A 55,098-nucleotide genomic window follows, 5' to 3' on the forward strand; every position below is an offset into this window, starting at 1 on the left:
GGCCGGCCGAACACCCCGGATTCCAGCAACCCGAGTCGATCACGCAGCACGCGCCTCCCGGGCCGGGGATCAGGCGGTGGTGGCGGTCTCGATCCAGCGGTCCAGAGTGGCCGCCGCAGCGCCCGAGTCGATGGAGTCGGCGGCGCGGTCCAGGCCGGCGCGCAGCGCCTCGGTCAGGTCGCCGTCCAGCGGACCCTGGGTCGCGAGCGCCGCCGCCGCGTTGACCAGCACCGCGTCGCGGACCGGGCCCGTCTCACCGGCCAGCAGGCGACGGGCCACGCCGGCGTTGTACGCGGCGTCACCGCCACGCAGGTCGCCGAGGGTGGACCGGGGGACACCCAGGTCGGTCGCGTCCAGCACAGCCTCGCGTACGGTGCCGCCCTGCGCCGCCCACACCCGGGTCGGCGCGGCGGTGGTGAACTCGTCCAGCCCGTCCTCGCCGCGCATCACCAGCACCGAGTCGCCACGGGCGGCGAACACGCCGGCCATCACCGACGCCATCCGTGCGTCGAAGCAGCCGACGGCGCCGGCGCGGGGGCGGGCCGGGTTGGTCAGCGGGCCGAGGAAATTGAACACGGTGGGCACGCCCAGCTCCCGGCGGACCGGCCCGGTGTGCCGCATCCCCGGGTGGAACCGGGCGGCGAAGCAGAACCCGATGCCGGCCTCGGTGACGCAGCGCACGATGGCGTCCGGGTCGAGGTCGAGCGGGACACCGAGGAACTCCAGCAGGTCGGCGGTGCCGCAGGAGGACGACGCGGCCCGGTTGCCGTGCTTGACCACCCGGACGCCGGCACCCGCCACGACCAGCGCGGCCATGGTGGAGATGTTGACCGTGTGGGCGAGGTCACCGCCGGTGCCCACCACGTCCAGCGCCGTCGAGCGCAGGTCGTCGGGAAGGTCGACCGGGACGGCCCGGCTCAGCATGGTCTCCACCAGGCCGGCCAACTCGGCCGAGGTCTCGCCCTTGGCCCGTAGCGCCACGGCGAAGCCGGCGACCTGCGCGGCGCCCGCCGAGCCGGCCATGATCTCGCCCATGGCCCAGGCGGTGTCGGCGGTGGACAGCTCCTCGCCGCGCAGCAGCGAGTTGAGCAGGTGCGGCCAGGTCCGATCGCCCATGGCGGGCCTCCCGAGCGTACGAAGTGCGGGTGGGCTGGAATCGGCGCCGGCTGGTCCGGCGCCGTGTCGGTGCCGGAGAGCGGGGGACGTCAGGCGGGTGCGTGCGTCCGCAGCAGCTCGGCCACCGTGCTGCCGGTGGTCACCGGGTCGAGCGGGTGCACAAGCGTCGCGTCGACCTCGGCGTACGCGGCGAGCCATCGGTCCGCGGCGCGGGCGATCACCAGGCAGGTGGGCGGGGCGGCGTCGTCCCGATCGTCCTTGATCTGGCGGGCGATGCCGATGCCGCCGCCGGGGCTCGCCTCACCGTCGAGCACCAGCAGGTCGATCTCGTAGTCGTCGACCAGCCGGATGGTCTCGGCGTACGTCGACGCGTCGACGAACTCGATCTGCAGCCCGGGGGCGGGCCGGGTGCCGACAGCGAGCCGCATCCGGTCACGGACCTGCGGGTCGTCGCTGTAGAGCAGGACGGTGCACAGACGATCGCTCATGGCTGACAGGCTCCCACCTCGTAGCTGCCCGCCGATCGTACCGGTCGACGTGACGTAGCCGACATCCCGCCCGACGCTCGGCCGCTGGCGTACCGTCTGCGCAGCTCAGGTCGTCGCGGCGTCGGCGGCGCGCTCGCGGGCCTCCTGGCGGTCCAGCTCGCGGTCCACCCGGCGGGCCTCCCGCTCGGACTGCTTCACCCACTGCACGACCAGCACCGCGAGCATGGTCACACTGACGAACTCACCGCCGGCCCAGAGGATGCCGCCGGCGACCACCTGGTCGGCCTTGGGGTCGGACCAGCTCAGGTTGAGCGACGGGTACCAGTCGCCGCCGAACAGGGTGGTGCTCTGCATGATGGTGAGCCCGAGCACGGTGTGGAACGGCACGGAGAGCAGCATCAGCAGGGCCCGCGCCGGGTACGGCCAGCGGCCCGGGAGCGGGTCGAGGCCGAGCAGCGGCCAGAAGAACACGCAGCCGGTCATGATGAAGTGCGCGTGCACCAGCTCGTGTGCCCAGGCGTGTTCCAGGGTGAAGCGGTACAGGTCGCTGAAGTACAGCGCGAACGGGTTGACCACGAAGATGGCGAACGCCACCAGCGGGAAGCTGTAGACCCGGGCGACGCGGCTGTGCACGATCGCCAGGAGGCGCTTGCGCGGCCCGACGGGCAGGGTCCGCAGGGCCAGCGTCATCGGTGCGCCCAGCGCCAGGAAGATCGGCGACACCATGGAGAGCACCATGTGCTGGACCATGTGCACCGACAGCAGCGCGGTGTCGTAGGCGTGCAGCCCGCTGACCGTGACCAGCGCGATACCGCCGAGGCCGGGGCCGAGGAAGAACACCGTACGGGCGATCGGCCAGCGGTCCCCGCGGACGCGCAGCCGGTGCACCCCGTAGAGGTAGAGGCCGGCGGCGAGTACCAGGCCGAGGGCCAGCCAGCTGTCCAACCGGGTCTCGGTCAGCACCGCGCCGACGGTGAACGGTGGCGGGGTCGCCTCGGCCCCGGCGGCGAGCACCGACGGGCCAGCCGGAGTGGCCGCGAGCACATCGGCCGGGACGGCCGAGGTGGCGGCGAGGATCGGATCGACGTGCAGCACGCTTTTCAGGCTAGGCCAGGCGAACCGGACCCTGACGCCCGGGCCACGGAAGGCGCAGGTTTGCCACCCCGCTGATCGCCGGCCCCGGTCAGGGGCAATAATGACGGCGTGACTGCGGCCCCAGCCATTGACAAGAGCCGGATCCACTCTTTGACGCGACCCAACATGGTCAGCGTCGGGACGATCGTGTGGCTCTCCAGCGAACTCATGTTCTTCGCGGCGCTCTTCGCGATGTACTTCTCGATCCGCGCGGCTGCGCCGGAGCAGTGGGAGAAGCACACCGAGTCGCTGAACATCCCGTACGCGACCACCTTCACGGTGATCCTCGTGCTGTCCTCGGTGACCTGCCAGCTCGGCGTCTTCGCGGCGGAGAAGGGTGACGTGCACGCGCTGCGCCGCTGGTTCACCGTCACCTTCGTGATGGGCCTGATCTTCGTGCTCGGCCAGGTGAACGAGTACCGCCACCTGGTGGCGGACGGCGTCAAGATCAACGTTGACGGCTACGGCTCGATGTTCTACCTGACGACCGGCTTCCACGGCCTGCACGTGACCGGCGGTCTGATCGCCTTCATCATCTTCATGGTCCGCACGACCATGGGCCGGTTCACCCCGGCGCAGGCGACCTCGGCGATCGTCGTGTCGTACTACTGGCACTTCGTCGACGTCGTGTGGATCGGCCTGTACGCCATGATCTACTGGCTTCAGTGATCTTGGCGCGTCACGAACCGCGCCGCTGCTCCGTCCCCTGAGACAAGGTCCAACCGGTTAAGGACACAGCTCATGACTTCTGACAACGACCGCCGACGCGGCCTGCTCGCGCGGTTGCGCGGGCGGCCCGCCGCGCGCAGCAGGGGCCGCCGCCGGCTGGGCGCCGCGGTCCGGCTGTTCGCCGCGCTGATGCTCGCCGGCGGCGCCTACACCGTCTTCGCCCCCGGTGCCCAGGCGCAGGACAATCCGCCGCTGACCGGCGCCGCGGCCGAGGGCAAGGCGCTGTTCGACGTTAGCTGTGTGACCTGCCACGGACGCAACGCCCAGGGCGTCGAGGGCCGCGGGCCGAGCCTGATCGGCGTCGGCGCGGCCTCGGTCGAGTTCCAGGTCAGCTCGGGCCGTATGCCGCTGGCCCGCCAGGAGGCCCAGGCGCACCGCAAGCCGCCGGTCTTCACCGACGAGCAGACCCGTCAGCTCGGCCAGTACATCCAGGAGCTGGGTGGCGGCCCGATCGTCCCGGAGGGTGACGACCTCCGCGAGAACGGCAACGTCGCGGCCGGCGGGGAGCTCTTCCGGATCAACTGCTCGCAGTGCCACGCCTTCGGCGGTGGCGGTGGCGCGCTCTCGTCCGGCAAGTTCGCCCCGAGCCTGCACCCGGCGACCGACCGGCAGATCTACGCGGCGATGCTGAGCGGCCCGCAGAACATGCCGGTGTTCGGTGACAACCAGATCACGCCGGAGCAGAAGGCCGACATCATCGCCTACATCCAGGAGACGCTGAAGACCGACCAGGACCCGGGCGGGTTCAACCTCGGCCGGTACGGGCCGTCCACCGAGGGCCTGGCGATCTTCCTGGTTGGCATTGTGGCGCTCGTGTTCGCTAGCCTGTGGATTGCGGGTAAGTCGTGACCGAGCGGATCTTCAGATTCAGTGCCGTGGTGCCGCTCGGCGCCACCCGTAGCGAGGTGACGGCATGAGCACGCACACCGAGCACCAGGCCCCGCAGGGCCAGGAGCCGCTCGACGTGAACGACCCCCGGCTGACCCGGTTCGACATCGTCCGTGAGGGCGCGCGTCGGGACGACATCGAGATCGTGCACTACGAGCCGCAGGTGCTGCCCGGCACCAAGGCCGAGCGTCGGCTGACCCGGGTGGTGGCCGGCTTCTTCCTGATCACCGGCCTGGCGGCGACCGCGTTCCTGGCCATCTACATCTGGTGGCCGTGGCAGTACGCGCCGGGCCGCGGCGGCGACAAGTTCTACACCCCGCTGCTGGGCGCCACCCTCGGCATCGCGCTGCTCGCCGTCGGCTTCGGCATCCTGACCTGGGGCAAGAAGTTGCTGCCCAAGGAGGTCTCGATCCAGGACCGGCACGAGGGCGCGGTGGACGCCGACGGTCGCACCATCACCGGCCAGACCATGCTCTACATGGCCGACGAGCTGGGTGTGAAGCGTCGTCCCCTGCTCGGCATCTCGCTGCTGGCCGGTCTCGCGCCGGTCGCCGCGGTCGCGGCGGCGCCGCTGGTCGGCGGTCTGATCTCGCAGCCGCACAAGAACAACCAGATGTTCACCACCGGGTTCGCCACCGCCGAGGGCGGCGAGCGGATCCGCCTCGTCCGCGAGGACGGCCGCCCGGTTCGCCCGGCGGACATCAGCACCGGTGGTCAGCTGACGGTCTTCCCGGGCATCGAGCACGGTGTGAGCAACCGGCACGCCGACTCGCCGACGCTGCTGATCCACCTGCGTGACTCGGACGCGCAGGAGTCGCGCCGGGCCAACGAGCGGGTCGGCCACGGCGACTACATGTGGGGCAACTACGCGGCGTTCTCCAAGATCTGCACGCACGCCGGCTGCCCCGCGAGTCTGTTCGAGCAGCAGACCAACCGGCTGCTCTGCCCGTGCCACCAGTCCCAGTTCCTGATCACCGACAACGCCCGGCCCGTCTTCGGCCCCGCCAGCCGGCGGCTGCCGCAGCTGCCGATCGAGGTGGACTCCGAGGGCTTCTTCGTGGCGAAGTCCGACTACACCGAGACCGTCGGGCCTGATTTCTGGGAGCGGCCATGAAGCGTCGAAAGTTTGACCTGGCAGCCACGCCGGGCAAGGCCGCGGTGGGGGTGGACGACCGCTTCCAGGTGGCGACCCCGCTCCGTCGGCTGCTGAACAAGGTCTTCCCGGACCACTGGTCGTTCCTGCTGGGCGAGATCGCGCTGTTCTCGTTCGTCGTGCTGCTCCTGACCGGTGTGTTCCTCACCTTCTTCTACGAGCCGGCGATGACCGAGGTGGTCTACGACGGCAGTTACGCGCCGTTGCAGGGCACGCCGATGTCCGCCGCGTACGCCTCCAGCCTGGACCTGTCGTTCGACGTCCGCGGCGGCCTGGTGATGCGGCAGATGCACCACTGGGCGGCGCTGCTGTTCATGGCCGCGATCGTCGTGCACATGCTGCGGGTGTTCTTCACCGGCGCATTCCGCAAGCCGCGCGAGACCAACTGGATCATCGGCTCGCTGCTGTTCTGGGTCGGCTTCCTGGCCGGCTTCACCGGCTACTCGCTGCCGGACGACGGTCTGTCCGGCACCGGCCTGCGGATCGCCTCGGCGATCATGCTGTCCATCCCGGTGATCGGCTCCTGGCTCACGTCGTCGATCTTCGGTGGCGAGTTCCCCGGCACGATCATCATCAGCCGGTTCTTCATCGCCCACGTCCTGCTGATCCCGGGTCTGCTGCTCGCGCTGATCAGCGCCCACCTGGGCCTGGTCTTCAAGCAGAAGCACACCCAGTGGCCCGGCCCCGGCCGGACCAACGGCAACGTGGTCGGCGAGCGGATGTTCCCCCGCTACGCGCTGAAGCAGGGCGGCTTCTTCATGGTCGTCTTCGGCGTCATCGCGCTGCTGGGCGGTCTGTTCCAGATCAACCCGATCTGGCTGTTCGGCCCGTACGAGGCCTGGGTGGTCTCGGCCGCCAGCCAGCCCGACTGGTACGTCATGTTCCTCGACGGCTCGACCCGACTCATGCCGGCCTGGGAAATCAACATCCCGATCGGCGACCACTACGTCATCCCGCCGTTGTTCTGGCCGACGGTCGTGCTGCCCGGCATCCTGGTCGGCCTGTCGACGATGTACCCGTTCCTGGAGGCCCGGCACCTCAAGGACCGCAAGAGCCACAACCTGCTCCAGCGGCCCCGCGACGTTCCGGCCCGTACGGCCGTCGGCGCCATGGCCGTCTCCTTCTACGTCGTCTTGACGCTCTCGGGCGCCAACGACGTGATCGCCGACAAGTTCCAGATCAGCCTGAACGCGATGACCTGGGCGGGCCGGGTCGGCCTGCTGGTGGTCCCGCCGCTGGCGTACTACGTCACCTACCGGCTCTGCCTGGGTCTGCAGCAGCACGACCGGGAGGTGCTCGCGCACGGCGTGGAGACCGGCATCATCCGGCGCCTGCCGGACGGCCGGTTCGTCGAGGTGCACCAGCCGCTCAGCGCGGCGAACGGGCACGCGGACGGCCACGGTGAGCTGGACTACGTCGGCTGGGTGGTGCCGAAGAAGATGAACCGGCTCGGGGCCCTCGGCCCGGCGGTCCGGGGCTTCTTCTACCCGATCGAGAAGCCGGTCGAGGCGCCGGTCTCGCCGGGTCACCCGCCGGTCGAGCCCCGGCCCGAGCGCGCGGAGATCGGCAGCGGCGAGAGCCGCCACTGACCTCCCGACAGCACCGTCACGTGGCGCCCGCCGGACTTCCGGCGGGCGCCACGTCGTTGTCGGTGTCCCGTCGCCCATCCGAGCAGGAGTCGGACGGCCACGGCGGGACCGGTCGACCCCGCGCGTCGGGCGATCGCAGGAATAACCCCCGTGAGCCGGGTATCCGTGCGGTCCAACGTCTCAAGGGGGGGAAGCATGTTGGGTCTCAAACGCCTCGGCCTGTTGGCCGCGCTGGTGCTGGTAGGCGTCGCGCCGGCTGCGGCCGCGCAGGCCGCGGCACAGCCGTCGACGCAGGACACCCAGTATCTGCAGGCGCTGCACCAGGTGAACCTGTTCGAGATCACCGCCGGTGACCTGGCTCAGCAGAAGGGCCAGAACCAGGGGGTCAAGGACCTGGGCGCGATGTTCAAGACCGACCACACCCAGCTGGACCAGACGGTGCAGCAGACCGCGTCCCAGCTCAAGGTCGAACTGCCGAACGAGCCCACGACCGACCAGCAGGCGGTCATCGACAAGCTGAACAACGTCAGCGGCGCGGAGTTCGACCGGCTCTGGGTGACCAGTGAGCTGGCCGGTCACGTCCAGGCCATCCAGGCCACCCAGACGGAGATCTCGCAGGGCTCCGAGCAGTCGGTGGTCCAGTTGGCTCAGACCGCCCTGCCGACGCTGCAGACGCACTACGACGAGCTGGTCCAGCTCGCCAACCAGTTGGGCATCCCGGTCCCGCAGGCCAGCGCCAGCGGTACGCCCAGCCCGGGTACCTCGTCGCAGGCTCCGGGTGGCACCACCGAGTCGCCCGCTCCGGGTGGCATCACCGAGTCCCCGGAACCGGGCCTCGGCACCACCGAGCGGCCCGCGCCCAGCGAAAGCTGACGTAGCGGCAGCAGACGGCCGGTCCACCCGCACGGGTGGACCGGCCGCGCCGCGTCCGGCGTCGGCCGTGCACGCGGCCCGGCGGGTCAGTCGGCGTCGGCGAGGCCGATCGCGAACGTCTCCTCAAGGTCGAGCTGGGAGTACGCCCGGAACGCGATGTGCGACTCCGTGTTCAGCACACCCGGCACCTTGGAGATGCTGCCCGCGATGACCTGTGCGATCTGGTCGAACTCGCGGACCCGGACGATGGCGATGAGGTCGACGTGCCCGGCCACCGAGTAGACCTCGCTGACGCCGGTGACATTGGCGAGGGTCTCCGCCACCTCGGGGATCGCGTCGGTGGCGCAGTCGATCAGCACGATCGCGGTGATCACGGGGCAATTCTCCGTTCGTCGGCGTCGTTGCCCATGCTAGATGTTCCCGACGGGACCGGGGTCGGGTGCACCCGGCACCCGTCCTCGCGAGGCCGTCCTCCCGCGCCCGTCCTCCCGCGCCCGTCGCCGTTGCCCGGTGTCGGGTGCCCGGCGCTGTCGCCATCAGCCGTCGCTTCAGGTATGCCCACAGCTTGGGCAGGCGTGTCGCCAACGAGCGGTATACCTGTGAGTCATATTTATGACCCACAGGTATACCGCTAACACGAATCATCCCGCCGACGCGCCGACGCGGGTCAGCCGTGCTGGGCGGCTTGGACGGTGCCGGCGTCCCCGAACCGGATCGCGTCGTGCAGCCGTTCGCCGCTGCGCACGAGGGCGCCGGGCCAGACCACGGTGCGGCGCACGTCGCCGTCGACCCGTGCGCCCGCGCCGACCACCGACTCCACGCAGCGCCCGGTCACCGTGGCGGCCGGGTCGACCAGCACGTCGCCGCTCGCGGCGTGCAGGTTGGCCGCCAGGTAGTCGGCGGGGGTGCCGGTGTCGTAGAAGGTGCCCGGGTAGGGCACCACCTCCAGCGCGCCGGCCGCCTCGGCCGGCCGCCACACCGCGCGTACCAGGTCGGAGAAGACCACCGGCAGGTCGCGGACCAGCCGCCACGGCAGCAGCGAGAACCCCGTGAAGCAGTGCCCGGCGAAGGTGCCGGGCGCCCTCGGGTCGGCGGCGGGCTGCCCGAGCAGGCGTACGGACTCCCCGTCCCAGCCGTCCAACAGCGCGGCCACGTCGGGGCCCGGGGGAGTGGCCGGGTCGGCCAGGTACGCGTCGGCGTTGCCGACCAGCACCGGCCGGCCGCCGATCCAGTCCCGCAGGTTGGCCACCCCACCGGCGGTGCCGAGCGGGTCACCGGGCTCCACCGACAGGTGGGCGCGATCGCCGACGTGCGCGACCACCTGGTCGGCGAGGTAGCAGGCGTTCACCGCGACGCGTGCGGGGCCGCTCAGGCCGAGGCCGGCCAGGCGGGCCAGCGCCCGGTCCAGCAGTGCCACGTTGCCGACCGGGCAGAGCGCCTTGGGCACCCGTGCGGTGAGCGGGCGCAGCCGGGTGCCCTCACCCGCGGCGAGCACGACCGCGCAGAGGTCCGCCGGCCCGCCCGCTTCGCTCACGGCGCGGTGTCGGGCACCGGAGGCGGGAACTTCCCGGCCAGCGGCCCGATGTCGTAGTAGGCGAGCAGCCGGGCCGTCGGCCAGGTCAGCTTGGGCAGGTCGTCCAGCGGATGCCAGGCGGCCTCGAAGACCTCCGCGCCGTCGACCGCCAGTTCGGTGCTGGACGCCGGCACCTCGGTCTCGAAGACCATGTCCACCCAGCCCTTGGCGTGCACGATCGCGTTCGGCACCGCCGGGCGCAGCCGGGACGGTGGCAGCCGGATGCCGGACTCCTCGAACAGTTCGCGGACCGCGCCCACGACCGGAGGCTCGGCCCGGTTGAGCAGGCCGGCGGGCAGCGACCAGCCCTTGCCGGGGGGCTGGCGCAGCATCAGCAGTCGGCCCGCGCCCGTCGCCTCGGAGTCACGGACCAGGGTGACCGCCCCGACGATGTACTTGGGCACGGCCAGCTTGACCAGGCGACGGCGCACCGGCAGCGGCAATCGGTAGAAGGCCTGGTAGAAGATGGCCCGACCGGTGGCGCGGGAACGGGGGATCATGACCCCAGGCTAGTGGTCACGAATGTCCTTCGGACGCGCTGGGGCCGGGCGGGTCACTGTCGATGGTCGACCAGGTCGATGAGCTGGCGTACCACGGTGTCCGGTTCGATCACCCGGTCGAAGACCGCGACCAGCAGGGTCTCCAGGTCGGGATAGCCCAGCTCCTCGGAGAGCCGCAGCAGCGGCAGGTCGCTGGCGAGGCCGCGGTTGTGCTGGCGCAGGGCGAGCCCGATGGTGGCCCGACCGAGGCGGACCTTGTCGCTGATCGTGATGCCCGGCTCGGTGTGCTCGGCGAACCACCTGTTGATCTGCATCTGCGCGTGCGGCGACTTGACGAAGCCCAGCCACTCCTTGCGCGGGCCGCGTGGCGCTACGCCGGCCTCGAAGCCGTTGTCGCCGTCGTTCTCGGTGAAGATCTCCACCACGTCGCCCTCGTCCAGCTCCGAGCTCAGCGGCGCGAGCCGGCCGTTGATCCGGGCGGCGAGGCAGTGGTCGCCCCGCTGGCTGCCCAGCTCGTACGCCAGGTCGACAGGTGTGGCGCCGGCCGGCAGCACCACCTGACGCCCGTCGGCGAAGACCTGGATCTGGCCCTCGGCGAGGTCGCAGCGCAGCGACTCGTAGAACTGTGCCGGGTCGGCGGCGTCCGGCTCCCAGTCGAGCACGCGGCGCAGCCAGTCCAACTGCTCGGCCCGGGCCGCCGCGCTGCCGCTGCCCGAGCGCGGGAAGCGGAAGTCGGCGGCGATGCCGTACTCGGCCGAGCGGTGCATCTCCTCGGTGCGGATCAGCACCTCCACCGTGCGGTCCTGCGGGCCGCAGACGCTTGTGTGCAGCGAGCGGTAGAGGTTGTTCTTCGGTGAGGCGATGAAGTCCTTGAAACGGCCCGGGATCGGCCGCCACGTCCCGTGGATCGCGCCCAGCGCGGCGTAACAGTCGGTGGCCGGGCCGTCGACCACCACCGAGATGCGGGGCAGGTCGTACGGGGCGGTGTGGCCGCCGGCGATGGTGTCCTTCCAGATCGAGTAGAGGTGCCGGGGGCGCGGGCTCACCTCGGCGTCGACCCGGCTGCGGCGCAGCGCCACCCGGGCCCGTGTCACCACCGCGTCGAGGTAGGAGTCCCAGCCGGGCCGATCGTGCACGTGCCGGGCCAGCCGGGCGTGCTCCTCGGGCTCCAGGTGCAGCAGCACCACGTCGTCCAGCTCGCGCTTGAGGGTCTGGATGCCCAGCCGGTCGCAGAGCGGGACCAGCACCTCCTGGGTCTTGCGGGCGATCCGTTCCCGGGACGCCGCGGAGCGCACTCCGAGCGTGCGCATGTTGTGCAGCCGGTCGGCCAGCTTGATGATCAGCACCCGGACGTCCTTGGCGGCCGCGACGATCATCTTGCGGATCGTCTCCGCCTCGGCGGCCTTGCCGTAGAACGCCTTGTCGAACTTCGTCACCCCGTCGACCAGGTGGGCCACCTCGCCGCCGAAGTCCTCCGACAGCGCCTGGAGCGTGTAGCGGGTGTCCTCGACCGTGTCGTGCAGCAGCGCCGCCACCAGGGTCGTGGTGTCCATGCCCAGCTCGGCGCAGATCTGCGCCACCGCGAGGGGGTGGGTGATGTACGGTTCCCCGCTCTTGCGGAACTGGCCGCGGTGCATGTTCTCCGCGATCGTGTACGCCCGGCGCAGCACGGCGGGGTCGGTGCCCGCGTGGATGCCCCGATGGGTGCGGACCAGGTGCGTGACCGGGTCGGAGTCGGTGGTCGGCCAGGTCAGCAACGACCGCAGTCGGCGGGTCAGGGGCAGCTCACCAGACCGGGTCGGCAGGGCGCCCCCCAGGGCGGCGCCGTGTCCGGCGTCGACGTCCACGAGGGACACCTCCTCACCCCGGCTCCGCGACCGCCGGACCGGGCGATCGGGAGCAGGCCCACGAAACGGGCAGGACTGCACTTCTCTAACAGCCTAAGGGAGTCGACGTAGTCCGATCGGTCAGTTGGTCATGAGCGTTCGGTCGAGAGTTGGTGCGACGCCCCGCTCTCGGCCTTCGCCAGCAGGTCACGGAAGCGGCCCGCCCCGCCCGCCGGCGAGGACCAACCGGACGACATCTCGACTAGCCGGGTCTCCGGCCGCTCCAACCAGGACAGGATGCGCTCGGATTCCTCCGCCGTGGCCGACGGCACCGGGCCGTGCCCGCCCGACACCGTCTCGGCGGTGGCGCGGATGGCGTTCAGCGTGGGTCGCGGGTGGACGCCGGGCGGGGACACCCCGGCTCCGGCCAGGCGACCGTGCCGGACCAGGGCCAGCTCCCAGCCGCCCCGGGCGGCCGGTCGGGCGGCGGCCAGCTCCACGATCCCGGTCAGCGCCGCCAGCCGCTGCATCCGCACGGTGGCGCGCAGCACCGCGGCCAGCCGGGACCGCACCACGGCGGCCTCCTCGTAGCGCTGGTCGGCCGCGAGCACGTCGATCCGGGCCAGCAGCGCGTCCACCACCGGTTGCGGGTCGCTGGCGGTCGCGGTGCGGAACGGCCCGGCTGCTCTGTCGTCGTACTCCTCTGGAGTGATCTTGTGTTCGCAGGGCGCCGGGCAGCGACCCAGCTCGGCCAGCGCGCAGGCCGGCGTGACGGTGCGCAGCGAGAGCCGGTGCGTGCACTGGCGCAGCGGCACCGCGTCGTGGAAGCCGGCGGCGGCCAGCTCGGCGGCCCGCCGGGAGGTGAAGGGCCCGAGGTAGGCGGTGTCCGTGGGGGACAGATCCCGCACGATCGACAACCGGGGGTACGGCCCGTCGGTCAGCTTGAGCCAAACCATCCGCTCCGGGTATTTCGACCGCCTGTTGTACGGCGGGGCGTGCGCGGCGATCAACCGCAGCTCGCGGACCTCCGCCTCCAGCGAGTGGGCGCACTCCACCGCCTCGACCCGCTCGGCCGCGCCCAACATCTCGGAGATCCGGGCGCGCTTCTCACCGGCGGTGAAGTAGCTGCGCACCCGGGTGGCGATGTCGCCCGAGGTGCCGACGTAGAGCGGCCGGTCGTCGGCGGCCCGGAAGATGTAGACCCCCGGCACCTTGGGCAGCCCCTCGGCCAGGTGGCGCTTGCGGCGCTGCGTCGGGGTGACCGCGCGGGCGAACTCGATGGCGTCGCCGACGGTGTCCACCCGGTGCCCGCCGAGCCGGCCGATCAGACCGTGCAGCACGTCGACGGTGGCCTTCGCGTCGTCGAGCGCCCGGTGGGTGGGCTGGGTGGCGGTGCGGAAGTAGGCGGCAAGGGTGCCCAGCTTGCGGTTGGGCACCTCGTCGCGGGTCAGCACCCGCCGGGCCAACGCCGCCGTGTCCAGCACGCGCGGGTTGGGCCAGCGGTGCCCGTGCTTCGCGCAGGCGGCCTTGAGGAACCCCACGTCGTACGGGGCGTTGTGGGCGACCAGCACCGCGTCGGCGATGAACTCCAGGAAGCTGGGCAGCACCTGCTCGATCGGCGGCGCCGGCACCAGCATGGCCTGGGTGATCCCGGTCAGCACGGTGATGAACGGCGGAATCGGCTGCCCCGGGTTGACCAGGGTGGCCAGCTCGCCCAGCTGCTCGCCACCGCGCACCTTGACCGCGCCGATCTCGGTGATGCCGCCGCCGTCGGGCGCGCCGCCGGTGGTCTCCAGGTCGACCACCACGAAGGTCGTCGCGTACAGCGGCAGGGCCGGGTCCACCCCGCCCACCGCCGGGTCGAGACCGGCCAGTGACTCCTGGACGTACTCCGCCTGTGCCATCGGCGGCACGCTAGCGCCCCGGTCCGACACTCCCGTCGCAGCCGTCCCAGCAGTCACCATGGGGCTAGGATGAGAGATCGGCTCACTCACCGGGCGGTGGGCCCGGTCGCGGTGGGAGACTTGCCACATGCCCCTCACCGAGCCGTACGACGACCACCTCCCGCAGGAGGATCCGGTCGGGGGCGGCGGTGCCGTGGGCGACCCGGACAGCAGTGACACACCTGCCGATTCGGGTGCCGATCCGGCGGTCGAGCCGGAGCCGACGCTGCCCGAGCCGGTCCGGCAGCGGATCGTGGCGCTGACCGCCACCGTGCTGCCCACCCTGCCCGCCGACGAGGTGCCGGTGCCGCTGCGCCGGGTGGCCAAGTTCGCCCCCAACCGACGGGCCCGGCTCGGCACCCCGGCCATCGCCGCCCAGCTCACCGCCGACCCGCTGTTTCGGCAAAGGGTCACCGCCCGGGTGCTTGCCGACGCCGGTGACCTCGGCGCGGCCGTGGTCGAGGGCACCGCGCCGGCCGCCGCCGACCCGGTCGAGGTGGCCGCGCTGGCCTACCTGGCCCGACCCCGCGGCTGGCGGGAGCTGATCGACGCCAGCGGCGCCGCGGTCCGCGCCGAGGCGGACAGCGCCGTCGTCGCCGAGCTGGTCCGTGAGGCCGAGCAGCGGGCCACCCGCGCCGAACACGACCGGGCGGTGGCCCGGGTCGAGGCCGAGAAGCTCCGCGACGAGCTGGCGCGGGTCCGCGAGGAGCTGGGCCAGCTCCGCGAGGAGTCCCGTCAACTGGCCCGTACCCTGCGCGAGACGCAGGCCCGTGAGCGCAAGGCCAGCGAACTCCTGGCCACCGAACGCGGCCGGGCCGCACGCGCCAGCGCCGACGTGGACGCCGAACTGCGCCGCGCCCGCGCCCGGCTCGCCGAGGCCGAGGCCGCCGCCGGGGTGGCCCGGGCCAGCGCCAAGGAGGCGCGTTCGGTCGACGACGCCCGCCTCTGGCTGCTGCTGGAGACCATCGGTCAGGCCGCCGTCGGGCTGCGCCGGGAGCTGGCGCTCGACCCGGTGGACAAGCTCCCCGCCGACTTCGTCGCCGACGCGTTCGCCGAGCAGCCGGGCACCGCCCCGGCCGGCCCGGCCGCCCGTGCCCGCGACACCGACGACCCGGCCCGACTGGACCAGCTGCTCGCCCTGCCCCGGGCGCACCTCGTGGTGGACGGCTACAACGTCACCAAGCGCGGCTTCGGCGAGATGTCGTTGGAGCAGCAGCGCAAGCGCCTCATCACCGGGCTGGGCGGGATCGCCGCGCAGACCGGCGACGAGGTCACCGTCGTGTTCGACGGCGCCGAACGGATGCACGGGCTGCCGCCCGCGCCCCGCGGCGTCCGGGTGCTCTTCTCCCGCAAGGGGGAGACCGCCGACGAGCTGATCCGCCGCCTGGTCCGCGCCGAGCCGGCGGGCCGCCCGGTCGTCGTGATCTCGTCCGACCGCGAGGTCGCCGACGGCGTACGCCGGCACGGCGCGTACCCGCTGGGCGCCGACTCGCTGTTGCGCCGCCTCGCCCGCTCCTGACCGCGCGCCCGGGCCGAGCTGTCGGGCCGAGCTGTCGGGGCGGGCAAGAATACGGCGAGGTTCCTGCAGGTTCGGTCGGCGACGGTGTCCGCATCCGCCCGGCACCGTCGGGCACCGGACAAAGGCAGGCGAACGGTATGAGAAAAAGACTGCTGGGCACCATCCTCGGCACGGTTGTCACACTGGCGGCGCTCCTCGTCGCCCCGGGACCGGCCCTGGCGGCCTCGGGTGGCGGCTGCACCGGGGCCTACCCGATCAGCTCGTGCATCTCGTACCAGGGTTCCAACCAGACCGTGGTGGGTGACTTCTACATGAACGCCACACCGGACCAGTCCCGGTGCACGGCGTACCTGCAGTTGCGGACCACGAACAACGGCAACACCTCCTGGATCTACTACGACCTCAACCGGACCGGCCGATTCGGGCCGATCAGCCGCAACGTCAACGTGATGAACAACTTCAAGGGCTCCGCCGTGGCGGTGGTCGAGGTCTACACGTGCAGCGGAACGTTGCACGGCATCTTCACCAGCCCTCGGGTGTACTACCCGTGACGTACGGATCCGGCCGCTGGTGCGTCAGCGCCAGCGGCCGGATCGCGTGTCAGCCGCAGCGGGAGACGGCGGGGTTCGGGTCGTGGCCGGTGTACATGTAGTCACCGGCGAGCATGCCGTTCGCGCTGCCGTAGAACGCGTTGTACCAGACGGTGTCGCCGTTGACCGACGATCCGGTCGCCCAGCAGTTCAGGTAGACCGACTGGCCCTTGGGGATCGTGAGGATGACCGAGCACTGCGAGTTGTTCAGCCACTGGCAGTAGCGCAGGTTCAGGTCCGTCTTCGTCTGGAAGTAGCCGCCGGCGAACGCCGGTGTGGCGACCAGGCCGACCGCTGCGGTCACCGTGACGGCGCACGCGGCCAGGAGACGTCGTGGATTCATGTCTTCAACCTCCGGCGAGCGGTCAGTAGGAGCAGTACGGGGAGTCCATGATGTCGAGGGCCACCGCGTAGCCGTACGGCTCGAGGTAGGCCAGCTCGCCCGGGGAGACGCACACCCAGTCGCCGTTGGAGTAGAAGATCTTCGCGCCGTCGTCGTTGCGGCTGTTGTAGACCCAGTCCGCGCCCCTGCTCCGGGACCCGAGGGTCTGGTAGTAGTTGTCCTGGAACGACGCGGTCGGCGGGGCGCCGTCGTACGGGTTCCCGGTCACCCAGAAGCAGACGCGGGGGTAGTTGCAGCCGAGCGCCGAGGTGGCCTGCGCCGGCGTGGCGACGAGCCCGCCCGCGGCCGTCGCGGTGGCCGCGAGGAGCGCGACGGCCGAGAGCCGGGAGCGTGTGGTCGAGGATGGTCCGCGCATTCGAATCCTCCGATGGATCAACGTGGACGGCCGGTTGCACCCGGCCCGGCAGGTGCGTCGGTGGACCCTCGTCGGGCGGTGGATCGGCCGTACCGCAACGATCGCAGCGGCCCCGGTCGAGGGAACAGGCGCTTGACCGGCAGTTGACCGGCGATTGGATCGACGACGATCGGGGGCCCGTGGGCTACCGCGGCACCTTGATCGACACGAGGTCGGCGATGTCGGGGTGTCCGGCCGGCCGGGATACCCCGATTTCGCTGATCTGGAGTCGATCTAGCCCTCAACGGGGCGGTGCGGGCGGTTCTGTCGTACCCGGTGGATAGCGTCGATGTGACCGACGGTGCTCGGGCGACGACGACAGGGCGTCGACCGCGCATCGCCAGCGATCAGGAGGCGTGATGCTCATCGACTGCGACGGGTGCGCGAAACGGGCCGACGGCTGTGCCGGCTGCCCGCTGACCGCCCTGTTCGACGAGACGTCCCCGGCGGCCGGGCTGGTCGCCGCCGAGGTCGAGGCCATCGAGGTGCTCGCCCGGGCCGGCTTCGACGTCGAGGTGCTGGCCGCGCCCGCGCGGCCCGACGTCGCCGCACGCCGGGTCCGCCGGGTGGCCTGAGTTCCCGCACGGCCGTCCGCGTCGCCGGAGCGCGACACCGCGGGCGAAGCGGGCTTTTCGCGGGCCATAGGATGGGCGGTCACGGCGGGAGGAGCGGCGGGATGAACGGGGTACGACGCGAGCACGGCGGGCCCCGGTGACCCCGCGCGGTTGGGCGTTGCTGACGCTGGCCGGATTGACGGTGGCCCTGCTGGTGACCGCCGCGCTGTTCATTCCCTGGCACCGGCCACCGGCGCCCCGCGCCGACCAGCTCGCCGCGCTGCGCGATCTCCCGGCGGAGCAGGTGGCCAAGGGGCGTGCGTTCCGTGCCGCGCTGCGCCCCGGGAGCTACGCCGCGCTCGCCGTCGGGCTGCTGATCGCCGTCGCGCTCGGCCTCACCCCGCTGGGCAGCCGCCTGGTCGAGCTGGTGGGCCGGCCGTTCGGCGGGCACTGGATCGCGCGGGCGGTGCTCGGCGGTCTCGCCGTGGTGCTCGTCGCCGACCTGCTCACCCTCCCGTTCTCCGCGTGGCGCCAGAGCGTGCTGACCCGCTACGGGCTGAGCACCAACGGATGGAGTGGCTGGGCCGTCGACCTGCTCAAGTCGTACGCGGTCAGCGCCGTGATCGGCGCGGTGGCGCTGTTCGGCTTCTACGCGGTCATCCGGTTCGCGCCGCGCTGGTGGTGGGCGTTCGGCGCGGCGGGCGCGGCCCTGCTGGTGGTGCTGCTCTCGTTCGTGCTGCCGGTGCTGGTGGAGCCGGTGTTCAACAAGTTCACCCCCATGGAGCAGGGTCCGCTGCGCACCGAGCTGATGAGCATGGCCGCCCGCGACGGGGTGCCGGTGCGCGACGTGCTGGTCGCCGACGCCTCGCGGCGCACCAGGGCGGTCAACGCGTACGTCTCCGGCCTCGGGCCGACCCGCCGGGTGGTCGTCTACGACACGCTGCTGAGCGAGGCCACCCCCGCCGAGGTGACCGCCGTGGTGGCGCACGAGTTGGGGCACGCGAAGGACTCCGACGTGGCGGTGGGCACGCTGACCGGGGCGCTGGGCGCCGCCGCCGCCGTGGTGGCGCTCTACCTGCTCGGCTCGTGGGGGCTGCTGCTGCGGTTGGCCGGCGTCGACTCGGTGGCCGATCCACGCGCGTTCCCGCTGCTGATCGCCCTGGTCACGGTGGCCGGCCTGGTCGCCACCCCGGTGCAGGCGCTGATGTCGCGGCGGGTGGAGGCGCGAGCCGACGCGCACGCGCTCGCGCTCACCCGCGACCCGGTGGCCTTCGAGTCGATGCAGCGCCGCCTCGGCTCGGTCAACCTCGGCGACCCCGATCCGCCGCGCTGGGAATACCTCTACTCGGCCTCGCATCCGTCCACCGTGGAGCGGATGGCCGCCGCCCGCGCGTACGCCCGGGAGGCTGGCCGATGAGCCGCACGCTGCTGATCACCAACGACTTTCCGCCCCGTCCGGGCGGCATCCAGTCCTTCGTGCACAACCTCGCCGTGCGTCAGCCGGCCGGGTCGGTGGTCGTGTACGCGTCGAGCTGGCGCGGCGCCGCGAAGTTCGACGCCGACCAGCCGTTCGAGGTGATCCGCGAGCGCACCCGGGTGCTGCTGCCCACCCCGCTGATCGCCCGCCGGGCGGCCCGCCTCGCCCGCGCGTACGACTGCGACACGGTGTGGTTCGGCGCGGCGGCCCCGCTGGGGTTGCTCGCCGGCGGCCTGCGCCGCCGGGCGGGCGTACGCCGGGTGGTGGCGCAGACCCACGGCCACGAGGTCGGCTGGGCGGCGCTGGCGGCTGCCCGGCCGGCGCTGCGGCGCATCGGTCGGGGTGTCGACGTGACCACCTACCTCGGCGAGTACACCCGCGTCCGGCTGGCCCGCGTGCTGGACGGGGTGACCGACCTGCGCCGGCTGGCGCCCGGGGTGGACGTGGACACCTACCACCCGACGGTGGACGGTGAGCCGGTCCGGGCCCGGTTGGGGCTGACCGACCGGCCGGTGGTGGTGTGCGTGTCCCGACTGGTGCCGCGCAAGGGTCAGGACATGCTGATCCGGGCGCTGCCGGAGATCCGCCGCCGGGTGCCCGACGCGGCGCTGCTGATCGTCGGCGGCGGTCCGTACCGGGCGACCCTGGAGAAGCTGGCCCGGCAGATGGGCGTCGAGCGGGACGTGGTGTTCACCGGTTCGGTGCCGGCGGCCGCGCTGCCGGCGCACTACGCGGCCGGCGACGTCTACGCGATGCCCTGCCGCACCCGCAACCGCGGCCTGGACGTGGAGGGGCTGGGCATCGTCTACCTGGAGGCGTCCGCGACCGGTCTGCCGGTGGTGGCTGGGGACTCCGGCGGCGCCCCGGACGCCGTCCGTGAGGGCGAGACCGGGTACGTGGTCCGTGGCCGGGACGTCGCCCAGCTCGCCGACCGGGTCGCCCGACTGCTCGCCGACCGGGATCTGGCCCGCCAGCTCGGCGCGGCCGGCCGGGCGTGGGTGGAGCGGGAGTGGCGCTGGGAGGCGCAGGCACAGCGGATGGCGGCTCTGCTCGCCGGCTGACCGCCGCCCGTGTTCAGGTGCGGGCCGGCCGGGGCGGGGCGTAGCGGGGCACGTACTCCTGGTCGGTGAGCCGTTGGATCGCGGCCATCACCTCGTCGGTGATCATCCGGATGTCGCGGGGCCCGGTGATGCGCCCGGCGACCGGAATCGGCGGACCGAACCGCAGGGTGACCGGGTGTCGGCGGGGCAGCCGCGCGTCGACCGGCAGGACCTCGGCGGTGCCGAGCACACCGACCGGGATGATCGGCACCTCGGCGTCGCGGGCGAGCCGGGTCATGCCGACCCGACCCCGGTAGAGCCGCCCGTCCGGGGACCGGGTGCCCTCCGGGTAGATGGCGACGAGACCGCCGGCGCGCAGCACCGGCACGGCCGCGTCGAGGGCCGTGAGGGCGGCCCGGCCGCCGGCGCGCTCGACCCGGATGGCGCCCATGCCGGAGACGATCCGCCGGCTGAGCCAGCCGCTCGGGCCTCGGCCGGTGAAGTACTCGGCCTTGGCCCAGAAGGTGACGTGGCGCGGCGTCAGGCAGCCGAGGAACACCTCGTCGGCGACGGACAGGTGGTTGCCGGCGAGGATGGCGCCGCCGTGGCGGGGCAGATGCTCCAGCCCTTCCACGCGGGGCCGCCAGCCCAGCCGCAGGGTGGTGCCGACGGTCAGTTTGCCGATGTCGTACAGCAGGGGCACGTCTTCTCCCGGTTCAGTGCGGCGCGGGGCCGAGGTGCGCGTCGAGCGCGGCCCGCAGGAGGGTGTCGTCGTCGGTGACGCCGGTGGCCAGCGGCAGGCTGCCCCAGGCCCAGAGCTGGGCGATGCCGTGCAGGTTGGCCCAGAGCGCGCCGGCCAGCACCGGGGCGGGCGCGTCGGTCGGCTGGCGTGCCTGGGCGACCAGGTCGACCAGGAGGGTGAACAGCGGCAGGCTCGTCTCGCGCAGCCGCAGACGGCCGCTGGCCAGCAGGTCGTGGCGGAACATCAGCTCGAACATGCCGTGGTGCGCCGCGGCGAAGTCCAGGTACGTCCGGGCCAGCGCGACCAGGCGGGTACGCGGGTCCGGGCCGGCCGCGCGCAGCGTCTCCTCGACGCGGGCGGTGAGGTCGGCGAAGCCCTCCCGGGCGATGGCGGAGAGCAGGTCGACGTGGGTGGGGAAGTAGCGGCGCGGCGCGCCGTGCGAGACGCCCGCCCGGCGGGCGATCTCCCGCAGTGACACCGCCGACTGGCCCTCGCGCAGCACGAGGTCCACCCCGGCGGCCACCAGTCGGGCCCGCAGGCCCGCCTCCCCCTCGCTCATAGACAGTGTCTACCAGGCGGGCGTAGACGCTGTCTACTGGTGGTGCGGGGGTTCAGCGGATGCGGGCCAGGATGCGGTCGGCGGGGGCCGGCCGGCCGAAATGCCAGCCCTGGGCGGCGTCGCAGCCGATCGCCCGCAGCCGCTCGGCCTGCCCGGCGGTCTCCACCCCCTCGGCGGTCACCGTCAGGTCCAGCGCGTGTGCCAGCGACACCAGCGAGGCGAGGATCCGCTCGTCGGTACGCCCCACCGCCGGCGAGCGCAGGCCGGCCACGAACTCCCCGGCCACCTTCAGCTCGGTGACGGGCAGGTCCCGCAGGTACGCCAGGTTGCTGTAGCCGGTGCCGAAGTCGTCGATGGCGATGCGTACCCCGAGATCGGCCAGCACCCGCAGCGCGCGCACGGGCTCCTTGGCGCTGCTCATCATCGTGCTCTCGGTGATCTCCAACTGGAGTCGCTCGGGCGGCAGGCCGGTCTGGCGCAGCAGCGCCCGGACCTCCTGCACCAGGCCGGGCCGGTGCACCTGCCGGACCGCCAGGTTGACGCTCACGAACGGTGCCTGGACGCCCTCCGCCGACCACGCCTCCGCCTCCCGGCACGCCTCGGCCAGCACCCACCCACCCAGTTGCACGATCAGGCCGGTCTCCTCGGCCAGCGCGATGAAGCTGTCCGGCCGCAGGACGCCCAGCTCCGGATGGCGCCAGCGGACCAGCGCCTCCACGCCGAGCAGCCGGCCGTCGCGCAGCGAGGTCAGGGGTTGGTAGTCGAGGTAGAACTCGCCCCGCTCCAGCGCGGCCGGGATGGCCGCCGAGAGGGCGTAGCGGGCCAGCTCACGGCGGTTGCGCTCGGCGTCGTAGAGCGCCCAGCGCGCCCCGCCGGCCGACTTCGCCCAGTGCAGGGTGCTGTCGGCCGCCCGCATCAGGTCGCTGGGGGTGGCCCCGGCCACCTGCCGCTCGACGATGCCGATGCTCGCCGTGACCTGGAGTTCGTGCCCGTCGACCACCGCCGGTGTGCGGACCGCGGCCAGGGCGCTCTCGGCCACCTCCACCACGGCGTCGGTGCCGCTGGCGCCCTCCACCAGGATGACGAACTCGTCGCCGCCGAGGCGGGCCACCAGATGTTCACCGAGGGCCTGGCGCAGCCGCTCGGCCACCGTGGTCAGCAGCCGGTCGCCCACCTGGTGCCCCAGGCTGTCGTTGACGACCTTGAAGCGGTCCAGGTCGAGGAAGCACACCCCCATGCGCTGGGCGCCCCGGCCCGGCTCGTTGAGGGCGGCGGTGAGTCGTTCGGTGAACAGCGTCCGGTTGGGCAGGCCGGTGAGCGGGTCGTGGGTGGCCTGGTGGCGGAACCGGGCCTCGCTGGCCCGCAGCGCCCGCTCGGCCTGCGTCCGGGCCATCATGGCGGCCCGGCGGATCGACTCCTGCTCGTCGAGCGTCCGGTCGCGCAGCGCGCGGGCGTAGCCGGTCGCCACGGCGGCCAGCAGCCGCGCCATCCGGTCCTCGACGTCCTCGGCCACCAGTCCCAGGTCCCGTACGAGCCGGAGCTGGATGACCTCGACCGTACGACCCAGCCCCTCCGCGGACGCGATGTGCGCGGCGACCAACTCGGCGCCGACCCGGTGCCCGGCCCGCAGGTCGAACGGCTCGGCGAGCAGCGCGCCGGCCAACTGCCCGGTGAGCCGGTGCAGCAGGGCCTCGAGCTGAGCCTGGGTCATCGGCAGGTAGCTCGTGCCGGAGACCGCCTTGGCCCACGCGCGGGCGAAGGTGCCCGGGCGGGTGGCCTTCCCGGGCGACTCAGTCACCGAGTCGTCCGACGCCGCCCATGAAGACCGCGCGCTCGGCGTCCTCCGCGCTCTCCGGGGTGTCCGGTCGCCACTGTGGCACCCAGACGACGCCCGGGTCGACCAGCTCGAACCCGTCGAAGAGCGCGGTCAGCTCGGCCCGGTTACGAATCCAGAGCGGGCTGTCGGTACGCCGGTAGACCCGCTCGGCCTCGGCGCGCTCGTCCTCGCTGCGCCCGTCGTCGCTGGCCTGCGACAGCACCAGGTAGCTGCCGGGCGCCAACGCGTCGCGCAGCGTCGCCAGCAGCTCCGCCGGACGGTCGTCGTCGGAGACGAAGTGCAGGACGGCCACGATCATCACGGCCACCGGCTGGCTCAGGTCGAGCAGCTTGCGGACGTCGGGGTGCGCCAGGATCCGCTCCGGGTGCCGCAGGTCCTCCTGTACGACCACCGCGCGGTCGTTGCCAGCCAGGATCTCCCGGCTGTGCGCCACCGCGACCGGATCGACGTCCACATAGACCACCCGCGACTCCGGGTCGATGCGCTGGGCGATCTCGTGCACGTTGCCGACTGTGGGAATGCCCGAGCCGATGTCGAGGAACTGTCGGACGCCGGCCTCGGCGAGGTGGTGGACCGCTCGGCGCAGGAACGCCCGGTTGGCCTGCGCCATCAGCGGCGCCTCCGGGACGGCGGCCACCATCGCCTGCGCGGCGGCCCGGTCGGCGGCGAAGTTGTGCGATCCGCCGAGGTAGTAGTCGTACATCCGCGCGACGCTCGGGCGCTCGATGTCGATGGTGTCGGGTGCCCAGTCCGGCCGCTGCATGCGCTCAACCCCTTGAGTCCGCGACGCGGGCGTCGTCGCCCGCGCGGGTATTCTGCCCCCGACGTACCCGCCAGACCATAGCGTGCCGCCGAATTCCCGCCGACGTCGGTCGATACACGAAGGTCCGCGCCGGCGACGAGCCGGCACGGACCTTCGATCGCGGTGTCCCGCTCGACGAGCGGGCGCGGGTCAGAACTTCGGGGCGTCCGGCGCTTCGAGCAGGCCGAGCCGCAGCGCGGTCATCAGCGCCTGTGCCCGGTTGGCGGCGCCGAGCTTCTCGTAGAGCTTCGAGATGTGCGTCTTGGCGGTGGACTCGCTCACGAACAGCTGCTTCGCGATGCCCGCCACGCTCATCCCGTCGGCGAGCAGCCGCAGCACCTGCCCCTCCCGGGGGGAGAGCTGCGGGCCGGACGGGGCGAGCCGACGCTTCATCGCCTCGGCCAGGTCGGCGGCGGTGAACGCGCTGGGCGAGGAGGCGGCGTGCCGCGCGGCGGCCACCACCTCGTCGGCCGGGGCGGTCTTCGGCACGAAGGCGCTCGCGCCGGCCTCCAGGGCGCCGAAGAGCTGGTCGTCGCCCGCGTACATGGTCAGCACCACGATGCCCATCGACGCGCTGGACTTGCGCAGCGCGCGGGTGGCCTCCAGGCCGCTGCCGTCGGGCAGCCGCAGATCCATGATCACCACGTCCGGCTGCAGGGCGCCGGCCTGGCGTACCCCCTCAGCCGCGGTCGCGGCCTCGCCGACGACCTCGAACTGACGGTCGCGCTCGAAGGCGTGCCGCAGGCCCTTGCGGATCAGGTCATGATCGTCGACAAGGAGAACCTTGGTGCGGGTGGCCGGTGTCGGACTTGTGGTCATCCTCGGGTTACTCCCCTTCTGGTGCTGCGCTGTCGCGCACGTTGTCGCGCCGGGACGAGGTGCCGAGAACCACCGCCACGGTCGTGCCGCTGGGTTGCCGCGGCCTGATCTCCAACCGGCCCCGGATACGTTCCGCCCTCTCGGCCATGATCGCAAGACCGTACCGTCCGTCGGGGCGCTGGTCAGCCATCCCCTGACCGTCATCCGACACTTCAATTTGAGCGTACGGGGGGTCCACCTCACACGTGACCCAGAGATTCGAGGCTCCGGCGTGCTTGCGAGCGTTGGTCACCGCCTCCTGCGCGATGCGCAGCAACTCGGCCTCGGTGGCCGCCGGCAGGCGCGCGGTGGACTCGTCCAGCGACAGGTGCACCCGCAAGCCGCCCGAGGCGCCCACCGTCCGGGCGTACTCGGCGATCGCCGCGGCCAGGCCGCCCTGCCGGTCCACCTCGCTGCGCAGCTCGAACAGGCTCAGCCGCAGCTCGGTGATCACCCGGGTCACCTCGCCGCGCAGCGTACGCAGCGCCTCGGCGGTCTCGTCCGCGTCGTCGAAGACGGTGGCCAGGGCGTTGTCGATGCCGTAGCCGACCATCACCAGCTCCTGCGCCACCCCGTCGTGGATCTCCCGGGCCAGCCGCTGACGCTCCTCGTTGGTGGCCAGCGAACGGACCTCGTCGAACAGCAGAGCCGCCTCCAGCCGCAGCGCGGCCGGCTGGGTCAGCCCGGTCACCCGGGACACCACCGGCGGCGGGTACGCCTGCGCGACGTCCGCCTCCAGCACCACCAGCCCCACCGTGCGCACCCCGGCGACCAGCGGGACGATCAGCGCCGACACGTCCCCACCCCGGTGGGAGCGCGACTGCGAGCGGGCGGCCGTGGTGGCCTGCTGGCTGGCCCAGGCGTCGGCGATCGCCGAGTCCGCGTCCAGGGTCGTCTCCCAGTCCACCCGGTCCACCCCGGCCTGGGCGAGCACCACGAGCCGGCCTCCGCCGCTGGCCGACAGCACCGCGCCCCGGTCCGCCCGGGCCACCGTGCGCAGCTCCTCCAGCAGGTGCTCGGAGATGCCGCCCGGGTCCAGGGTCGCCCCCGGCAGTTGCCGGGCCACCGTCCGCAGCTGGGTCAACAGCCGGGTCGCCTCGGCGTACGGCTGGGGCTTGCCGTCGGCACGGACGGCCATCACCCGGTGCAGGGTGCCGGCGGCGTAGAGCCCGAGCGCGGCGAGGATCAGCCACTGCGCGCAGACCGCGAGGTAGCCGACCTGGCCGAGCTGACGCCCGCCGTCGACCTGGGTCAACGCGCCGCTGACCAGCAGCGTGCCGGCGGTCACCGCGAGCAGCGCCGCGCCCTCGCGGAAGCGGCGGCGCAGGGCGGTGACGGTCACCGGCACCGCCAGGTAGGGCAGCACAGCCGAGGCGCCGAGCCCGTCGACCGTGCCCCCGATCGACGCGACAGCGGCGACCTGGCTCGCGGCCAGCCCCAGCACCACCACCTCGGCCACCCGGCTCAGCGGCCCGATCAGCCGGTGCTGCGGGGCGAGCAGGGAGGGCGCTCCGGCGACCGCCAGCAGCGCGATCCACCACAGCTGGGTGACGTCGCGAGTGGCGAACAGGGTCAGGATCGCGACCAGCGCCAGCATCACCAGGCGGGCGGCCGCGGCGAGGGGATGCGGATGTGGTGGGGCAGATGCGGATGCGGGCACGTGACGGATGGTAGTCAGCTGCGGTAGATGTCGGCGATCTCCGCCGCGTACGTCTTGTGGACGACCTGTCGCTTGACCTTCAGCGACGGGGTCAGCTCACCGGTCGCCTCGGTGAAGTCGCGGGGCAGGATCCGGAAGACCTTGATCGCCTCGGCCTTCGACACGGACTGGTTCGCGGTGTCGATCGCGGACTGGACCTCGGCGCGCAGGCCCTCGTTCTCGCGCAGCTTCTCGACCGGGGTGTCCGGGGGCAGTCCGGCGCTCGCGAGGAACGTCGGCAACGCCTCCTCGTCGATGGTGACCAGCGCGCCGATGAACGGCTTCGCGTCCCCGACGACGACGCACTGGCTGATCAGCGGGTGGGCGCGGACCTGGTCCTCCAGCACCGCGGGGGCGACGTTCTTGCCGCCCGCGGTCACGATCAGCTCCTTCTTGCGGCCGGTGATGCTCAGGTACCCGTCGGCGTCGAGCTGGCCCAGGTCGCCGGTGCGGAACCAGCCGTCGGCGCTGAGCGCCTCCGCGGTCGCCGCCTCGTTGTGCCAGTAGCCCTGGAAGACCAGGTCGCCGGAGATCAGGATCTCGCCGTCGTCCTCGATCCGGACGGTCACGCCGGGCAGCGGCCGGCCGACGGTGCCGATCCGGGTGCCGGTGGGCAGGTTCGCGGCGGCGGCGGGCGAGGTCTCGGTCAGCCCGTACCCCTCCAGGATCGTCACGCCGACGCCCCGGAAGAAGTGTCCGAGCCGGGGGCCCAGCGGCGCGCCGCCGGAGATGGCGTCGCGGCACCGCCCGCCGAGCGCGGCGCGCAGCTTGCGGTAGACGAGCCGGTCGAAGACCGCGTGCTGGGCGCGCAGCGCCAGGCCGGGCCCGCGCGGGGTCTCCAGAGCCTCGCTGTACGCGATGGCGACCTGCTCGGCGCGGGCGAAGATGCCGCCCTTGCCGTCGGCCTCGGCCTTCTGCTTGGCCGCGTTGTAGACCTTCTCGAACACCCGTGGCACGGAGAGCACGAAGGTGGGGCGGAACTCCTGCAGCTCGCCGACCAGGTTCTTGGTGTCCGCGCAGTGCGCCAGGGTGGCCCGGGCCTGCACCACGCCGATCTGGATGAGCCGGGCGAACGCGTGCGCCAGCGGCAGGAAGAGCAGGGTGGCCGCGCCGGCGTTGAACAGGTTCGGCAGCACCGGCACCGCGTTGGCGATGTCGGCGTACATGTTGCGGTGGGTGAGCACGCAACCCTTGGGGCGGCCGGTGGTGCCACTGGTGTAGATGATCGTGGCCAGGTCGCTGGCCCGGACGGCCTTGCGGCGCTGCTCGACCTCGGCCAGCTCGACGGCGGCGCCGGCGGTGACCAGCTCGTCGACCCCGCCGCGGTCGATCTGCCAGAGGTGGACCAGCTCGGGCAGGCGGTCGCGGACGCCGGCGACCAGGTCGGCGTGCGCGTCGGTCTCCACCACGGCGGCGACCGCGCCGGAGTCGGCCAGGATCCAGGCGGCCTGCTCGGCGCTGGAGGTCTCGTAGATCGGCACGGTGACCGCGCCGACCGTCCAGATGGCGTAGTCGAGCAGCGTCCACTCGTAGCGGGTCCGGCTCATCAGCGCGACCCGGGCGCCCGGGGAGACGCCGGCGGCGATCAGGCCCCGGGCCACCGCCACCACCTCGTCGCGGAACGCCAGGCAGGTCACCTCGGCCCAGGTCGTGCCGCTGCCGTCGGCCGAGCGGGTGGCGCGGGCGAACTGGACCGTGTCCGGCGCGGCCTCGGCGTTGTCCCAGACCGGATCGGTGAGGTTGGCCGCGTCGCCAACGGTGACGATCGGCGGAACGGAGAACTCGCGCACCTGCACTCCTTCGTGCTCGCACTGGCCGGCCGCTGCCCATCCACGGTCTTCGGCTCTGTCGAAACCTACCCGGCGGGGGCGGCGCGGCGTGCGGGCGGTACCCGCCGGGTAGCCTCCCCCCATGGCGGACTCCTCCACCCAGTCGATCATCATCGGCGCGTCACCGGACCGGGTGGCGGCGGTCATCTGCGACTTCCCGAGGTACCCGGAGTGGACCGAGGCGGTGCGCCACGCCGAGGTGATCGAGGAGTACGAGGACGGCTACGCCAGCCAGGTGCGGTTCGCCATCGACGCCGGGGTGATGGCCGACGAGTACGTGCTCGCCTACGAGTACGCCGAGGACCTGTCCCGCGTCGAATGGCACCTGCTCGCCCCCTCGAAGATGCAGAAGAGCCAGCGCGGCTCGTACGACCTGGTGGCGAACCCGGACGGGAGCACCACTGTGACGTACACGCTGGAGGTCGAGCTGTCGGTGGGGATGCTCGGCATGTTTCGGCGCAAGGCCGAGAAGATGATCATGGACACCGCGTTGAAGCAGCTCAAGCGCCGGGTAGAAGCACCCGGTGCGGCGCAGTGACGCGTCCGGCGGCAGGGTAGAGGAGCCGAGGGTGGGCGGAACGGATCCGGGTTCGGCCCGGGAAGAGGCGGAGCGACTGGTCGCCACCCTGCTCGCGGGGGCACGACTGGCCTCCGGCGGGTCGGTGGGCGGCGCGTTCGGCCCGCTGGGCGGGATGCTGGCCGGTGTCCTCGGTCACAGTGCCGCTGCGGGCGGCGGCGCCCACGGCGGTGGTGGTTTCGCCACCGGTTCGGCCGAATGCTGTGTCTGCCCGGTCTGTCGTGGCATCGCCGCGTTGCGTGACCCGAGTCCGGAATTCGCCGAACGCCTGGCCACCGGTGCCGGAGACCTCGCGGCCGGCGTGGCCAGCCTGCTCCGCGCGTTCGCGCCGCCGGAGCCACCCCCGGCGACCGCACCGCAGCCGTCCGCGCCGGCGCAGCCGACGTCCGCCGCGAGCAGCGACGACGAGGCCGCACCCTTCGCCCCGGCCGAGCGGTCCGCCGAGACCGACGACGAGCACGTGTGGCGCGATGCCACCCGCACCGGGCATGATTCTCAGCCGGCGCCGGAGCGGGATGTCTGGTCGGTCGCCACCCGGACGGCGGACCCACCCGCCCCGGCCACCGCAGCACCCGTCGACGACGCCGGGTCGGTGGTCGCGCCGGCGCCGACCAGCCGACCCGTGGTGCCCGCGTCGCGGGCGTCCGACGACACCGGCGCGGACGCGCCGGGCGGCGGCGCCTGAGCGCGGGACATCGCGATCCGGACCGGCGCGTCATCGGCGCGCGCGGACCGGACAGCACAGCAGAGGGGAGCGGCAGCGGTGACGCTGACCATCGGAGTCGACGTCGGTGGCACGAAGGTGGCCGGCGGTGTCGTGGACGACACCGGCACGGTTCTCGTGCAGAGCCGACGGGACACTCCCGCCGATGACGTCGGCAAGACCCGCGACGTCATCATCGAGCTGGTCGGCGAGCTGGCTGCCGGGCGGACGATCGAGGCCGTCGGGATCGGCGCGGCCGGCTGGATCGACGCCACCCGCTCGACAGTGCTCTTCGCTCCGAACCTGGCCTGGCGTGACGAGCCGCTGCGCGAGTACGTCAGCAGCGCCGTCGGCCTGCCGGTGATCGTGGAGAACGACGCCAACGTGGCCGCCTGGGCCGAGTTCCGCTACGGCGCGGCCCGGGACGCCGACGACTCCATGATCATGTTCACCATCGGCACCGGCGTCGGCGGCGGCATCGTGCTCGGCGGCGAGCTGATGCGCGGCGCGCACGGCGTCGCCGCGGAGCTGGGCCACATGCTGGCCGTGCCGGACGGGCACCAGTGCGGCTGCGGGCGGCTGGGCTGCATCGAGCAGTACGCCAGCGGCAGCGCCCTGGTCCGCTTCGCCCGCGCGGGCGCCCGGCAGGAACCGCAGCGGGCCGCGGCCCTCCTGGACCTGGCCGGCGGCGAGGCCGAGGCGATCACCGGCCACATGGTGACCGCCGCCGCGCAGGGCGGCGACCCGGTCTCCGCCGAGGCGTTCGCGCAGATCGGCCGGTGGCTGGGCACCAGCCTCGCCGACATGGCGCAGATCCTCGACCCGCAGACCCTGGTCGTCGGCGGCGGCGTGATCGACGCCGGTGACCTGCTGCTCGGCCCGACGCGCCGCTCGTACCTCGACGCGCTCGCCCAGCGGGGGCGCCTGCCGGTGGCCGAGGTGCTCCCCGCCGAGCTGGGCAACAGCGCCGGGGTGATCGGCGCGGCCGACCTGGCCCGCCGGATCTGAGGCCCTCGGCGATGGGTGAGGCTGCCGGCGTACCGCTGCGCGTGGTGTCGTACAACATCCACGGCCAGCGCGACGACACCGCCGCGCTGGCGGCGGTGGTCCGGGCCGCGAGGCCGGACGTGGTGATCGTGCAGGAGGGCCCGCGCCGGTTCCGGTGGCGGCAGAAGTCCGCCACCCTGGCCGAGTCGTTCGGCCTGGTGGTGGCCGCCGGGGGTCTGCCCGCCCTGGGCAACCTGCTGCTGACCAGCCTGCGGGTGCAGGTGCGCGGCACCCGTTGCCAGCGCTTTCCGCTGACCCCGGGCCGACACCTGCGCGGCGCCGCGTACGCCGACTGCCGGGTCGGCGACGCCCGGTTCACCCTCGCCGGGTCGCACCTGTCCACCGACCCGACCGAGCGGCCCGCGCAGGCCGCCGAGTTCCGGCGCGGGCTGGACGCGGCGAGCAGCCCGGTGGTGGCCGGGGCCGACCTGAACGAGGGTCCGGACGGGCCGGCGTGGACCACTGTGGCGCGTGGCCTGACCGACGCGGCGATCGCGGCCGACCGGGCGGACCGGCTCACCTACTCGTGCGCCGACCCGCGCCGCCGCATCGACGCGCTCTTCGTCGATCCCCGGATCAGCGTGGTCGACTACGACGTGGTGGACACCCCGCAGACCCGCCGGGCCAGCGACCACTTCCCGGTCCTCGTCGACCTGCTGCTGCCCACCGCCGGCTGACCCCCACCGGCCGGTACCCGCCGATCGGTCCGCGCCAGGGCTGGACATCCGGCTCCGATGTGGAGAGGATTTCGCGGCGACCGGCACCCGTGCCGCACAAAAGGAGATGTCCCGGTGTCCACCTCCACCGACCACGGCCGGCCCGACCCGGATGCGACCCCGTCCGCGCAGAGCCCCGACGGCCGTCCGCTCTCCGACCGGGGCGACACGGTCTGCGTCATCGGGGCCGGGGCCAGCGGCCTGACGGCCATCAAGAACCTGCGCGAGCACGGGTTCGGGGTGGACTGCTACGAACGGGAGACCGGCGTCGGCGGCGCCTGGAACTGGCGACACGACCGCAGCCCGGTGTACGCGAGCACCCATCTGCTGTCGTCGAAGCCGTTCACCCAGTTCCCCGACTTCCCGATGCCGGACTCGTGGCCGGACTACCCGCACCACAGCCAGCTCCTGGCGTACTTCGAGCGGTACGCCGACCACTTCGACCTGCGGTCGCACGTCTGGTTCGGCACCGAGGTGATCCGGGTGGAGCCCGCCGAGGGGGACCGCTGGGACGTGACCACCCGCTCCACCGGCGGGTACGGGCCGGAGCGCACCTCCCGATACGCCGCCGTGGTCATCGCCAACGGGCACAACTGGTCGCCGAAACTGCCCCGCTACGAGGGGCTGGAGGAGTTCCGCGGCGAGATCATGCACGCGTCGTCCTACAAGGACCCGGCGCAGCTGCGCGGCAAGCGGGTGCTGGTGGTGGGCGCCGGCAACACCGGCTGTGACATCGCCGTCGAGGCCGCCCAGCAGGCGTCGCGGTGCTGGCACTCCACCCGGCGCGGCTACTGGTACGCCCCGAAGTACGTCCTCGGGCGCCCGGCCGACCAGGTCAACGACGCCCTGCTGGCGCTGCGGGTGCCGCTGCGGGTCCGCCAGTGGCTCTACCACTGGACGCTGCGCCTGACCGTCGGCGACCTGACCCGTTTCGGCCTGCCCAAGCCCGACCACCGGGTGTACGAGACGCACCCGATCGCCAACAGCCAGCTCGTCTACTACGTGGGCCACGGCGGGATCGGCCCGGTGCCCGACCTGGCCCGCTTCCGCCCGTACGCCGTGGAGCTGGCCGACGGCCGCGAGATCGACCCGGACCTGGTCATCTTCGCCACCGGTTACCTGCCGCGGTTCGAGTTCCTCGACGCGTCGGTGTTCGGCGACAGCGCCGGCACGGGCCGGCCGACGCTCTGGCTCAACGCCTTCACGCCGGGGCACCCCACGCTGGCGGTCGCCGGCCTCGTGCAACCGGACTCCGGGATGTTCACCCTGGCGCACTGGCAGACGGTGCTCTTCGCCCGGCTGTTGCGGGCCCGCCGGGACCGGCCCGAGCGGGCCGCGGCGTTCGCGCAGCGGGTGCGCGACCGGGCCGGGGAGCGCTACTCCGGGCAGGTCAAGGACAGCAGCCGGCACTGGTTCGAGGTCGGGCACGCCGACTACCTGCGCGCCGTCCAGCGCGCCCTGCACGACCTGGAGGCCAAGTGAGCGCGACGAGTGAGCTTGCGAGCCCCGCAGTCGCGAACGGAAGGCGAGTTCAGTGACCGAGCTGCGGATCATGCGGGGCCGGGAGTGGTCCCGGCCGGTCCGGCCGGCGCGACGCGAGGTGCTCAGCGCCGTTCCCGAGGTGGAAGAGGGGCGTCCTCCGCTGCTGTTCGTTCCCGGGTTCGGGCACGGCGCGTGGGCGTTCGCCGAGCACTGGCTGGGTCACGCCGCGTCGCGGGGCTTTCCGGCGTACGCGCTCAGCCTGCGGGGGCACGGCGGCAGCGAGCCGGCGCCGGAGGCGACGCTGCGCGCGTACGCCCACGATGTGGTCCAGGTGGCCGCGAGCCTGCCGCGCCAGGCGGTGCTGGTGGGGCACGGCGCCGGGGCGCTCGTGGTGGCGCACGCGTTGGCGCGCTACCCGGCGCGCGGCGCGGTGCTGGTGGCGCCGGTCTTCGGCGGCTGGGGGGTGCTCTCCGCGGCGGTGCGCCGCAACCCGGCCGGGACGCTGCCGGCGGTGTTCGGCGGGCCGCTGCGGCTCAGCCGCACGCAGTTGTTCAGCCGCGAGTTGCCCGACGAGGAGGCTCGGCGGTACGTGGCGCGGCTGGGTCGGGCCGGTCGGCGGGCGCAGTGGGCGCTGCTGGGCGAGCCGGAGGCCGAGCCGGCCGTGGGCACGCCGCCGGTCCTGGTGCTGGGCAGCCCGGACGACCGGGTGGTGCCGGCGTCGACGTTGACGCGGATCGCCCGCCGGTACGGTTCGGCTCCGCTGCTCTTTCCGGGCATGGGGCACGATCTGATGCTCGACGCGCGCTGGGCCGAGCCGATCGACGCGATTCTGGACTGGCTGGAGAAGGAGCCCGCCTCGCGGTGAGCGGTCGCGCCGGTCAGCCGCCGGCGTGCTGCGTCGCGGAGGTGGCCCGGGTCGCCGGGCGCGGCACCAGGGGGGTGCCGTCGGCGCTGGTGAGGCGGCCGACCAGGGCGCCGTGCTCGTCCAGCGCGCTCAGGTAGGAGCGCGCCCAGGCCCGGATGTCGTGCTGGTGCAGGTGGGCGCGCATGGCCCGCATGCGTTCGGTGACGTCGGCGGGGCTGGCGCGCAGCGCCGTTTGCAGCGCCTGCTTGAGCCCCTCCAGGTCGTGCGGGTTCACCAGGTACGCCTGGGACAGCTCGGCGGCCGTGCCGGCGAACTCGCTGAGCAGCAGCGCGCCCGTGTCGTCCACCCGGGCGGCGACGTACTCCTTGGCGACCAGGTTCATCCCGTCGCGCAGCGGGGTCACCGCCATCACGTCGGCGACCCGGTAGAGCGCGGCCAGCTCGGCCCGGTCGAACGGCTGGGTGAGGTAGTGGATGGCGGGCTCACCGACCCGGCCGAACTCGCCGTTGATCCGGCCCACCTCGCGCTCGACCCGTTCGCGCAGGATCTGGTACTGCCCGACGCGTTCCCGGCTCGGCATGGCGACCTGCACCAGCACCGTGTCGCGGACCTTGACGTCGCCGCTGGCGAGCAGCTCGCTGTACGCCTTGAGGCGCTGCTCGATGCCCTTGGTGTAGTCCATCCGGTCGACGCTGAGGATGACCTGGCGGGGGTCGCCGAGATCCTGGCGCAGGCGGCGGGCCCGCGCGGCAACGTCGGGGCGGGCGGCGAGGGCGGCCATCTCGGCCGTGTCGATGGACACCGGGAAGGCGCCGATGCGCACCACCCGGTCGTCGATCCCGATCCGGCGGTCGGTGGCCGGCAGCTCCAGCACCCGGGTGACCAGTTGGGCGAAGTTGTGCGCCGCCTGGGCGCGCTGGAAGCCGACCAGGTCGGCGCCGAGCATGCCGCGCAGCAGTTCGGCCCGACGGGGCAACTGCATGAACAGCTCCGGCGGCGGGAACGGCACGTGCAGGAAGAACCCGATGCGCAGGTCGGGGCGGAGCGCGCGCAGTTGCCCGGGAACGAGCTGCAGGTGGTAGTCCTGCACCCAGACCACGCCGCCCGGCTCGGCCACCTCGGCGGTCGCCTCGGCGAAGCGCTGGTTGACCCGCTGGTACGCCTCCCACCAGCGGCGGTGGTGCTCGGGTTGCTCGACGGCGTCGTGGTAGAGCGGCCAGAGGGTGGCGTTGGAGAAACCCTCGTAGTGGTCGCGCAGATCCTCCTGGCTGAGGGCGACGGTGTGCATGTGGACGCCGTCCACGTCCGGCAGGGCGGGCGCGGCCCCGGTGCCTCCGGCCCAGCCGACCCAGGTCGCCGGGGTGTGCCGGAGCAGGGGGTGCAGCGCGCTGACCAGCCCACCCGGGCTGCGGCGCCACTCGCAGGCGCCGTCGGGCGCTTGGCTGTCGTCGATGGGGAGGCGGTTGGCCACCACCACGAGGGAACTCTGTCGCATCTCGGGCATTCCGATCAGCAGAGGACTGACCGCCACGAGCAAGGAAAAACCGGTCAGTCAGCGGGGGAAGTGACGTACAGCGGTATTCCTACTGACAGTAAGTTACACCATTGTTACGCCCCGGACGGGGGCGTCGTCGTCCCGGAATGCGGTCGGCGGGCGCGGGAGTCAGACGACGGCGCCGTTGTCCGGGTCGTCGTCGTTCTCGTCGCCGGGGCGCAGGCGCCAGATCAGCGTGACGAAGCCGGCCAGGATGCCGGTGAACCCGAACAGGATGACCGCCGAGCGGTCCACCGGGAGCAGCGACGGGAAGAGGAAGAGCACGAACCCGACGACCACCGCGAGCGCGCCGACCACCGCGTACTTGGAGATCCGGGGCAGTGGCGGGGGTGGCGGCGGGTGGTAACCCTCGTCCTCGTCGTCGTCGGGTAGGTCGGCGCCGAAGGTGTCCAGACCGTCCAGCAGCGAGGGCTCGTCACCGCGGGTGCCCCGGCCGACAGAGATCCCGGAGAAGTCGGTGGCCGACGGCAGCCGGCGGACGTCGGTGGCGGTCGGCCCGGCCTCGTCGGCGCCGGAGCGGGCGAGCGGACCAGCCGTCGGCTCGTCCCGGGTTTCCCGGTCGTCGCGCTCGTCCACGTCCTCCGCTGCCGGCCACGGGCGCTCGTCGGCGGTCGAGGTGGCGTGGAAGCCGGCCACGATCCGGGCCCACTCGGCGTCGATGTCCGGCTCGTCGCGGGCCGGCGGCTGCTCCGGGGCGCTCTCGTCGGCGAGCTGGGTGAGGTAGTCGCGGGCCGTGGTCAGGTGCGAGCGGTCGACGTAGAGCCGGTCGACCGGGCGGGCCGGAACCGTGGTGGTGCGGGTGACGGGGTTGAGGTCGGCGGAGGGTTGCAGGTAGGCGGCGATGCCGCCGGCGGCCAGCACGTCGAGCAGGTGCTCGCCGACGCGCGGATCGACGTCGCCGACGACGGCGTACTCGCTCGCGTCGAGCCCGTTGTCCCGCCGTCCCCGGCGGGCCCCACCCGCTGACACCCGGACATCCTCCTCAACGCGCCTTCCGACGCGGCCACCCTGCCCCCTCGACGCCCGTACGCACGCCGTGCTCTGAATCGTGACACGTCGGAGGCCGGTTCCGGGAGTGCGTTGTGTCGCGTCTTCCAAAGTCACGGCTGCTGTCGCAGGTCGCGGCGGGCCACCTATGTCCGTTCTTGCGCGACACGTGCGATCTCGGTGATCGTTGACGGCGGCGACTCCACGCCGGGGACGGAGGGGGCATACGTGACCGCTGAGGAATACGAGGAGCCGGACGTCCCGCCGAGGTTCCAGACGTTCGCCGACCGTCACCATCTCGAATACCGGCAGACACCGCCCGGGATCGCGCTCTACCTGGGTCTGGGCTCGACCCTGCTGGGGTTGCTGTTCAGCACGGCACCGAAGATCCCCGACGACCGGATCCTCGGCTACCTGATGCTGGGCGGCGGCGGCATGCTTCTCGTGGCCTCCCGGGTGCTGCACCGGCGCATGCGCAGGCGCGAAGAGGAGCTGTACCGCGAGTTCCTACGGTGGAAGAGCGAGCGGGGCGAATAGGGGTGGGTATGGATCCGGCGCTGGCGGTGACACGCTGGCTGGCCGGTCCCGTCGCGAAGTTCCTCGACGCCGACGGTAAGACGCCCGAGGAGCGCCGCGCCGAGGTGATCGAGGAAGCGGGCCTGGCGGGTGAGGAGATCGAGGACGTCGCCCTGCGGCACATCGCCCGGGGTGCGGCCTGGTCCATCCTGTTCGGGATGGTGTTCGCCGCCGGCGTGCTGGTCCTCGTCCCGGTGTCCGCGTTCGCCGGCGAGCGGACGAAGGATCTGGTCTTCGACATCGTCGGCTGGGTGATCTTCTTCCCGTTCTGGATGGCGGCGGTGCACGGGGTGCGGATGTTGGTGAGCTGTTACCTGCCGGAGCGCTGGTGGGATCCGGGCAACCGTCTGTGGCGGGTGGCGCTGCTGGCCCAGACACCGGAGTACATCCTCGGCGTGCTGGCGACCGCGGCAGGCGCGCGGTGGTGGTGAGCGTCCGTCCGTTGTGGTCCGAGCGCCCGCTTCGTAGGCTCGTCGGCGACGACGGCGCTCCCGGGTTCCGGCGCGGTCGCGGGCCCACCACGGAAAGGACACCGGTGCTCTACTGGCTGCTGAAGTACGTTCTCCTCGGTCCGCTGCTCAAGCTGATCTTCCGCCCGCAGGTGGAGGGCCTCGCTTCTGGCGCGATCGCACCCACGACTGAGCGGTGAAGCCCTGGAACACGTTCTGCGGGGTGCTGGACAAGTGGACCAGAGGCATGTCGCGAACCTCATGCAGGCAGACGTCCTACAGGCGGAGCTGGCAATGGTGAACTCGGGCGACTCGGGGCGAAGTCTGTCGGTGTTGGGGCTCATGCTCCTTTTCACCGTGATCCTGTTGCCCGGCATCGTGAGCGAGGGAGGTTGGCGTGCCTGGATCGCGGTGCCCTCCAGCGTCGGACTCGTCGTTGTCTTCCTGCGTGAACTCGCTGCTGTGATCCAACGACGACGGCATCGTCCTAAACCGGAGCGGCCGGACGCCTGACGGCGGACCGTGCTCAGCGGATGTCGGATTTGGTCGTGAGGCCGGGCACGTGTCTGGCCTCAGGACTAGGTCCGTCGTTTGCGGTGGCCAGCGTGGCTTCGCCGGGTGCCTTCCCGCCCTGCGGAATCTGACTGCGTCACGAACCGGGCCTGTCGAGTCCGGCACGGGCGGACCTTGATCGAGGCCCCGAGCACCTGACGAGATCGAAGCGGTCGTTCGTCCGTTGTGGGTAGAGCTGAGGCTTCGTAGGCTCGTCAGCGACGGCGGCGCTCCCGGGCATGGTGTTGTCGCGGGCACACCACGGAAAGGACACCGGTGCTCTACTGGCTGTTGAAATACGTGCTCCTCGGTCCGCTGCTCAAGCTGATCTTCCGCCCGCAGGTGGAGGGCCTGCGCAATGTGCCGGCGACCGGCCCGGTGATCCTGGCGAGCAACCACCTCTCCTTCTTCGACTCGATCTTCATCCCGTTGATCGTTGCGCGGAGGGTCACCTTCGTGGCCAAGGCGGAGTACTTCACCGGCAAGGGGATCAAGGGCTGGTTCATGAAGATGTTCTTCGTCGGCACCGGGACCATCCCGGTGGACCGCTCCGGCGGTCAGGCCGCCCGCGCCGCCCTGGACACCCAGTTGCGGGTGCTGCGCGCTCAAGGAGTGGCCGGCATCTACCCGGAGGGCACCCGCTCCCCGGACGGGCGGCTCTACCGGGGCAAGACCGGTGTGGCGCGGCTGGCCCTGGAGAGCGGCGCGGTGGTGGTGCCGGTGGCGATGCTCAACGCCGACGAACTTCAGCCGCCCGGCAGGCTCCTGCCGCGGGTCGGCCAGGTGCGGGTCCGCTTCGGCGCGCCCCTGAACTTCTCCCGCTACGCGGGGTTGGCCGGCGACCGGTTCGTCGAGCGCGCGGTCACCGACGAGGTCATGTACGAGTTGATGGAGCTCTCCGGCCGGGAGTACGTCGACATCTACGCGCAGAAACTCAAGACGCCAGTCGCCGCCTGAGTCGGGTCAGCGGCTGAGGCTCCCTAGCCGCCGAGCCGGGTGAGCCTGCTCAACACGCGACCGCCGGCCCGGTCGGGCTGATCGGCCGGCCGGCCAGCGCCAGCAGGCCCGGGGCGTCGTTGCGCAGCGCGAAGGTGCGGACCTCGGCTCGCGGCTCCCGGGCGCCCGCCGGGTCGCCGGCGCGGGTCAGCTCCGCCGCCGCCAGCGCCAGCGCCAGCACCCGGTCGCTGACGTCCGGGATCCGCCCGTACGTCTCGGCGGCGGCCAGGTGCAGCTCGGCCGCCCGCCGGTGGTCGCCGTCGGCCGCCGCCACCGCCGCCGTCACCGTCCGCAGCGCCGCCTCCGACCACGGCGTGCGATGCCCGACCCGGTCCAGCATCGCCCGGACCCGCACGGCGGTGTCCCGCCCGGCCAGGGCGGCGGCGTACGCGGCGGCGGCGATCCACTCCCCGCTGGCCAGCGCCGGCACCGCCGACCAGGACCGGTCCAGCTCGTCGATCAGCTCCGCCGCCTCGGCGTCGCGGCCCTGCAGTGCCCGGCACAGCGCCGCCATGCTCAGCATCGTCCACCGCAGGCGGTGAAAGCCGCTGCGCCGCGCGGTGGTCAGCGCGTCGGCCAGGTCGGCCGGATCCTCGTCGTCACGGAGCACCAGCAGACAGCAGCGCAACCCCCGTACCTGCATGTCCCAGCTGCCGGTCGGCGTGTCCACGAACGCCTCCGCCGCGGCGAGCAACCGGCCGAAGTCACCCTCGAACCAGGCCCGCATCGCCTCCGCCGAATAGCTGGTGGTCAGCGTCTGGCCGCTGGCCGTACGCGCCGGCGCGGCCGAGAGCAGGGCGTTCGAGCGCAGCCAGTCGCCCTCCTCGCGGATGGCCCAGGCCAGGTTCTGGGTGGCCCGGGGCAGCGCGAGCAGCTGGCCGGCGCGGCCGAACTCGACGATCGCGTGCAGCTCGTCCAGGCCGACCCGGTCACCGGCCTGGTAGCGGGCGGTGGCCGCGGTGATCCGCGCGTTGGTGCGCGTCTCGGTCAGGCCCAGCCGCTCCGCGATCTCCGCCGCGGTGTCCGCCGCCGACACGGCCGGGTCGCGCTCGTAGTTGAGCATGTGCAGGCGGCCCAACTCGGCGTACGCGTCGGCCTTCTGCGGGCTGTCCGGCAACGGCTCGAACAACTGGACCGCGCGATCCAGGCAGGCCAGCGCGTCGCCCCGGTCGGCGCGCAGCCAGGCCGCCTGACCGAGCAGCGTCCACGCCCGTGCGGCGCACGCGTCGTCGCCGTGCGCCGACAGCCGGTCCGCCAGCGCGTGCACCTGCTCCGGCCCACCGCCGGAGAGGAACGCGTTGCCGTCGCGGTAGAACGAGATCTCCGTGCTGAGCAGCTCCAGTTGGAGCCGCCCCACCGGGTCGCTGTCGTCGGCCAGGCCCAGCGCCCGACCCGCATGGCTCGCCGCCGCGTCCAGCCCGTGCAGGGCGTACGCCCGGCGGGCCGCCCGGTGCAGCGCCTGCCGCGCCGGCCCCGCGTACCGGCGGACCTGCATGCCGAGCGAGCGGGCGATCTCGTGGGCCGCCCAGCGGTGGTGGGCGAGCACCTCCGCCAGGTCGGTGTCGCGGCTGTGCGACAGCGCGTCGAGCCAGTCCGCGGCCCGCTCGTGCCGGGCCACCCGCTCGGTGCGCGGCAGCCGCTGGTAGCAGACGTCGCGCACCAGCACGTGCCGGAACCGGAACTCCGCCTGCCCCGCCATCGTCGACGCGGCCTGCTCGTGCACGAAGTCGCGCTGCTCCAGCCGGCGCAGCGCACGCTCGACCGACTCGACCGGCTGCCCCAGCGCGGCGGCCACCGCGCCCGGCCAGAACTGCACCCCGACCACCGAGGCCGCCAGCAGCACCGAGCGGTCCTTGGCGTCCAGCAGGTCCACCCGGTTGGCGATCACCGCGTGCACGCTCTCCGGCATGGTCAGTTCGAGCTGCTTGTCCAGCGACCAGCCCCGCCCGGACTGGCGCAGCGCGCCCTGTTCGATGAGCATCCGGACGTACTCGTGCGCGTAGAGCGGATTGCCGCCGGCCACCTCGATGAGTGGGGTCAGCATGTCGGCGGAGAACGCCGCCTGGCCGAACAGGTGCGCGTACAGGGCGGCGATGCCGGTGTCGCGCAGCGGCGGCAGGGTGATGGTTACCGAGCCGGTGATGGTCCCGGCCCAGCTCGGGTCCCGGTCGACCAGTTCCGGGCGGGCGGTGCAGAGCAGCAGCAGCGGCGCCTCGCGGGCCGCCGCCCCGAGCAGTTCCACGAAGCGCAGCATCGCGTCGTCGGCCCAGTGCAGGTCCTCGAAGACCAGCACGGTAGGGCGGCGGGCGGCCAACGCCAGCAGGAACCGTCGCCACGACGACTCGGCCTCCTCCGCCGGCAGCGGCGTGCCAGGCAGCCCGACCAGCGGGCGCAGGGCGTCCACCACCCGGTCCCGCTCGCCCGGACCGATCAGCTCGCTCACGGCGGCGGCCAGCCGCTGCGCCGCGCTGGCGGCCGGGTCGGTGTCCAGGATGCCGGCCTCGGTCTTGACGATGTCGGCCAGCGCGGCGAACGTGACGTTCTCCCCGAACGGCGGGCAGCGCCCCGTCCGCCACGTCAGCGGCTCGTCGACCAGCCGGCCCGTGTGCCGGTACAGCTCGCGCAGCAGCCGGCTCTTGCCGATGCCGGCCCGGCCGAAAATCGTCACCACCTGCGGCAGCCGGTCGCGCAGCGACCGGTGCAGCGCGTTGACCAGCATGCCCAGCTCGTGCTCGCGGTCGACCAGCGGCGTGGTGTCCGGCTCCCGGTCGGTTGGCAGGCGACGCAGCGGCGACAGCGCGAGCCACACCTCGGTCGGCGACGACCGGCCGCGCAGGGTGACCGGGGGCTGCTCCTCGTAGCGGATCGTGTCCCTGGTCAGCGCGTGCGTGGTGCCGCACACCAGCACCCCGCCCGGTGGTGCGACCGACTGCATCCGGGAGGCGGTGTTCACCACGTCGCCGGCCACGATCGCCTGCCCGCCGTCGCGGGCGGCCGCCACGTCGACAAGGGCCTCCCCGGTGGCCACCCCCACCCGGAACCGCATCTCGGTGCTGCCGGTCGGCGCGAACCGGGTGAGCACCCGTTGCAGCTCCAGCCCGGCCCGGACGCAGCGCAGCGCGTCGGTCTCGGTGGCGATCGGGGCGCCGAACAGTGCCATCACCGCGTCGCCGATGTACTTCTCCACCACCCCGCCGTACTGGCCGACGACCCGGCGGGCCGCGGAGAAGAAGCCGGTCTGCATGCCGCGGACCTGCTCCGGGTCGGCCCGCTCGACGTACGGGGTGAAGTCGATGAGGTCGACGAAGAGCACGCTCACCCGGCGGCGATCCTCCTGCGGCGCGACGGCGACCGGCCGGTCCGCGCCCGGCCGGGGCGACCCGCACGACGTGCAGAACGTGACGTCCGAGGCGAGGGGGCGCAGGCAGTGCGGGCAGACGGCACCGAGCTCGGCACCGCAGCCACCGCAGAAGCGGTCACCGTCGGCGGCCGTGCGTCCACAGCGCCCACACTGCGCGGCGATGACACACCCTCCATGGCGATCCGGGCCGACGCCCCCCGTCGTCCCGTCACAGGGAGTATCACCGCCCGCGCGGCTGTCAGGTACCGGCCTGTTGGCTTGTGGACAGTCCACCAAGGGTCCGACGGACTACATTCAGTCCGCCACATCTTCGATCAGCGACCAGAGGGGGACAGGTCAATGGTGTACGTCAAGCTGGAGAGCGACTGGACCGACGGCAACGGGGTCAACCACTCCGCGGGCGAGTCGGTGGACGTCGACGCCGCCACGCTCGCCACGCTCCAGGCCGAGGGCATCGTCAGCGAGCAGTCCCACGGCCCGGGCGGCGACGGCAAGGGCCCGGACAAGTGGGCCGGCCCGGGCAGCTCCGGAGTCTGAACCACGCGTCGGTGACGCGACGACACGGCCGGGCCGCCCACGGGTGACCCGGCCGTGTCGTGTTGTCGAAGTGCGCGGCCCGTCGACGCGGTTCAGCGGTCGTTCATGCCAGCGCGGCGGAGGTGCGGCTCAGCGGTCGTTCATGCCGGCGCGGCGGCGCAGCGCGGCCACGTCGGTGACCACGATCCGGCGCCCCTCGGTCCGCAGCCAGCCCCGGCTGGCGAAGGAGCCGATGGCCTGGTTGACGCTCTGACGGGAACCGCCGGCCATCTCGGCGAGCTGGCTCTGGTTGAGCTCGATCGTGATCATCGGGGCCTGGCTCTCGCCGGCCAGCCGGACCAGTGTCTTGGCGACCCGGCCGGGCAGGTCGAGGAAGACGTGGTCGGCGTTCTGCTCGGTGAGCCGACGGATCAGGCCGCCCAGCGAGCGCATCACCGCGTCCAGGATGCGCGGGTTGGAGTGCACCAGTTCCATGAACGCGCCCCGGGAGAGCGCGAGCGCCGCGCAGTCCTCGATGGCCTCGGCCGACGCGGACCGGGTGGAGGCGTCGAGCAGGGAGACCTCGCCGAGCACGTCCGGCGGACGGATCACCGACAGCACCGCCCGCTCGCCGGTCGGCGCGGTGCGGAAGACGGCGACCGCGCCGCGGCGCAGCACGATCAGCGACTCGCCCGGGTCGTTCTCCACGAAGAGCAACTGACCCTTGCGGTAGGTGCGCGGGACGGCGGCCGCGATGACGCGCTGGCGCACCTCGGGCTCCAACCCGGCGAACATCTCGACACCCGTGAGCGCGTCACCCGGCTCCGGCAGGCGCATCTCCACGGCCCAACCCCTCCCGGTCATGGACCACACAATCGCTCACCGGGTGAACCTGATGGCCCTGACAAGGTGAACTGACACCGATTCGGCGTCCGGTAGCGGTACACATCAGATCATGACGGTCCGGTCGCTTGCTGTACACCCCTCGAAGCACTTCCGTGACCGTCGCGAGCTGCGGCGTACTCCCTGCGCCGGCTCCCGGTCGCAGGTCGGCGCTGGTCCGCGACGGACCGGCCGTGGGTCGCACCCGGGCCCCGCCGGGCGCCGCTGGCCGGCCGTGGGCGAGGATGGCCGGAATGGTCTACCGCTATTTCTACGACTGCGAGTTCATCGAGGACGGCCGGATCGTCGACCTCGTGTCGATCGGCGTCGTCGACGAGTACGGCCGCGAGTTCTACGCGGTCTCCACCGAGTTCGACGACTCCCGCGCCGTGCCCTGGGTCCGGCGCAACGTGCTGGACCGGCTGCCGTCTCCGGCGGACCGGGCCTGGCGTTCCCGGGAGCGCATCCGTGACGACCTGTACGACTTCCTCATGGAGCCGGTTCGGGACCGGCCGGGGGAGCAGCTGGAGCTGTGGGCCTGGTACGCGGCGTACGACCATGTGGTCCTCGCCCAGCTCTGGGGGGCGATGCCGGCGCTGCCCCGGGAGATCCCCCGGTTCACCAAGGACCTGCGGCAGCTCTGGGACGACCGGGGCCGGCCGACCCTGCCGGACGCGGACGCGGCCCGGCACGACGCCCTGGTCGACGCCCGGCACAACCTGGCCCGCTGGCGGGCGATGACGGCACGCTGACCGGTCGTCGTACCTTTGCAGGTTTGACCGGTTCTGTCCCGGGCAACGGTTCGACCAGTCGAGCCGAGGGAGACTGCCATGAGCAACGATCCGACCAGCGTCGCCGACGCCCGGACGCGGGTCACCGAGCTGGTCCGCGCCGCACGGATCTGCATGCTCACCACGATCGCGCTGGACGGGCGGCAGGTGAGCCGGCCGATGGGGCTGCAGGAGGCCGAGTTCGACGGCGACCTGTGGTTCTTCGCCTACGCCGACTCCGCCAAGGTGCGCCAGATCCGGGTGAACCCGGAGGTCAACGTCGCCTTCTCGGACCAGAAGCACAACGCCTGGGTGTCGGTCTCGGGCACCGCCAATGAGGGCTTCGACGCCGAGCGCGCCCGGCGGCTGTGGAACCCGGTGCTCAGGACCTGGTTCCCGGACGGGCTGGACACGCCCGGCCTGACGCTGATCAAGGTGCACGCCAGCTCCGCCGAGTACTGGGACTCGCCGAGCAGCACCGTGGTCAATCTGCTCGGGTTCGCGAAGGCCGCCGTCACCGGCCACCCGCCGGCGACCGGCGAGAACCGCGAGGTGACCTACTGACCCGCCGCCCCCGGGGCGCGCTGTCGTCGCGCAGGTAGGCCGACTACAGTTCGCAGTGACGGCCCGCCCCGGGCCGGCAATGGCGCCGATGGTCTGACTTGACACATACCTGGGGCATATCGGGCTTTACCTGATGCTCCAGGAGGATGAGCGGATCATGCGTATCGGCGTGCTCACCGGCGGCGGCGACTGCCCAGGTCTCAACGCGGTCATCCGGGCGGTGGTCCGCAAGGGCGTCGCCACCTACGGTCACGAGTTCGTGGGCTTCCGGGACGGTTGGAAGGGCCCGCTGGAGGGTCTGTCCCGTCCCCTGGGCATCGCGGACGTCCGCGGCATCCTGCCCCGTGGCGGCACCATCCTCGGTTCGTCCCGGACCAACCCGTTCAAGATCGAGAACGGCGTCGAGCGGATCAAGGACAACCTCGCCAGCCAGGGCGTGGACGCGCTGATCGCGATCGGCGGCGAGGACACCCTCGGCGTGGCCACCAAGCTCTACGAGCTGGGCGTGCACGTCGTCGGCGTGCCGAAGACGATCGACAACGACCTCGGCGCCACCGACTACACCTTCGGCTTCGACACCGCGGTCAACATCGCGATGGAGGCCATCGACCGGCTGCACACCACCGCGGAGAGCCACCACCGCACCCTGGTCGTCGAGGTGATGGGCCGGCACGCCGGCTGGATCGCCCTGCACGCCGGCCTGGCCGGCGGCGCCAACGTGATCCTGCTGCCCGAGCGGCAGTTCGACGTCGACCAGGTCGCCGGCTACGTCGAGAAGCGCTTCCAGCACCAGTACGCCCCGATCGTCGTGGTCGCCGAGGGTGCCCAGCCGCTCGACGGTCAGATGGTGCTCGCCAACCAGGAGCTGGACTCGTTCGGCCACGTCCGCCTCGGCGGCATCGGCCAGTGGCTGGCCGAGCAGCTGGAGGCCAAGACCGGCAAGGAGGCCCGCACCGTGGTGCTGGGCCACATCCAGCGCGGTGGCACCCCGACCGCCTTCGACCGGGTGCTCGCCACCCGCCTGGGCCTGCAGGCCATCGACGCGGTCAACGACGGCGACTGGGGCAAGATGGTCGCGATGCAGAGCACCGACATCGTCCGGGTGCCCCTCGCGGAGGCCACCCGCGAGCTGAAGACCGTGCCGCTGGAGCGGTACGCCGAGGCCGAGGTCTTCTTCGGCAGCTGATCGACGGTAGGCGGCGCGGCGGGCCACGGGGCCGGCCGCGCCGCAACCCGACGTTCGGCGGCGTATCGGGCCCACAGCCCGCCACGCCGCGACCCGACGCGAGGGGGTACGGCCGAGATGTCAGCCGAGGTGCACACGGTCGCGGTGATCGGCGCGGGCAAGATCGGTGAGCTGATGCTCTCCGGGCTGCTGCGCTCCGGATGGCCGGTGGAGCGGCTGCTCGCCACCGCCCGCCGACCGGCCCGCGCCGAGGAGTTGACCGCCCGCTACGGCGTCCGGGTGGTCGACAACCTGGCCGCCGTCGACGAGGCGGCCGTGCTCGCGGTCTCGGTCAAGCCACAGGACGCCGCCGCGCTGCTGGACGAGATCGGCCCCAAGGTGCCCGCCGACAAGCTGGTCATCTCGCTCTGCGCCGGCCTGCCCACCAGCTTCTTCAACCGCCGACTGCCCGACGGCACCCCGGTGGTCCGCGTCATGACCAACACCCCGGCGCTGGTCGACCAGGCGATGACGGCCATCTCGGCGGGCGCGTACGCCACCGGGGAACACCTCGCCCTGGCCGAGGAGATGTTCAAGCCCCTCGGCCAGACGATCCGGGTGCCCGAGTCCCAGCAGGACGCGGTCACGGCGCTCTCCGGCTCCGGCCCGGCCTACTTCTACCTGCTGGTCGAAGCCATGATCGACGCCGGGATCCTGCTCGGACTGCCCCGGCAGGTGGCGCACGAGCTGATCGTGCAGACCGCGATCGGCTCCGCCGTGATGCTGCGCGACTCCGGTGAGCACCCGGTCAAGCTGCGCGAGGCGGTCACGTCGCCGGCCGGCACCACCATCTCCGCGATCCGCGAGCTGGAGAAGCACGGCGTACGCGCGGCGCTGCTCGCCGCGCTGGAGGCCGCCCGGGACCGCGCCCGCGAACTGGCCGCCCAGGCCGACTGACGATCGCCGAGCGGCCCGTACCGCCGACCGACATGTCGCGCGACTCGCGGGGGCATGCGCGACCCGGCACGTGCCGCATACTGGCGACGTGTTCACACTCGCCCAGGCCCGGCACCTGGTGGCCACCCTGCAGCCGCGTGTCGACGAGCTGATCCGGCTCCGCGCCGACCTCGCCGAGCTGCGCGTCGACCTGGCCGACCACGGCGTCAGCGCGCTCGGCGGGCTGGCCGAGGTGAAGGGGCTGGAGGCCCGGCTGCACGCCGTCGTCGAGGAGCTGCACCAGCACGAGATCCAGGTCAAGGGCATCGCGCCGGTGCTGCTCGACTTCCCCGGCGAGCGGGCCGGCCGTGCGGTGCTCTGGTGCTGGCTGGAGGGCGACTCCGACGTGCGCTGGTACCACCGCGCCGAGTGCGGCTTCGCCGGCCGCCGCCCGGTCTGACGCCGGCCCGCCCGGTCTGACGCCGGCCCGCCCGGTCTGACGCCGGCCCCGCCAGGCGATGATCGACTCGGGATCCGGGAATCCGGGGCATCGGGCCGAGCCGGACACCCCGACATCCCGCAAGCCGAGTTGATCAACCGTCGGCGATCGCGAACACCACCACGTTGTCCCGGTAGTGCCCGCGCCGCCGGTCGAAGTCGCCCCCGCAGGTGACGAGACGCAGCTCCGCCCCGGGCGTCGGGCCGTAGACCGCGGCCGTCGGGAACCGGTCCTTGCGGGTACGCAGCGACCCGGTCACCCGGAACGACAGCCACCGCCCGCCGCGCCACACCTGGACCCGGTCACCCGGGCGCAGCTCATCGAGCCGGGCGAAGACCGCCGGGCCGCTGCGCGAGTCCAGGTGCCCGGCGAGCACGGCCGGGCCGGTGTCGCCGGGTGCCGGGCCGGCGCCGTACCAGCCGGCCGTGTCGAACTCGGTCGGCGGAACGAGGACGCCGGCGCGGTCCAGGCCCAGCACCGTGAGCGCCGAGTCGACGCCGATGCGCGGCACGCGTACCCGTGTGGGTGGACCCTGTGGTCGCGGCGGCGCGGCCACGGACGGGCAGCCGTCGGCGCAGCCGGGGTGCCAGCTCGCGGCCGGCGGCGGCGGGCCGGTCGTTGCCAGCCCGACCCCGGTGCCGGCGGCCAGGCAGACCGCCGCGCCGGCCGCGACCAGCGCGGCCAGCGGCGCCCGGCGGTCGCGGTGGCGTCGGATCGCGGCGGCGGGCCCGATGCTCACCAGGTCGTGCGCCGCCGCCGGCGCCACAGGAGCAGGCTCGCCGCGCCGGCCGCCGCGGCCAACCCGCCGGCCACCAGGGGGTACGCGCCGAACCCTGCGTCGGAGGTGCCGCCCGCGCCGGTGTCCACACCGCCGGCCGGTACGACAGTGCCGCCCTCGGCGTCGCGGCGCAGCTCGGCCGTGAGCCCGCCCTGCTTGTCGTCGAGCACCAGCAGCGAGTAGACCGCTCCGCCGGTGAGCCGCACCTCCGCGTCGGTGCTCGGGCCGCCCGCGCCGGTGAGTCGCAGCTTCCAGGTGCCCGGCTCGACCTGCTGGTAGTCCGTGGTGGTGGCGAACTGCACGCCGTCGGCGATCGTCGGCCCGTCGGCGGCGGCCACGTCGAGGACGGGCGTCCGCACCGACGCCTGCACGACGCGCACCTTGGCCCGGCCCTGCCTGGGAGCGCTCAGATCGTCGGTGAGCACCCGCAGCCCCAGGTCGGCGTGTCGACCGACACCGGCCACCGTGTACGCGCCACCACTGGTCACCGCTACCTCGGTGGTGAGCACCGGCGGCTCGCTGGCGGGCGTGCCGGCCTCGCGCATCGCCACCGCGTACCGGCCCGGGGGCAACTGGAGGTAGTCGGAGACCACGCCGTAGCCGACGCCCGGGAACACTCGCGGCTTCGCGGCGTCGGGGGCGGCCAGGTAGACGTCGACGGCCGGGGTGTCGGGTGAGAGGTGGGCGAGCCGGACGTATCCGACGGTGTCCGCGCTGGCCGGGCCCGCAGCGGCGGCGGCGAGGGCGGTGCCGAGCAGGAGCGCGCCAGCGCCGGCCAGCAGTCGGCGGGACGTGGTACGGAGCGTGTGCATGTCGCCTCCGGAAGGCACATTCGGTGAGCGGGCGGCAACCCACGGACAGAGTCCCGTGTATGGGACTCCGGCGCAAGTTTTGCGTGCAATGTTTCTTCTGCCGCGTTGCCCGTGCCGCGTTGCCCGTGCCGCGCTGTCCGTGCCGCGCTGTCCGCGAGATCGCTGCCCGCGAGATCGTGCTCGATCCAGGATGTAGTGGTCTCGCGTCGGGAGGATGCCACTACATCCAGGTCAACACCGTTGCGTTTGGCGGAACGGCTGTTCGTCGACCGGCACTGCCTCGCCGATCATGGAGTTGTGGTGGGCCACAAAACGCCCGTACCCTGCCAAAGTAGGCACCACAATTCCATGATCGCCGGGGCTTGATCTACCAAGAGTCTTGTTATCCAGCACGGGTTGACCCCGCCGGCCACAGCCCTAACGCAACAGTGTTGACATCCAGGTTCGAGGGCGATCTTGCCGCTTCGCGAGGGAGATCCCGACTCTGGACGCGGGGTTGGTGCCGCTACCGCACCGCGAGGAAGCCGAACAGGTCCGGCACGCCTAGAGAGGTGGACTCGACGAACCGGACCGGTCGGAGGCCGGCGGCCACTGTCGCGTTGAGCAGGTCGGCGAGCGGCACGTGCCAGGCACCGACCCGGACCCGGACGCCGTCGGTGTTCCAGCTGTCGAAGCTGCGTGACCGGTCCGCGTAGCGCTCGTCGACGACGACGCTCGGGCGCCGGCCCCAGTCGGCGAACGCGCCCACGAAGCACGGGTGCACGCCCACGTGCACGAACCGCCCGCCCGGGCGCAGCACCCGGCCGACCTCACGCAGCACGCCCGGGTAGTCGGGCACGTCGGTGCTGGACAGGACGCACATCGCGGCGGGGAGTGAGGCGTCGGCGATCGGCAGGGCGGTCGCGTCCCCGCGGGCCACCGGCAGCCGCCCGCGCGCGTGCCGCAACTGCCCGCCGGACAGGTCCACACCCACCGGTGTCCAGCCCAGGTCGCCGGGCACTAACGCGTGCGCGCCGGTGCCGCAGCAGATGTCGAGGCAGGGCCCCGCACCCGTGCCGAGCAGGTCGGCCACGGTCGCGTGCACCCTCCGGAGATAGTCGCCCCCGCCCGAGATGAAGCCCTCGTACCAGTCCGCGTGAGCGTCGTACGCCGGTGTGCTCGTCGCTTCCATCCACCGATGCTAGGGACGCACGCCTGGCGCGTGGTCCCCGTTCTTCCGAGGGCAGACGCGGTCGGACCCTCGCAGCCGACTACTCCGCTTCGGCGACGAAGACGCCCTGCCCCTGTTGGCCGTAGACCAGGTTTCGTTGGTGCAGTTCGCGTACGGCCCGGTAGGCGGTCGACCGTGCCACGTTGTAGATCTCGCCAATTTCCGAGACCGAGGGCAGTTGATGGCCGGGCGGGTACTCCCCGGAGTTGATTCTGCGCGCGATGTCGTCGGCGACGCGAAGGTAGTGCGGTGGCCTGGTAGGCATGATCGGCTCTCCTGGACTTCAGCGAAGATCATGCTTCCAGCCGGGACCTGGGCAGGACAAGTGACGACGCGACTCGACTGAGCACAGTGAGAACATGACTACAGTGAGACAGTGGATACAGTGAGACAGCGGTCGGACGCTTCTGGACTTCAGCATCCCGAGGTTTTCGATCCATCCACCCTGGAGGGCGCGACGCATGGCCTCCGCCCTCCAGGGCTGGCATCTCGTGACCTCGGGAAAGGTGCGGACGATGGCGATCGACGAGCCGGTGTCCAGGGCGACCGAACTCTTCATGGCGGAGCGGGTCCTCGACGCGCACTGGTCCCGAGCGCGTGATCGGCCCTGGCAGACAGGCGGCTGCCTGGAGTGTCAAGGTCATCACGATTGTCCGCAGTTGGACTGGGCTCTCGGAATCGTGGCGGACGTCGTGTCGGTGCTCTTTCAGAAATAGGGTCTTTGCGCGACAGCCGAGGCCGTGCTCGTCGGCGTTGGACTGCGCGGCCAACGGTCGACGGGACCTTCGCTCGGCCTTGCGTTCGCCTATTCTCGGGCGATGCGGGATCGCCGGGTGGCGCTGGCGTGGGCGGCGTTCGGCGTCGTCGCGCTGGTGTCCTGTGTGCTCGTGCTCAGGCGCGGCGACCGGCTCGGCGACCTGCACATCTACTACGGCGCACTGTCCGATCTGCACGCCGGCCGGCCGCTGTACGAGTACCGCGCCCGAAACGGCGGGCCGTTCACCTATCCGCCGTTCGCAGCCCTGGTGCTGGGCCCGATCACCGCCGTCAGCGAGGGCGTACTCCAGGGCGTCTGGCTGGTGGCGACGTGCGCGGCGGTCGTCGCCATCGCCGGCCTGGTCGGCGTCGCGCTGAGCACCGATCGGTCGCACCGCCCGCTGCTCGTCGCGGTGGCCGCCACGGTGCTGATGCTCTCGGCGCCGGTGCAGAGCAACCTGCGTTTCGGGCAGGTCAGCATCTTCATCGTGTTGCTGGCACTGCTGGACGGGATGGGCGTCGTCCCACCCCGGCTGCGCGGGGTGCTCGTCGGGGTGGCCGCGGCGATCAAGCTGACCCCGCTGCTGTTCGTCGCGTACTTCCTCGCGACCGGGCGCTATCGCGACGCCGGCCGCGCGGTGGCGACGTTCGGAGCCTGTGCCGGGCTGGCGGCGGTCGTGCTGCCCGGCGAGAGCTGGACTTACTGGACCCAGGCGGTCCGGCAGACCTCGCGGATCGGCAACCTGGCCTCGCTGGGCAACCAGTCGGTGCACGGGATGCTGTTGCGCCTCGGGGTCGACGAGGGGGCGCTGCCCGTGCTCTGGGCCGGGCTGGTGGCGGTGATCTGCGGGGCGGCGCTGCTGCGCGCCCGGCAGTTGGCCGGGCAGGGCCGCCCCGGGCACGCGGCGGTCCTCGTCGGCTGCGCCACGGTGGCCGCGTCCCCGGTGTCCTGGACCCACCATCAGGTGTGGCCGGTGCTCGCCGCGATGCTGCTGGTCGGCGCGTCCGGCATCACCCAGCGGGTGGCCGGTGCCGCGTTGCTCGCCGCCATGGTCGTCTCGCTGGGCGCGGTCCTCGGCCCGGTGTCGACGCGGCCGGGCGTGCAGTTCCTGTTCGAGAACGCCCGTGCCGTCGGCGTGTGCCTGCTGTGCCTGGCCGGCTTCGGCGGTGTCGCGGTCGCGACCGCCCGGAGCAACCGGCGATCCGCCGCCGGCCGGGCCTGGCTGCGGGTGGGCGTCTCGGCCGCGGTGGCACTCGCCTTCTTCGCCGTGCAACCGCTGCCCGCAGGAGCGGACCCGACGTTCAAGGCGTACGCCCTCGGCGACGTCGTCAATCCGCGGTATTTCTTCGTCTGTCGAAGCCCGGCCGAGTGCGCCGCCTATGCCACCGACGCGCCGGTCACCTTCGGCACCCGGGCGGAGAAGACGAAGGTCCGGGTCAACGGTGTGGTCTCCGCGCAGGTGGCCCGGCTGGCGTACTTCTCCGCCCCGGGGGGAGCGCCCCGGGACATTCCCCTGCTGGCGGCCTACCCCGGTACGCGGACGTTCTCGTTCCGGTCGGCGAGCATGGCGCAGGGCCGACTCGTCGCGTACGCCGTGGACGGCCAGCCCATCGCCAGCTACGACGACGAACTCGCCGCCGCCCTGGAAACGGCCACCCGGTAGGCGGTCGTCCCAGGACGGCGGCGGTGCTCAGCGGGTGGCGGCGGCCAGCGCGGCGCGCAGCTTCTCGGCGTCAGCCGGTGCGGGGCGCTGCCAGTCGGTCGGCGTGGCGGAGTAGGGCAAGCCGTACGCCGGGGTGTCCGGCTGGTAACGCCACCCCTCGGCGAGCGGGCCGACATCGACCGCGTCATAACCGATCCGGTCCAGGAAGGCGGTCACCTCGGCCTTCGCGGCGGCGTCGTCACCGGCGATCGCGAGCGCGCTGCGGTCGGCCGCCCCGGACGGCCGGGGGAGCTCGGCGAGGGCCTTGAAGTAGATGTTGTTGAAGACCTTGACGACCCGCGAGTCCGGTAGGTGCCGCTGGAGGAGTTCGCTGCTGGTGATCTCACCAGCGTCCAGCTCCGGGAAGGCGCCGTCACGCTCCGGGTAGTAGTTGTTGGTGTCGATGACGACCTTGCCGGCCAGCGGCTGCGCGGGCACCGCCCGGTACGCCTTGAGTGGCACGCTGACCACCACCAGGTCGCCGACCTGCGCCGCGTCCTGCGCCGTGGCGGCGCTGGCCCGCTCGCCCAGCTCGTCGACCAGGTCGGTGAGCGTCTCCGGCCCGCGCGAGTTGCTCAGTACCACGTCGTAGCCGGCGGCCACCGCCAGCCGGGCCACCGTGCCGCCGATGTGGCCGCTGCCGATCAGTCCCACAGTTGTCATGCTTCTTCCCAACTTCGTCCACCCACGACGCATTCCCGACCGGCACGGTGGGTTATTCCGGTTGACCGACGCCGAGCGGCTGCGCGGCCGGCCGGCGTGTGCCGGCGCGGACGCCTGGCTGCGCCGCGAGCCGGTTCTGCACAACGTACTGCGCACGCCCGTCGCTGACCGGCCCCGCGGAAATGTGCCACCCGACGGTGGTCGGTCCGGGCGACGCCGCCGCCGACCCCCCGCACCTGGTGATCAAGAGGTTTGCGTCAGGTGGAGGCTCACCCCTGACGCAAACCTCTTGATCACCGCGGGCGGGTCAGGGGCGGGCGGGTCAGGCGGGGGCGGGGTGGGTCAGGCGGGGGTGGGGAGGGTTTTTTCGATCGCCGCGCGGAGGTCGTCGGAGTCGGGTTCGACCGTGGGGGCGAAGCGGGCGGCGACCGTGCCGTCCGGGGTCACCAGGAACTTCTCGAAGTTCCAGCGGACGTCCCCGGTGTGTCCGTCGGCGTCCGGAGTGTCCACCAGCGCGGCGTAGAGCGGGTGCCGGTCGGGCCCGTTCACGTCGACCTTCTCGGTCAGCGGAAAAGTCACCCCGTAGTTGACCTGGCAGAAGTCGCTGATCTCGGCGGCGGTGCCCGGCTCCTGCCCGGCGAACTGGTTGCACGGCACGCCCAGCACCACCAGGCCACGCTCGGCGTAGGTGTCGGCGAGGGTCTGGAGGCCGGCGTACTGCGGGGTGAGGCCGCACCGGGAGGCGACGTTGACCACCAGCAGCGCCCGGCCCCGGTACTGGGCGAGGTCGGCGGGCCCGCCGCTGAGGGCGTCGATCGGGATGTCGAAGACGGTCATGGGCCCGAGGCTACGCGCCGGCCCGCGACCCCCGACCGCTGACCGGCGGCTCGGTGCGGGCGCAGTCCACGCACCAGAAGAAATCGAAACATGGACATCTTGACGAACTGATGACGGCGTGAGTACCGTCTCACCATCTCTTTTGGAAAGTTTCCTAACAGTTCGGGAGACGCCTTATGAAAAGATCGCTCCGCCGGGCCCTCTGGGCCGGTGCCGTGGTCGCCGTGACCGTCGCGGCGGTGCCGATGACGACCGCGTTCGGTGCCGGCTCGGTCACCACCACGTTCGCCAAGGCGCAGGACTGGGGGACCGGTCACGAGACGAAGGTGACCGTGACCAACGGCTCCAGCGCCACGGTCGCCACCTGGCGCATCGAGTTCGACCTGCCGTCAGGCACCACCATCAGCAGCGCGTGGGACGCCGACGTCACGAGCAGCGGCAACCACTACGTCGCCGTCAAGAAGAGCTGGGCCGGCAGCCTCGCGCCCGGCGCCTCGTTCAGCTGGGGCTACAACGGCACCGGCGCCTACAAGGCGCCGCTGAACTGCACCGTCAACGGCGCACCGTGCGGCGGTGGCACCCCGACCACCCCGCCGACCACCACCGCGCCGCCCACCACGGCCCCACCCACCACGGCGCCGCCCACCACCGCTCCGCCCACCACGGCGCCCCCGACCACCACCCCGCCGAACACGGGCGGCAAGAAGGTCGTCGGCTACTTCGCCGAGTGGGGCGTCTACGGCCGCAACTACCACGTCAAGAACATCCAGACCAGCGGCTCGGCCGCCAAGCTGACCCACATCCTGTACGCCTTCGGCAACACCACGGGCGGTCGCTGCACCATCGGTGACAGCTACGCCGACTACGACAAGGCGTACACGGCGGCGGAGAGCGTGGACGGCGTCGCCGACACCTGGGACCAGCCGCTGCGCGGCAGCTTCAACCAGCTGCGCAAGCTCAAGCAGCTGAACCCGCACCTCAAGGTGATCTGGTCGTTCGGCGGCTGGACCTGGTCCGGCGGCTTCA

56 protein-coding genes (1 of these 56 running past the window's edge) are annotated in these 55,098 nt (G+C 72.6%); 29 read left to right on the forward strand and 27 right to left on the reverse strand.

What is annotated here, in order from left to right; all coding sequences use genetic code 11:
• Positions 1-69: 69 nt before the first annotated feature.
• The 3 genes from trpD to ACFYPR_RS10625 form a co-directional block, all read right to left on the reverse strand.
• Positions 70-1,116, reverse strand: a complete 1,047-nt coding sequence (gene trpD / locus ACFYPR_RS10615; RefSeq protein WP_354861565.1) for an anthranilate phosphoribosyltransferase — start codon at positions 1,114-1,116, stop codon at positions 70-72.
• Positions 1,117-1,205: 89 nt separating this feature from the next.
• Positions 1,206-1,604: a hypothetical protein gene (locus ACFYPR_RS10620; protein ID WP_354861563.1), complete on the reverse strand. Its 399-nt coding sequence runs from the start codon at positions 1,602-1,604 to the stop codon at positions 1,206-1,208.
• 105 nt (positions 1,605-1,709) lie between these two features.
• Positions 1,710-2,699: a cytochrome c oxidase assembly protein gene (locus ACFYPR_RS10625; RefSeq protein ID WP_354861561.1), complete on the reverse strand. Its 990-nt coding sequence runs from the start codon at positions 2,697-2,699 to the stop codon at positions 1,710-1,712.
• A gap of 108 nt (positions 2,700-2,807) precedes the next feature.
• Between ACFYPR_RS10625 and ACFYPR_RS10630 the strand changes: the two genes are divergently transcribed.
• The 5 genes from ACFYPR_RS10630 to ACFYPR_RS10650 all read left to right on the forward strand — a co-directional run bounded on the left by ACFYPR_RS10630 (position 2,808) and on the right by ACFYPR_RS10650 (position 7,970).
• Positions 2,808-3,407: a heme-copper oxidase subunit III gene (locus ACFYPR_RS10630; protein ID WP_354861560.1), complete on the forward strand. Its 600-nt coding sequence runs from the start codon at positions 2,808-2,810 to the stop codon at positions 3,405-3,407.
• 72 nt (positions 3,408-3,479) lie between these two features.
• The gene (locus tag ACFYPR_RS10635) at positions 3,480-4,316 is read left to right on the forward strand and encodes a cytochrome c (protein WP_354861559.1); all 837 of its coding nucleotides are present in this window, start codon (positions 3,480-3,482) and stop codon (positions 4,314-4,316) included.
• A gap of 64 nt (positions 4,317-4,380) precedes the next feature.
• On the forward strand, positions 4,381-5,469 hold the full coding sequence (locus ACFYPR_RS10640) for a Rieske 2Fe-2S domain-containing protein (protein WP_354861557.1): 1,089 nt from the start codon (positions 4,381-4,383) through the stop codon (positions 5,467-5,469).
• Entirely contained in the window at positions 5,466-7,097 is a 1,632-nt protein-coding gene (locus ACFYPR_RS10645; RefSeq protein ID WP_387180098.1) for a cytochrome b N-terminal domain-containing protein, read from the forward strand. The genes ACFYPR_RS10640 and ACFYPR_RS10645 overlap by 4 nt, the downstream gene beginning before the upstream one ends.
• Before the next feature lie 195 nt (positions 7,098-7,292).
• Entirely contained in the window at positions 7,293-7,970 is a 678-nt protein-coding gene (locus tag ACFYPR_RS10650) for a DUF4142 domain-containing protein (protein ID WP_354861553.1), read from the forward strand.
• A gap of 86 nt (positions 7,971-8,056) precedes the next feature.
• On the opposite strand, the gene ACFYPR_RS10655 is transcribed toward ACFYPR_RS10650, so the two are convergent.
• The 5 genes from ACFYPR_RS10655 to ACFYPR_RS10675 all read right to left on the reverse strand — a co-directional run bounded on the left by ACFYPR_RS10655 (position 8,057) and on the right by ACFYPR_RS10675 (position 13,773).
• Positions 8,057-8,344: an Lrp/AsnC family transcriptional regulator gene (locus ACFYPR_RS10655; protein ID WP_007463184.1), complete on the reverse strand. Its 288-nt coding sequence runs from the start codon at positions 8,342-8,344 to the stop codon at positions 8,057-8,059.
• A gap of 293 nt (positions 8,345-8,637) precedes the next feature.
• Positions 8,638-9,504 (reverse strand): sugar phosphate nucleotidyltransferase, encoded by an 867-nt coding sequence (locus ACFYPR_RS10660; protein ID WP_387180094.1) that lies wholly within the window; start codon positions 9,502-9,504, stop codon positions 8,638-8,640.
• Positions 9,501-10,043: an NUDIX hydrolase gene (locus ACFYPR_RS10665; RefSeq protein ID WP_387259562.1), complete on the reverse strand. Its 543-nt coding sequence runs from the start codon at positions 10,041-10,043 to the stop codon at positions 9,501-9,503. Before ACFYPR_RS10665 ends, ACFYPR_RS10660 begins: the two co-directional genes overlap by 4 nt.
• Before the next feature lie 53 nt (positions 10,044-10,096).
• Positions 10,097-11,890, reverse strand: a complete 1,794-nt coding sequence (locus ACFYPR_RS10670) for an HD domain-containing protein (RefSeq protein ID WP_354861576.1) — start codon at positions 11,888-11,890, stop codon at positions 10,097-10,099.
• A 128-nt stretch (positions 11,891-12,018) separates the two neighbouring features.
• Positions 12,019-13,773: a DEDD exonuclease domain-containing protein gene (locus ACFYPR_RS10675; RefSeq protein ID WP_387259564.1), complete on the reverse strand. Its 1,755-nt coding sequence runs from the start codon at positions 13,771-13,773 to the stop codon at positions 12,019-12,021.
• A 127-nt stretch (positions 13,774-13,900) separates the two neighbouring features.
• On the opposite strand from ACFYPR_RS10675, the gene ACFYPR_RS10680 reads away from it, so the two are divergent.
• Positions 13,901-15,331: an NYN domain-containing protein gene (locus ACFYPR_RS10680; RefSeq protein ID WP_355066907.1), complete on the forward strand. Its 1,431-nt coding sequence runs from the start codon at positions 13,901-13,903 to the stop codon at positions 15,329-15,331.
• A 137-nt stretch (positions 15,332-15,468) separates the two neighbouring features.
• Positions 15,469-15,882, forward strand: coding sequence for a hypothetical protein (locus ACFYPR_RS10685; protein WP_354858179.1), 414 nt, complete (start codon positions 15,469-15,471; stop codon positions 15,880-15,882).
• 49 nt (positions 15,883-15,931) lie between these two features.
• Here the strand turns inward: ACFYPR_RS10685 and ACFYPR_RS10690 are convergent, their stop codons facing one another.
• Both ACFYPR_RS10690 and ACFYPR_RS10695 read right to left on the reverse strand, forming a co-directional pair.
• Positions 15,932-16,264, reverse strand: coding sequence for a hypothetical protein (locus ACFYPR_RS10690; RefSeq protein WP_355066906.1), 333 nt, complete (start codon positions 16,262-16,264; stop codon positions 15,932-15,934).
• A gap of 22 nt (positions 16,265-16,286) precedes the next feature.
• Positions 16,287-16,679, reverse strand: coding sequence for a hypothetical protein (locus tag ACFYPR_RS10695; RefSeq protein WP_354858182.1), 393 nt, complete (start codon positions 16,677-16,679; stop codon positions 16,287-16,289).
• A 398-nt stretch (positions 16,680-17,077) separates the two neighbouring features.
• Here ACFYPR_RS10695 and ACFYPR_RS10700 point away from each other — a divergent pair, with 398 nt between their 5' ends.
• The 3 genes from ACFYPR_RS10700 (at position 17,078) to ACFYPR_RS10710 (ending at position 19,810) form a co-directional block, all read left to right on the forward strand.
• Entirely contained in the window at positions 17,078-17,293 is a 216-nt protein-coding gene (locus ACFYPR_RS10700; protein WP_355134945.1) for a hypothetical protein, read from the forward strand.
• Between the two features lie 136 nt (positions 17,294-17,429).
• Entirely contained in the window at positions 17,430-18,689 is a 1,260-nt protein-coding gene (locus tag ACFYPR_RS10705; RefSeq protein WP_355066905.1) for a M48 family metallopeptidase, read from the forward strand.
• On the forward strand, positions 18,686-19,810 hold the full coding sequence (locus ACFYPR_RS10710) for a glycosyltransferase family 4 protein (protein ID WP_354858187.1): 1,125 nt from the start codon (positions 18,686-18,688) through the stop codon (positions 19,808-19,810). The genes ACFYPR_RS10705 and ACFYPR_RS10710 overlap by 4 nt, the downstream gene beginning before the upstream one ends.
• A gap of 13 nt (positions 19,811-19,823) precedes the next feature.
• Here ACFYPR_RS10710 and ACFYPR_RS10715 read toward each other — a convergent pair whose 3' ends face one another.
• The 7 genes from ACFYPR_RS10715 to ACFYPR_RS10745 form a co-directional block, all read right to left on the reverse strand.
• Positions 19,824-20,492, reverse strand: coding sequence for a lysophospholipid acyltransferase family protein (locus ACFYPR_RS10715; protein WP_363939242.1), 669 nt, complete (start codon positions 20,490-20,492; stop codon positions 19,824-19,826).
• Between the two features lie 13 nt (positions 20,493-20,505).
• Entirely contained in the window at positions 20,506-21,090 is a 585-nt protein-coding gene (locus tag ACFYPR_RS10720; RefSeq protein ID WP_354858191.1) for a TetR/AcrR family transcriptional regulator, read from the reverse strand.
• A 52-nt stretch (positions 21,091-21,142) separates the two neighbouring features.
• Positions 21,143-22,801: an EAL domain-containing protein gene (locus tag ACFYPR_RS10725; protein ID WP_354858261.1), complete on the reverse strand. Its 1,659-nt coding sequence runs from the start codon at positions 22,799-22,801 to the stop codon at positions 21,143-21,145.
• 79 nt (positions 22,802-22,880) lie between these two features.
• Positions 22,881-23,690, reverse strand: coding sequence for an SAM-dependent methyltransferase (locus ACFYPR_RS10730; RefSeq protein ID WP_354858194.1), 810 nt, complete (start codon positions 23,688-23,690; stop codon positions 22,881-22,883).
• Between the two features lie 189 nt (positions 23,691-23,879).
• The gene (locus ACFYPR_RS10735) at positions 23,880-24,548 is read right to left on the reverse strand and encodes a response regulator transcription factor (RefSeq protein ID WP_007072219.1); all 669 of its coding nucleotides are present in this window, start codon (positions 24,546-24,548) and stop codon (positions 23,880-23,882) included.
• Between the two features lie 7 nt (positions 24,549-24,555).
• The gene (locus tag ACFYPR_RS10740) at positions 24,556-26,184 is read right to left on the reverse strand and encodes a GAF domain-containing sensor histidine kinase (protein WP_387180547.1); all 1,629 of its coding nucleotides are present in this window, start codon (positions 26,182-26,184) and stop codon (positions 24,556-24,558) included.
• Positions 26,185-26,261: 77 nt separating this feature from the next.
• Positions 26,262-28,076, reverse strand: a complete 1,815-nt coding sequence (locus ACFYPR_RS10745) for an AMP-dependent synthetase/ligase (RefSeq protein ID WP_387259568.1) — start codon at positions 28,074-28,076, stop codon at positions 26,262-26,264.
• 121 nt (positions 28,077-28,197) lie between these two features.
• Here ACFYPR_RS10745 and ACFYPR_RS10750 point away from each other — a divergent pair, with 121 nt between their 5' ends.
• The 6 genes from ACFYPR_RS10750 to ACFYPR_RS10775 all read left to right on the forward strand — a co-directional run bounded on the left by ACFYPR_RS10750 (position 28,198) and on the right by ACFYPR_RS10775 (position 33,505).
• Positions 28,198-28,653 carry an SRPBCC family protein gene (locus tag ACFYPR_RS10750; protein ID WP_363942255.1) on the forward strand — a complete coding sequence of 152 codons (456 nt, stop codon included), beginning with the start codon at positions 28,198-28,200 and terminating at the stop codon, positions 28,651-28,653.
• 31 nt (positions 28,654-28,684) lie between these two features.
• On the forward strand, positions 28,685-29,377 hold the full coding sequence (locus tag ACFYPR_RS10755) for a hypothetical protein (RefSeq protein WP_354858202.1): 693 nt from the start codon (positions 28,685-28,687) through the stop codon (positions 29,375-29,377).
• Between the two features lie 78 nt (positions 29,378-29,455).
• Complete coding sequence (locus ACFYPR_RS10760) at positions 29,456-30,403, forward strand: ROK family glucokinase (protein WP_354858204.1); 948 nt, start codon at positions 29,456-29,458, stop codon at positions 30,401-30,403.
• Between the two features lie 11 nt (positions 30,404-30,414).
• Entirely contained in the window at positions 30,415-31,119 is a 705-nt protein-coding gene (locus ACFYPR_RS10765; protein WP_355066900.1) for an endonuclease/exonuclease/phosphatase family protein, read from the forward strand.
• A 114-nt stretch (positions 31,120-31,233) separates the two neighbouring features.
• Positions 31,234-32,640 (forward strand): NAD(P)-binding domain-containing protein, encoded by a 1,407-nt coding sequence (locus ACFYPR_RS10770; protein WP_355066899.1) that lies wholly within the window; start codon positions 31,234-31,236, stop codon positions 32,638-32,640.
• Positions 32,641-32,710: 70 nt separating this feature from the next.
• Complete coding sequence (locus ACFYPR_RS10775; RefSeq protein WP_354858263.1) at positions 32,711-33,505, forward strand: alpha/beta fold hydrolase; 795 nt, start codon at positions 32,711-32,713, stop codon at positions 33,503-33,505.
• Between the two features lie 13 nt (positions 33,506-33,518).
• Here the strand turns inward: ACFYPR_RS10775 and ACFYPR_RS10780 are convergent, their stop codons facing one another.
• Positions 33,519-35,000: a trehalose-6-phosphate synthase gene (locus ACFYPR_RS10780; RefSeq protein ID WP_387259571.1), complete on the reverse strand. Its 1,482-nt coding sequence runs from the start codon at positions 34,998-35,000 to the stop codon at positions 33,519-33,521.
• Between the two features lie 168 nt (positions 35,001-35,168).
• On the reverse strand, positions 35,169-36,029 hold the full coding sequence (locus ACFYPR_RS10785; RefSeq protein ID WP_354858213.1) for a DUF308 domain-containing protein: 861 nt from the start codon (positions 36,027-36,029) through the stop codon (positions 35,169-35,171).
• 246 nt (positions 36,030-36,275) lie between these two features.
• Between ACFYPR_RS10785 and ACFYPR_RS10790 the strand changes: the two genes are divergently transcribed.
• From ACFYPR_RS10790 to ACFYPR_RS10805, 4 genes are all read left to right on the forward strand, one after another.
• Entirely contained in the window at positions 36,276-36,584 is a 309-nt protein-coding gene (locus ACFYPR_RS10790; protein ID WP_354858215.1) for a hypothetical protein, read from the forward strand.
• 8 nt (positions 36,585-36,592) lie between these two features.
• Positions 36,593-37,054: a hypothetical protein gene (locus tag ACFYPR_RS10795; RefSeq protein WP_354858217.1), complete on the forward strand. Its 462-nt coding sequence runs from the start codon at positions 36,593-36,595 to the stop codon at positions 37,052-37,054.
• Positions 37,055-37,306: 252 nt separating this feature from the next.
• Positions 37,307-37,585: a hypothetical protein gene (locus ACFYPR_RS10800; protein WP_354858218.1), complete on the forward strand. Its 279-nt coding sequence runs from the start codon at positions 37,307-37,309 to the stop codon at positions 37,583-37,585.
• A 315-nt stretch (positions 37,586-37,900) separates the two neighbouring features.
• Complete coding sequence (locus ACFYPR_RS10805) at positions 37,901-38,581, forward strand: lysophospholipid acyltransferase family protein (RefSeq protein ID WP_354858220.1); 681 nt, start codon at positions 37,901-37,903, stop codon at positions 38,579-38,581.
• A 49-nt stretch (positions 38,582-38,630) separates the two neighbouring features.
• Here the strand turns inward: ACFYPR_RS10805 and ACFYPR_RS10810 are convergent, their stop codons facing one another.
• Complete coding sequence (locus ACFYPR_RS10810) at positions 38,631-42,254, reverse strand: adenylate/guanylate cyclase domain-containing protein (protein ID WP_355066898.1); 3,624 nt, start codon at positions 42,252-42,254, stop codon at positions 38,631-38,633.
• A 66-nt stretch (positions 42,255-42,320) separates the two neighbouring features.
• On the opposite strand from ACFYPR_RS10810, the gene ACFYPR_RS10815 reads away from it, so the two are divergent.
• Positions 42,321-42,518, forward strand: a complete 198-nt coding sequence (locus ACFYPR_RS10815; RefSeq protein ID WP_354858223.1) for a hypothetical protein — start codon at positions 42,321-42,323, stop codon at positions 42,516-42,518.
• Positions 42,519-42,647: 129 nt separating this feature from the next.
• On the opposite strand, the gene ACFYPR_RS10820 is transcribed toward ACFYPR_RS10815, so the two are convergent.
• Complete coding sequence (locus ACFYPR_RS10820) at positions 42,648-43,340, reverse strand: Crp/Fnr family transcriptional regulator (protein ID WP_007463121.1); 693 nt, start codon at positions 43,338-43,340, stop codon at positions 42,648-42,650.
• Positions 43,341-43,633: 293 nt separating this feature from the next.
• Between ACFYPR_RS10820 and ACFYPR_RS10825 the strand changes: the two genes are divergently transcribed.
• The 5 genes from ACFYPR_RS10825 to ACFYPR_RS10845 all read left to right on the forward strand — a co-directional run bounded on the left by ACFYPR_RS10825 (position 43,634) and on the right by ACFYPR_RS10845 (position 47,274).
• Positions 43,634-44,131, forward strand: coding sequence for a polyadenylate-specific 3'-exoribonuclease AS (locus tag ACFYPR_RS10825; protein ID WP_374109293.1), 498 nt, complete (start codon positions 43,634-43,636; stop codon positions 44,129-44,131).
• 78 nt (positions 44,132-44,209) lie between these two features.
• Complete coding sequence (locus ACFYPR_RS10830) at positions 44,210-44,713, forward strand: pyridoxamine 5'-phosphate oxidase family protein (protein ID WP_387259574.1); 504 nt, start codon at positions 44,210-44,212, stop codon at positions 44,711-44,713.
• Positions 44,714-44,870: 157 nt separating this feature from the next.
• Positions 44,871-45,899, forward strand: a complete 1,029-nt coding sequence (locus tag ACFYPR_RS10835) for a 6-phosphofructokinase (RefSeq protein ID WP_354858266.1) — start codon at positions 44,871-44,873, stop codon at positions 45,897-45,899.
• Positions 45,900-46,016: 117 nt separating this feature from the next.
• Entirely contained in the window at positions 46,017-46,835 is an 819-nt protein-coding gene (proC, locus tag ACFYPR_RS10840; protein WP_354858227.1) for a pyrroline-5-carboxylate reductase, read from the forward strand.
• Positions 46,836-46,923: 88 nt separating this feature from the next.
• The gene (locus tag ACFYPR_RS10845) at positions 46,924-47,274 is read left to right on the forward strand and encodes a DUF2203 domain-containing protein (RefSeq protein ID WP_234586913.1); all 351 of its coding nucleotides are present in this window, start codon (positions 46,924-46,926) and stop codon (positions 47,272-47,274) included.
• 133 nt (positions 47,275-47,407) lie between these two features.
• Here ACFYPR_RS10845 and ACFYPR_RS10850 read toward each other — a convergent pair whose 3' ends face one another.
• The 4 genes from ACFYPR_RS10850 to ACFYPR_RS10865 all read right to left on the reverse strand — a co-directional run bounded on the left by ACFYPR_RS10850 (position 47,408) and on the right by ACFYPR_RS10865 (position 50,378).
• Positions 47,408-48,079: a class F sortase gene (locus ACFYPR_RS10850; RefSeq protein WP_387259577.1), complete on the reverse strand. Its 672-nt coding sequence runs from the start codon at positions 48,077-48,079 to the stop codon at positions 47,408-47,410.
• Positions 48,049-48,903, reverse strand: a complete 855-nt coding sequence (locus ACFYPR_RS10855) for a DUF4397 domain-containing protein (protein WP_354858231.1) — start codon at positions 48,901-48,903, stop codon at positions 48,049-48,051. The genes ACFYPR_RS10850 and ACFYPR_RS10855 overlap by 31 nt, the downstream gene beginning before the upstream one ends.
• Before the next feature lie 505 nt (positions 48,904-49,408).
• Positions 49,409-50,074, reverse strand: a complete 666-nt coding sequence (locus ACFYPR_RS10860; RefSeq protein WP_355066893.1) for a methyltransferase domain-containing protein — start codon at positions 50,072-50,074, stop codon at positions 49,409-49,411.
• A 79-nt stretch (positions 50,075-50,153) separates the two neighbouring features.
• A complete protein-coding gene (locus ACFYPR_RS10865; protein WP_354858235.1) occupies positions 50,154-50,378 on the reverse strand; it encodes a GntR family transcriptional regulator in 225 nt (74 codons plus the stop codon).
• 250 nt (positions 50,379-50,628) lie between these two features.
• Here ACFYPR_RS10865 and ACFYPR_RS10870 point away from each other — a divergent pair, with 250 nt between their 5' ends.
• Together ACFYPR_RS10870 and ACFYPR_RS10875 are read left to right on the forward strand one after the other, a co-directional pair.
• Positions 50,629-50,829, forward strand: coding sequence for a hypothetical protein (locus tag ACFYPR_RS10870; protein ID WP_387259581.1), 201 nt, complete (start codon positions 50,629-50,631; stop codon positions 50,827-50,829).
• A gap of 102 nt (positions 50,830-50,931) precedes the next feature.
• The gene (locus tag ACFYPR_RS10875) at positions 50,932-52,533 is read left to right on the forward strand and encodes a glycosyltransferase 87 family protein (protein ID WP_387259584.1); all 1,602 of its coding nucleotides are present in this window, start codon (positions 50,932-50,934) and stop codon (positions 52,531-52,533) included.
• 27 nt (positions 52,534-52,560) lie between these two features.
• Here ACFYPR_RS10875 and ACFYPR_RS10880 read toward each other — a convergent pair whose 3' ends face one another.
• Together ACFYPR_RS10880 and ACFYPR_RS10885 are read right to left on the reverse strand one after the other, a co-directional pair.
• Positions 52,561-53,235 (reverse strand): NAD(P)-binding domain-containing protein, encoded by a 675-nt coding sequence (locus ACFYPR_RS10880; protein WP_355066891.1) that lies wholly within the window; start codon positions 53,233-53,235, stop codon positions 52,561-52,563.
• Positions 53,236-53,577: 342 nt separating this feature from the next.
• The gene (locus ACFYPR_RS10885) at positions 53,578-54,072 is read right to left on the reverse strand and encodes a glutathione peroxidase (protein WP_355066890.1); all 495 of its coding nucleotides are present in this window, start codon (positions 54,070-54,072) and stop codon (positions 53,578-53,580) included.
• Between the two features lie 176 nt (positions 54,073-54,248).
• On the opposite strand from ACFYPR_RS10885, the gene ACFYPR_RS10890 reads away from it, so the two are divergent.
• A protein-coding gene (locus tag ACFYPR_RS10890) for a glycosyl hydrolase family 18 protein (RefSeq protein WP_387259589.1) crosses the window boundary here: on the forward strand, positions 54,249-55,098 show its 5' portion. It continues 785 nt past the right edge of the window; 850 of the gene's 1,635 nt are visible here — the first part of the coding sequence; the start codon lies at positions 54,249-54,251; its stop codon lies beyond the right edge, outside the window.

The sequence above is a fragment of the Micromonospora sp. NPDC005254 genome, from assembly GCF_042872525.1.
GTDB lineage: Bacteria > Actinomycetota > Actinomycetes > Mycobacteriales > Micromonosporaceae > Micromonospora.

What these genes read in the sequence shown, in the direction of transcription:
- trpD (WP_354861565.1), bottom strand. Translation starts at nt 1,116, where the DNA reads ATGGGCGATCGGACCTGGCCGCACCTGCTCAACTCGCTGCTGCGCGGC.
- ACFYPR_RS10620 (WP_354861563.1), bottom strand. Translation starts at nt 1,604, where the DNA reads ATGAGCGATCGTCTGTGCACCGTCCTGCTCTACAGCGACGACCCGCAG.
- ACFYPR_RS10635 (WP_354861559.1), top strand. Translation starts at nt 3,480, where the DNA reads ATGACTTCTGACAACGACCGCCGACGCGGCCTGCTCGCGCGGTTGCGC.
- ACFYPR_RS10640 (WP_354861557.1), top strand. Translation starts at nt 4,381, where the DNA reads ATGAGCACGCACACCGAGCACCAGGCCCCGCAGGGCCAGGAGCCGCTC.
- ACFYPR_RS10645 (WP_387180098.1), top strand. Translation starts at nt 5,466, where the DNA reads ATGAAGCGTCGAAAGTTTGACCTGGCAGCCACGCCGGGCAAGGCCGCG.
- ACFYPR_RS10650 (WP_354861553.1), top strand. Translation starts at nt 7,293, where the DNA reads ATGTTGGGTCTCAAACGCCTCGGCCTGTTGGCCGCGCTGGTGCTGGTA.
- ACFYPR_RS10665 (WP_387259562.1), bottom strand. Translation starts at nt 10,043, where the DNA reads ATGATCCCCCGTTCCCGCGCCACCGGTCGGGCCATCTTCTACCAGGCC.
- ACFYPR_RS10675 (WP_387259564.1), bottom strand. Translation starts at nt 13,773, where the DNA reads ATGGCACAGGCGGAGTACGTCCAGGAGTCACTGGCCGGTCTCGACCCG.
- ACFYPR_RS10680 (WP_355066907.1), top strand. Translation starts at nt 13,901, where the DNA reads ATGCCCCTCACCGAGCCGTACGACGACCACCTCCCGCAGGAGGATCCG.
- ACFYPR_RS10685 (WP_354858179.1), top strand. Translation starts at nt 15,469, where the DNA reads ATGAGAAAAAGACTGCTGGGCACCATCCTCGGCACGGTTGTCACACTG.
- ACFYPR_RS10690 (WP_355066906.1), bottom strand. Translation starts at nt 16,264, where the DNA reads ATGAATCCACGACGTCTCCTGGCCGCGTGCGCCGTCACGGTGACCGCA.
- ACFYPR_RS10695 (WP_354858182.1), bottom strand. Translation starts at nt 16,679, where the DNA reads ATGCGCGGACCATCCTCGACCACACGCTCCCGGCTCTCGGCCGTCGCG.
- ACFYPR_RS10700 (WP_355134945.1), top strand. Translation starts at nt 17,078, where the DNA reads ATGCTCATCGACTGCGACGGGTGCGCGAAACGGGCCGACGGCTGTGCC.
- ACFYPR_RS10710 (WP_354858187.1), top strand. Translation starts at nt 18,686, where the DNA reads ATGAGCCGCACGCTGCTGATCACCAACGACTTTCCGCCCCGTCCGGGC.
- ACFYPR_RS10720 (WP_354858191.1), bottom strand. Translation starts at nt 21,090, where the DNA reads ATGAGCGAGGGGGAGGCGGGCCTGCGGGCCCGACTGGTGGCCGCCGGG.
- ACFYPR_RS10725 (WP_354858261.1), bottom strand. Translation starts at nt 22,801, where the DNA reads ATGACCCAGGCTCAGCTCGAGGCCCTGCTGCACCGGCTCACCGGGCAG.
- ACFYPR_RS10730 (WP_354858194.1), bottom strand. Translation starts at nt 23,690, where the DNA reads ATGCAGCGGCCGGACTGGGCACCCGACACCATCGACATCGAGCGCCCG.
- ACFYPR_RS10735 (WP_007072219.1), bottom strand. Translation starts at nt 24,548, where the DNA reads ATGACCACAAGTCCGACACCGGCCACCCGCACCAAGGTTCTCCTTGTC.
- ACFYPR_RS10740 (WP_387180547.1), bottom strand. Translation starts at nt 26,184, where the DNA reads ATGCTGGCGCTGGTCGCGATCCTGACCCTGTTCGCCACTCGCGACGTC.
- ACFYPR_RS10750 (WP_363942255.1), top strand. Translation starts at nt 28,198, where the DNA reads ATGGCGGACTCCTCCACCCAGTCGATCATCATCGGCGCGTCACCGGAC.
- ACFYPR_RS10765 (WP_355066900.1), top strand. Translation starts at nt 30,415, where the DNA reads ATGGGTGAGGCTGCCGGCGTACCGCTGCGCGTGGTGTCGTACAACATC.
- ACFYPR_RS10775 (WP_354858263.1), top strand. Translation starts at nt 32,711, where the DNA reads ATGCGGGGCCGGGAGTGGTCCCGGCCGGTCCGGCCGGCGCGACGCGAG.
- ACFYPR_RS10780 (WP_387259571.1), bottom strand. Translation starts at nt 35,000, where the DNA reads ATGCGACAGAGTTCCCTCGTGGTGGTGGCCAACCGCCTCCCCATCGAC.
- ACFYPR_RS10795 (WP_354858217.1), top strand. Translation starts at nt 36,593, where the DNA reads ATGGATCCGGCGCTGGCGGTGACACGCTGGCTGGCCGGTCCCGTCGCG.
- ACFYPR_RS10815 (WP_354858223.1), top strand. Translation starts at nt 42,321, where the DNA reads ATGGTGTACGTCAAGCTGGAGAGCGACTGGACCGACGGCAACGGGGTC.
- ACFYPR_RS10825 (WP_374109293.1), top strand. Translation starts at nt 43,634, where the DNA reads ATGGTCTACCGCTATTTCTACGACTGCGAGTTCATCGAGGACGGCCGG.
- ACFYPR_RS10830 (WP_387259574.1), top strand. Translation starts at nt 44,210, where the DNA reads ATGAGCAACGATCCGACCAGCGTCGCCGACGCCCGGACGCGGGTCACC.
- ACFYPR_RS10835 (WP_354858266.1), top strand. Translation starts at nt 44,871, where the DNA reads ATGCGTATCGGCGTGCTCACCGGCGGCGGCGACTGCCCAGGTCTCAAC.
- proC (WP_354858227.1), top strand. Translation starts at nt 46,017, where the DNA reads ATGTCAGCCGAGGTGCACACGGTCGCGGTGATCGGCGCGGGCAAGATC.
- ACFYPR_RS10855 (WP_354858231.1), bottom strand. Translation starts at nt 48,903, where the DNA reads ATGCACACGCTCCGTACCACGTCCCGCCGACTGCTGGCCGGCGCTGGC.
- ACFYPR_RS10860 (WP_355066893.1), bottom strand. Translation starts at nt 50,074, where the DNA reads ATGGAAGCGACGAGCACACCGGCGTACGACGCTCACGCGGACTGGTAC.
- ACFYPR_RS10865 (WP_354858235.1), bottom strand. Translation starts at nt 50,378, where the DNA reads ATGCCTACCAGGCCACCGCACTACCTTCGCGTCGCCGACGACATCGCG.
- ACFYPR_RS10870 (WP_387259581.1), top strand. Translation starts at nt 50,629, where the DNA reads ATGGCGATCGACGAGCCGGTGTCCAGGGCGACCGAACTCTTCATGGCG.
- ACFYPR_RS10875 (WP_387259584.1), top strand. Translation starts at nt 50,932, where the DNA reads ATGCGGGATCGCCGGGTGGCGCTGGCGTGGGCGGCGTTCGGCGTCGTC.
- ACFYPR_RS10880 (WP_355066891.1), bottom strand. Translation starts at nt 53,235, where the DNA reads ATGACAACTGTGGGACTGATCGGCAGCGGCCACATCGGCGGCACGGTG.
- ACFYPR_RS10885 (WP_355066890.1), bottom strand. Translation starts at nt 54,072, where the DNA reads ATGACCGTCTTCGACATCCCGATCGACGCCCTCAGCGGCGGGCCCGCC.